This is a genomic window from Bradyrhizobium sp. 14AA (assembly GCF_054185205.1).
Genome location: NZ_JAVAYM010000016.1, coordinates 1 through 57,671, shown reverse-complemented (window position 1 = coordinate 57,671; position 57,671 = coordinate 1). Strand labels below are relative to the sequence as shown.

The window sequence follows — 57,671 nt, the reverse complement described above, 5'->3', positions numbered from 1 at the left end:
ACCGTATTCGGCCTGTCCTCCAATGCGCGGATGGTGCTGAACGAGATGGTCTACGACCCCAACGGGTCGAACAACTCCTCGCTGCTCAGCCTCGTCGCGGGCACCATCACCTTCGTCGCCGGCGAGACCGCCAAGCATGGCGACATGAAGGTCGATACGCCGGTTGCCACCATGGGCATCCGCGGCACGGCGGTGCTGAACTCTATCCGTTTCGTCGTTCCGCCCAGTGGCGGCGATCCGCAGCCGGAGGTGAGTTTCCAGGTGCTGGTCGAGCCGAACGGCACCACCGGCTCCTACATCCTGTTCGACAAGGTCACGCTGCTGCCGATCGCGACGGTCAACCAGGCCGGCCAGATGATCCAGATCAGCGGCGGCAACGTCTCGATCGGCAATGCGCTGTTGTCGCCGGACGTTCAGAAGCTGATCACGGACGTGTTCACGCTGAAATTCACCGACAACAGCAACACCAAGCTGACCACGAACTTCACCGACACGATCACGCAGACCAGTGAAGGACTCGTGATCAAGACCCCTGCGGGCTACATCGCGACCGCGATCTTCACGAACCTCGGTCAGCAGGGATCAGAGGGGCCCAGCAATCCCACGCAGCCCGCCACGCGTATTCCCGGTCAGCCGCTGGCGCAAAGCCTCGATCTCAACGGCAATGTGACGACGGCGTTCGCGCTGACCGAGCGCACGGACACGACCGGCGATACAGTGGATTCCGATACGGTCTCCGGCCGGATCACCTTCGTTGATCAAAACCTGGGCGACCGGCCGACGGTGAGCATCAGCCTCGCCGATGCGCCGAACTACGTCTACAAGACCGCCGGCCAGCAGGACGTCACCGGCTCGCTCACCGATCTCCAGAAACAGGACATCGCGGCGACGCAGATCCAGATCAACGTCGTCGCCAACGGCGGTAACAACAATAACGGCTCGGCGGTCTGGACCTACACGATCCCCGATCACGTCTTCGACTTCCTGGCGGCCGGCGAAACGCTGACGCTGACCTACATGGTCCGCGTCGACAGCAATTTCGTAGTCAGCCCCGAGACCAAGTTCATCCCGATCACGATCACGATCACGGGGACCAACGACAAGCCGGTGATCACCACCGACGTTCCCTCCATCACCTTCGAGGGCGGCACCAGCGTGCCGGGCGGACCGCTCGTCAGCGACGTGCCGACCTCCGGCACGCTGAATTTTACCGACGTCGATCTGACCGACACGCACACGGTGTCCGTGGCGTTGACGAGCGCGAGCCTGCCGGACGGCAGCACCGTTCCGCCGGGCCCGCTCGCGGCGTTCCAGAGCGCGATGTCGGTTGCGATCGCGTCGGGCGCCGACAGCACCGGTGATGGCACCGGCACCATCAACTGGTCGCTGGCCGACCTTCCCGTCTACCTCGCCGACTTCATTCCGAGGGGCGAAGTGCTGACGCTGGTCTACACCGTGACTGTCACGGACTCGCAGGGCGCGATCGGGCAGCAGACCATCACCGTCACGATCACCGGCACCGACGCTCCCGCCGTGGTCTGGATCGCGACCGAGCAGGCCGACTCTCCTTCCGGCGGCTTGTGGAGGGACGCGGCGAACTGGGCAACCGGGACCGTTCCGACCATCGACGATGACGTCATCGTCATCACCGATCAATTGCACGGCCTAACGCCGTCTTTTCCGGCCATGATCGACGCGGCAGCCTTTGCCAGGTCGGTCACGATGAACGATTTCGGCGGCCCGCCGCCGCAGCTGATCAACCAGAGCTCGCTGACCATCGCGGGCGGGCTCAACATGAGCGCGGACTCGATCTTGACCAACGCCGCGACCGGCACGATGTCGGTCGGCGGCCTGGCCGAGATCCTGGACACCAGCGTATTCACCAATGCCGGATACCTGACGCTCAAAGCCGGGGGCGATTTCGCCAGCGGTACCACCATCACCAATTCCGGCACGATCGAGCTGTTCGGCGGCACGCTGAAGACTCTCGCCACGATTCACAATGCGGGCGGGACGCTGAAGGCCGATGCCGGCACCACGCTGATTGTCGACACCGCGACGGTGGACGGCGGCACCGTCACCATTCTAGGCACGCTGGAGCTCGACGGCACCAGCCTGATCGAGAATGGCACGCTGAACAATTCCGGCACGGTCAACGTCAAGGGGACGGTGGAGTTCGCCCACCAAGCCGTTTCCAATACGTCCGGCGGCACGATCAAGGTGCTGGCAAATGGCTGGCTGACGATCGACCAGGGCTCGACGGTGGATAATTCGAGCGGCAATCTCATTGTCGACACCGATGCCGCACTGAATTTGAACGACGCCACGATCAGCGGCGGCGCCATCAAGGGCGGCGGCTCGATCGACGTCACCGGCAATAGCAAGATCGACGGCAATGCGACGCTGAGCAATGGCGACGTCACGGTCGAGAGCGGCGTCACGCTGACGTTCGGCGATGCGACCGTGTCGGGAGGTGCGATCGCCAATCATGGCACCGTCAAGGGCGATGCAAGCAAGAAGTTGACGCTGTCGGATGTGGCCCTGACCGGCGGTGCACTCACCGTCTCGGGCACGCTGGATTCGTCTGGCGTGACCACGGTCACCGATGCATCCATTACGAACAACGGCCTGCTCGAAGCGGTTGGCGGCCTGCTGACGCTCGTCACCATGACCTCGGCCACCATCGCCAACGCCGGTACGCTTCAGGCCAATGGCGCCGAACTCGACATCGACCACGAGGCCGTCACCAACACCGGCACGCTGGCCGCGATCAATGGCGGCACGCTGAAGCTGATCTCGACGACGGTGACGAACGACACCGGCGTGGTTTCGGTCGCGACCGGCTCGACGCTCGATCTGATCGGTGCGGTCATCGACGGCGGCACGCTGACGATCGCGGGCACGCTGGAATCGACCGGCACGAGTGCGATCAACAACGCCGACATCACCAACACCGGCACGATCACCGTCACCAGCGGCACGCTGACGATCGATCCGGTGCTGCTGCACACCATCACCAATCATGGGCTGATCCAGGTCAGCACCGGCGAGCTCGACGTCTCCGGCGACCTGATCGTGAACACGGCCGATATCGAGGCGATCACCCTCGGCATCCTGAAGCTGGCCGACGTCACGATCACCAATGGCGGCGGCACGGTCACGGTCGACGCCACGTCGAAGCTGTACCTGTCCGGCGTCACCTCGATCAACGGCGGATCTCTGACCAACGCCGGCAATCTCTACGGCGTCTCCGGCCTCAACACGATCTCGGCCGCAGTCACCAACACCGGCACCATCGAGGTCCAGGCCGGAACGCTGAACCTCTCCGGCGGCCTCGGCGGCGTGGGCTCGTTGATCATCGATGACGGTGCGACGCTCGAGCTTGCGGGAGCGACGGCTCAAACCGTGACCTTTGCCGGCGGCACCGATACGCTCCGGCTCGACAAGGTCGTCGGTCAGAGCTTTACCGGCACCATCGCCGGCCAGTCGACGAAGGCTGGCGCATTCACCGTGACAGGCTCGGCCGACATCACGACGTCGAGCGGCGATGCGCTTGACTTCACCGCGTCGGGCGGCACGCCCGCCGCGTCCGCCAACATTATTGTCACGACGGCCGGCGCACTGACCGGTGCAGCCAATGGCCTCGTCGTCACGCAGAATGGGACGGGCGATATCTCGCTGGCGGCGACCGGCAACATCACCGGCCTTGCCGGAAACGGCATCTGGCTGCGCGACAGCCTGACTGGCGCCGGTAATATCACGATCAACAACATCAGCGGCAAGGCGACGGGCACCGGCGCCAATTCGGTCGGTGTCCTCGTCGAGAACGGAAACGTCGCCAACGGCGGTGACATCTCGATCACACAGCTCGGCGGTGCTGCCGGCGGTGCGTACGGCATCGATGCGGTCACGGCGGGCAACGGCGACATCACCGTCGACGCGGGCGGCACTGTCACGGGCAGCTCGATCTACGGCATCCGCTCGCGCAGCTACGGCTCGGGCAGCACGAGCATCAGGACGGAGACCGGCAGCGTCGTCACGTCGGGAAGCTCCGGCATCGTTGCCATCAACCGCGCGGAATTGCTCTCGATCTCGGGTCACAGCTCGATCACAGTCACCAACTACGGCACGGTCAACTCCGGCGCGAGCCTCAATCTGAGCGCCAATGCTCCGGCCGGTCTCGAGGCCGGCTACCTCGGTGCGAGGAACGGCTCTGCGGCCAACGCCAGTGTTTACGGCGACGTCGTCGTCAGCAACTACGGCGATGTCACGGCCGCGGGCGGTTACGGTATCCACGCCTTCAATTACGGCAATGGCGACGTTACGGTAAATGACGGCGCGGGCACCACCGTCATCGGTGCCGAGACGGGTATCCTCGTCCAGGAGCTGAGCGGCGGCACCGGCGACATCACCGTCGCGCTCGGCGCCAATGCCTCGGTGAAGGGCACGGCCAGCTACGGCATACTCGCCTACAGCATCGATCAGGGCGACATCGGCGTCACCCTGGCGACGGGCGATAACGTCACGTCGGGCAGCTCCGCCATCGTGGCGATCAACTATGCGGCGGCGATCGCGAGCGGTGTGCACAGCACGATCTCGGTCGTGGCGCACGGCACCATCCATTCCGGCTCCGCGCTGAACAGCGATGGCACCACGCCGGGAGCGATCATCGCCGGCTATAAGCCGGGTGGCATCTCGACCTTCTCGAATGCCGTCAACGGCAACGTCACCGTCGCGAGCGATGCGACCATCACGGCGGATGCCGGCTACGGCATCGAGGCCTACACCTATGGCGTCGGCGATATCACGGTCTCGACCGGTGCGATCTCGCAGATCACCGCCGCAGGGACCGCGATCGGCGCCTTCAATCACGGCGGCGGTGGCGTCAGCGTCACCAACAACGGCTCCGCCACCGGCGCGGTCGGCCTGTCTGCTGTGGCCGCGGGTGCAGGCGCCGTCGCTATTGTCAATAACGGCCATATCACCGGCACCAGCAGCGTCGGCATCAATGTCATTCAGAACGGCGTCGGTGCGACGGGCGATCCGGTCGCGACCGGATCGACGCACATCACCAACGCCGGCTCGGTCGTGGGCGCGACCGGTTATGCGGCGATCTACGTCCAGGAAAACACGACCGGCTCCGCGCTGGTAGACAATTCCGGTACCATCGGGCCCGCGGTCGCCTCGACCGTGACCGCGACGACCTACGCGATCTTCGAAACCGGCGGCGCCATCACGATCAACAACACCGGCTACATCAACGGCAGCATTGCCGTTGCCAGCGGGACTTTCAACAACAAGGCGGGCGGCATCTGGACCGTCGCCGGCAGCAGCGTCTTCGGCAACGTATCCTCGATCGTCAACGCCGGCGAGATCGACCTGCTCAACGGGGCGGCGATTTCCGTGACCGGGCTCGGCATCACCAATTCGAACGAGATCGAAAGCTGGGGCACGGCGTCGATCACGGGCACCATCACCAACGATCACTTCATCGAGGTCCATACCGGAACGCTGACGCTGTTCGGCACGCTGTCCGGCTCCGGCTCGGTCACGATCGACGCCAATGCGACGCTCGAGATCAAGAACGCGGTGTCGCAGACCGTCACCTTCGCCGGCGCTGGCGCCGAGCTCGAGATCGACACCGCGACCTTCGGCGGCTCGATCGCCGGCTTCGCCGCCAACGAGAAGATCGATCTGTCGACCATCGTCTGGGACAGCGGGACCACCGCGACCTATGACGCCGCGACCGGCAATCTCGTCGTGAGCGATACGCACGACCACAGCATCTCGCTCAAGCTGATCGGCAACTACAGCGACACGCATTTCATCACCAGCAGCGACGGTAACGGCGGCACCATCGTCGAGATCGCTCCGGTCGATGAATGGACCAATCCTGCCGGCGGCGACTGGAACACGGCGTCGAACTGGAGCCTGGGCGTGCCAGCGGCCAGCTACGACGTGAAGCTGCTCGCCGCAGGCGAACCCTACACCGTCGACAGTACGACCAACGTCACGATCCACGACCTCACCGTCGCCTCCGGCGTGACGCTGCTGACCGAGCCCGGCACCGTGTTCACCGTGAACGGCGAGGTCGTCCTCGACGGCCTGATCGAGGCCGGCCCGTTCTCCGGAAACGATGTCTCGACCATCGACATCAAGGGCAACGTCACCGGCACCGGCGCGATCGAGATTTCCAACAAGGCGATCGTCGAGATCGACGGCAGCGTTTCCGGGACGCTGGTCAACGGATCGTTCTCGGGGGTCGTCGTCTACTACGACAACGGGCTGGGCACCCTGATCCTGGACCATGCCAAGGATTTCCACGGACTCATCTCGGGCTCGCCTGCCGGGTCGCCGCTCTCGTCCGGCAACGAGATCGACATGAAGGACCTCGCCTGGACGTCCTCGATGTCGGCGCAGGCCGAGTACAATTCGGACACGAACATCACGACCGTCGATTTCTACAACGGCGTGACCACGATCACCCTGTCGTTCCTCGGCAGGGACATCAATTGGCACCTTCAGAGTGACGGTCATGGCGGCACCACCGTTTATGATCCGCTCGCCGACACGCCCATGACGATCGAGAGCGGCACGGTGCTGAACCTCAGCGAGGCGTCCGCACAGGACGTGACCTTCGCCAACGAGAACGGAACCACTGGCACCTTTGCGATCGAGCACGCTGCCGATTTCACCGGCGTCATCAACGGCTTTGCAGGCGACGGCACAGCCGCCAATTCGGATCTCCTCGACCTCAAGGACATCGCCTTCTCGACCCTGACCGGGGTGACCTACACCGAAAACGCCGACCATCTGGGCGGCGTGCTGACGCTGAGCGACGGGACCGACACCGCGACCATCAAGTTTGCCGGGAGCTACAGCATCGACAGCTTCCATTTCGTCAGCGACGGCAACGGCGGTACCCTGGTCATCGATCCGCCCACGGGACCCACCCTCGTCGGGACCGGCGGGCAGGACCAGTTCGCCTTTACGAACTCGACGCTTCCGGTCCAGAGCACGATCGTCGATTTCGAGCTCGGCCAGGACAAGATCGACCTGCGCGAGTTCGCCAACATCCACTCCTTCAGCGACATCGTCATCAGGCAACAGGCCAATGACGCGCTGGTTACACTCGACGATCACCAGTCGATCCTGCTGAAGAATCTCGTCGCGAGCAGCCTTCACGCCAGCGACTTCATCGTTGCGAACCACGCCTGATGGGCGTACCCCCGGCCCGGGCCGCGGCGCCTCGCCGGCGGCGGATTGCGGTATCAAAGGCATCGCTGATTGCGTAGTATCGGCCAGATATCGGACGAAGGCGAGTTGCGGGAAATTCGGGCGACATGAAACGTCTCAAGATCCTGCGGCGGTGGTTTACGCGGAAGTTCGGCTTTGCGCGGCTGATGTGCCTTGCGCTGCTGGTGATCTTCGCCGGCGCCCGCCTGTGGGATCCGCCGCCGATCCAGGAATTGCGGCTGCGCACCTTCGACATGTTCCAGCTGATCGACCCGCGCCACAAGACGGCGCGGCCGGTCACCATCGTCGACATCGACGACAAGAGCCTCGCCAAACTCGGCCAGTGGCCGTGGCCGCGCACGCGCATCGCCGACCTGATCCAGAATCTCACCAGCAACGGCGCGGTGGCGATCGGCTTCGACGTGGTGTTCTCGGAGGCCGACCGGCTCAACCCGGATCTCGTCGCGAGCCAGATGCGCTATCTCGACGATTCCACGCGGGCCAAGCTGCGCGAGCTGCCGACCAACGACCAGATTCTCGCCGAGGCGATCAAGCGCTCGCGCGTGGTGCTGGGCGAGACCGGGCAGCGGGCGATCTCGTCGGAGATCGACAAGGAGCTTCCCTTCACCGGCGTCGCGACGGTCGGCGAGGACGGGGCAGAGCGCTTCCTGTTCGAATTCCCGGGCCTCCTGCGCAACGTCCCCGTCATCGAGAAGGTTGCGGCGGGCCGCGGCCTGTTTTCGATCAGGACCGAGCGCGACGGATTGATCCGCCGCGTGCCGATGATCATGCGCGCGCAGGGCATGGTCATGCCCTCGCTCAGCCTCGAGATCCTGCGCGTCGTCACGGGCACGCCGACGCTGCTGGTCCGGACCGACCAGAGCGGCGTGCGGGCCGTGCGTCTCAAGGGCGTGGAGATTCCGACCGACAAGAACGGCCAGCTCTGGGTGCATTACGCCCGCCAGGACCCCTCGATCTACGTCTCGGCGGCCGACGTGCTCGACAACACAGTGTCGCCGGGCAAGATCGCCGGCAAGCTGGTGCTGGTCGGCACCTCCGCGGTCGGCCTCAACGATATCAAGACCACGCCGGTGTCCTCGACCATGCCGGGTGTCGAAATCCACGCCCAGGTGCTGGAGAGCGTGCTGAGCGGTGCGGTGATCTCCCAGCCGAACTACGCGCTCGGCGTCGAATTGATCGCCGCGCTCGTCATCGGCCTGCTCGTCATCATCTTCACGCCGAATCTCGGGCCGGTGCGCCTGGTGCTTGCAGGCGGGATGTTCGCCGCCATCCTGGTCGGCGTGTCCTGGTTCTTCTACGCGCAGCACCGCTACCTCATCGACTTCACCTACCCGCTGCTCTCGACCACCGCGATCTACCTGACGCTGATCTTCGCCAGCTTCGTGCGCGAGCAGCGCCAGCGCGTGCAGATCCGCGGCATGTTCGCGCAATACATGTCGCCGGTTCTGGTCGAGCAGCTTGCGCAGTCGCCCGAAAAGCTCGTGCTCGGCGGCGAGGAACGCGAGATGACGATCATGTTCTCCGACGTGCGCGGTTTCACCACGATCTCGGAGAGCTACAAGCACGATCCGCAAGGCCTGATTGCGCTGATGAACCGCTTCCTGACGCCGCTGACCGACGTCATCATCGAGCGGAAAGGCTACATCGACAAGTACATGGGCGACGCCATCATGGCGTTCTGGAACGCGCCGCTCGACGATACCGAGCACGAGGTCAACGCCTGCGAGGCTGCGATCCGGATGCTGGAGCAGATCGACACGGTGAACAAGGCGCGCGAGCAGGAGGCCGCCGAGGGCGGCCACGTCTACATCCCGCTCAATGTCGGCATCGGCCTCAACACCGGCATCGGCGTGGTCGGCAACATGGGCTCCGACCTGAAGAAGAACTACTCGGTGCTCGGCGACAGCGTGAACCTCGCCTCGCGCCTGGAAGGGCAGACCAAGGAATACGGCTTCCCGATCATCGTCGGCTCGAGGACCGCGCTCGCCGCCAAGGACAGGTTCGCGATCCTCGAGCTCGACTTCATCATGGTCAAGGGCAAGACCGAGCCGGAGGTGATCTACGCCATCGCCGGCCGCGAGGACGTGATGCATTCGGGTCCGTTCCAGCGCCTGCGCAACATCACCATCGAGATGCTCGGCTGCTACCGCGGCCGCGACTGGCAGGGCGCGCTGGATGCGATCGAACGCGGCCGTCGCAGCGAGGACGCCGACACGCTGGAAAAGCTGTTCAACCTCTACGAAGCCCGGATCAAGGATTTCCAGATCAACCCGCCGCCGGAAGGGTGGACCGGGGCGTACGCGCTGCTGACGAAGTAGCAGCCGGTGTCACCGCTCCCGTAGGGTGGGCAAAGGCGCGAAGCGCCGTGCCCACCATCCGCTCTCAACGCGGTCGAATGGTGGGCACGCTTGCGCTTTGCCCACCCTACGGCAGCGGCGCTTGCCGCTCCCTTCACTCCATCCCGATCGTCGTCAGATCCTGGAACCAGTGCTGCGCCTGCACGAACTGCTTGATCTTCGGCGACAGCGCGTGCGGGTTGGTGTCGTGGACGACCCAGACCAGCGTGGCATCGTCCACGATCAGCGCATGCGCCTGGGCCAGCAACTCGTCCTGCTTGGCGCTGTCGAAGGTCTGCTTGGCCTCGTCGATCAATGCGTCCACCTTCGGATTCTTGTAGCCGCCCCAGTTGACGCCGACCGGCGCGATCTGGCCCGAGTGGAAGAAGCGGACGATGGCGTAGAGCGGGTCCGAGGTGACATAGGCGATGTTGTTGGCGGTGATGCCGGCGTTGATCTCGTCGGCCGCGCCCTTGCGCCAGTGGGTATATAAGGTCTCGAGCTCGACGACCTTGAAGTCGATCTCGATTCCGATCTCCTTGAAGCTCTGCTGCAGGAATTCGTTCATCGGCAGCGACAGCATCTGGCCGGTGCCGCCCTGCGCGATGATGAAGGTGGCCTTGAGCGGCTTGGCCTTGGAGTAGCCGGCCTCCTCGACCAGCTTCTTCGCGGCAGCCGGATCGTATTTCAGCTCGAAGCTCGGCTTGCCGAACCACGGGCTCGACGGGTCGACCTGGCCCTTCGCCGGCTTGGCCAGACCATTCATCAGGCCGACCACGGCGTCGCGGTCGATCGCGAGGTTGAGCGCCTTGCGCAGGCGGATGTCGGTCCAGGGCGAGCCCGGCAGCACGCTGAGATGATAGTTCCAGACATGCGGCGTGACATTGTCGACGAGCTTCATGCCGGCAGCTTTCAGCTGCGGCACGGCATCCGGCGCCGGCGTCTCGATCAGGTCGACTTGCCCGGCGAGCAGCGCGTTGGTGCGCGTCAGCGCTTCCGGCATCGGCACCAGGACGATCTTGTCGGCCTTCGGAATGCGCTTCTTATTCCAGTAGTCCGGATTTTTCGTGAGCTCGGCGAGCTCGCGCGGCACCAGTTTTGTCAGCTTGAACGGGCCGGTGCCGGAGGGCTGGCTGGCGAACTTGTCCCAATCCTTGCCGAGCTTCTCGTATTGCGCGGGGCTCGACACCAGAAACCACAGCATCTGATAGGGGAAGAAGGAATCGACCGTCTTGGTGGTGATCTCCACCGTGAAATCGTCGATCTTGGCGTAGCTTGCGACGGAGGGAAGGCGGGTCTTCACCTGCGCGCTCTGCCGCTTGTCGAACTGCGGCGCCTTGTCGTTGAGCACCTTGTCCAGATTCCAGATCACCGCGTCGGCGTTGAACTCGCTGCCGTCGTGAAACGTCACGCCCTTGCGAAGCGCAAAGCGCCATTTGGTCTTGTCGGCATCGTCCACCTTCCATTCGGTCGCGAGCCCCGGCACCAGCTTGCCGGGCCGGTCGGCGACGTCCATCTCCCAGGCGACGAGCGGATCATAGATCGTGTAGGCCGTGAACTGATAGGCGCCGGCGCCGCGATCGGGCTGGCCTGTCGTCAGCGGAATGTCCGCCATCGAGATGCCGTAGCGCACCACCGTTTCGGCGAACGCAGGGATCGCGGAGACCGCCAGCGCAAGCACGGCGAGACAGGTCGATAGACGAATACGCATGGCCCAAAGCTCCAGGGAGAATTTGGGACCAAACTTGCAATCTTGATGCCAGAATAGGCAGCGCGGCCGCTTTGCTCCCGCGCGATCACAAGGACTTGTCGCCGCAGGGGCAATTTGCAGAATAAGTTTCTCCTTGGCATAGCCATTGCATACGATTGCATCAAAATTAATCATCGAAAGCCGGAAAAGGATCGAGGCGATGCTTATCAAGAACAACAAAACACGGGCGGCGCTGATCGCGCTCTTGGCGCTCGGCAGTGCGGCCGCCTGGCCGCGCGTGGCCAGCGCGGAAACCGTGCTGCGCATTGGCATGACCGCTGCCGATATTCCGCGCACGCTGGGCCAGCCCGATCAGGGTTTTGAGGGCAATCGCTTTACCGGTCTCACCATGTATGACGCGCTGACCGGCTGGGATCTCTCCTCCGCCGACAAGCCGAGCGTGGTGATCCCCGGCCTTGCGACCGAATGGAAGGTCGACGACACCGACAAGACCAAATGGACCTTCAAGCTGCGCCCCGGCGTCGCCTTCCACGACGGCTCGCCGTTCAATGCCGACGCCGTGGTGTGGAACGTCGAGAAAGTGCTGAAGCAGGACGCGCCGCAGTTCGACGCCAGCCAGGTCGGCGTCACGGCCTCGCGCATGCCGACGCTCGCTTCCGCGAAGAAGATCGATGACATGACCGTCGAGCTCACCACCAAGGAGCCCGACAGCTTCCTGCCGATCAACCTCACCAATCTCTTCATGGCGAGCCCGGCGAAGTGGCAGCACTTCTATGACAAGGCGGAAGGCGCGGACGCCAAGGCCAAGTCGCAGGCTGCGTGGACTGCCTTTGCCAAGGACGCCGCGGGCACCGGCCCGTGGAAGATGGCGAGCTTCACGCCGCGCGAGCGGCTCGAGTTGGTGAAGAACGCGAGCTACTGGAACAAGGATCGCGTGCCCAAGGTCGACAAGATGGTGCTTTTGCCGATGCCGGAGGCGAACGCGCGCACCGCGGCGCTGCTCTCCGGACAGGTCGATTGGGTCGAGGCGCCCGCGCCGGACGCGCTGCCCGAGCTCAAGCAGCGCGGTTTCAAGCTCTATGCCAACGAGCAGCCGCATGTCTGGCCGTGGCAGTTCTCGCGCGTCGAGGGTTCGCCCTGGAACGACATCCGCGTGCGCAAGGCCGCAAATCTTTGCGTCGATCGCGAAGGCCTCAAGGACGGGCTGCTCGCCGGCCTCATGGTGCCCGCGACCGGCACTTTCGAGCCCGGCCATCCCTGGCGCGGCAAGCCGGCCTTCGAGATCAAGTATGACAAGGCGGCCGCGCAGAAGCTGATGCAGGAGGCCGGTTTCGGCCCAGCTAAGAAGCTTGCGGTCAAGATCCAGACCTCGGCCTCCGGTTCGGGACAGATGCAGCCGCTGCCGATGAACGAATATCTCCAGCAGGCGCTCGCGGAGTGTTATTTCGACGTGAAGCTCGATGTCATCGAGTGGAACACGCTGTTCACCAATTGGCGCCGCGGTGCCAAGGACCCCAGCGCCAACGGCTCGAACGCGACCAACGTCACCTATGCGGCGATGGACCCGTTCTTCGCGCTGGTGCGCTTCCTGCAATCGGGCATGGCGCCGCCGGTCTCGAACAATTGGGGTTTCATCAACGACCCCAAGTTCGACGAGCTGGTGAAGAAGGCGCGCCAGACCTTCGATCCGGCCGCGCGTGACGCTGCGCTCGCCGAGCTGCACGCAGCCTCGGTCGACGATGCCGCTTTTCTCTACGTCGCCCACGACGTCGGCCCCCGCGCCATCAGCCCGAAGGTGACCGGCGTGGTGCAGCCGAAGAGCTGGTTCATCGACTTCTCGCTGGTGTCGATGAAGTAGTCCGCGCCACAAGCTCAGTGCACCCTCTCCCCTTGTGGGAGAGGGTGGCTTCGCGGCAGCGAAGCCGGGTGAGGGGTCTCTCTCTGCGGGAGCTGACCCCTCGACCGTTACAATAGAATCCGCGGAAACAACCCCTCATCCGGCGCTTGCGCGCCACCTTCTCCCACAAGGGGAGAAGGAAGAGAGAAAAAAGTGCTCGCCTATATCGCCAGACGCATCGTCTATGTCGTCCCGATCGTCATCAGCGTCGCGCTGGTGTGCTTCCTGCTCGTGCACATCACGCCGGGCGATCCGCTCGTTGCGGTGCTCCCCGCAGACGCCTCGCAGGAGCTCGCGGCGCAGCTCCGCGCCGCCTACGGTTTTGACCGCCCGCTGCCGGTGCAGTTCGGGCTTTGGCTGCTTCGTGCCCTTCATGGCGATCTCGGCAATTCCATCGCCACCGGGCGTCCCGTGCTCGCCGAGGTCATGCGCGCCGTCAGCAACACCGTCACGCTGGCGATTGCCGCCGCCATCATCGGCTTCACGATGGGCATCCTGCTCGGGCTGATCGCCGGCTATTTCCGCGAGACCTGGATCGACAAGGTCGCGACCTCCTTTGCCATCGCCGGCGTCTCGGTGCCGCATTACTGGCTCGGCATGGTGCTCGTCATCATCTTCTCGGTGCAGCTGAACTGGCTGCCGGCAGTCGGCGCCGGACCCAACGGCTCCAACTCCTGGGCCTGGGACTGGGCGCACCTGAAATATCTGGTGCTGCCGGCGATCACGACCTCGGTGATCCCGATGGGCATCGTCACCCGCACCGTGCGCGCGCTCACCGGCGACATTCTCTCGCAGGATTTCGTCGAGGCGTTGCGCGCAAAAGGCCTGCACGAAACCGGCGTGTTCCGTCACGTCATCAAGAACGCCGCGCCCACCGCGCTCGCGGTGATGGGCCTTCAGCTCGGCTACATGCTGGGCGGCTCGATCCTGATCGAGACCGTGTTCTCCTGGCCGGGCTCGGGCTTCCTGCTCAACTCCGCGATCTTCCAGCGCGACCTGCCGCTGTTGCAAGGCACGATCCTGATCCTGGCGCTGTTCTTCGTCTTTCTCAATCTGCTGGTCGACATCACGCAAGCCGCGATCGATCCGCGCATCAAGCGGGGTTAGCGATGAGCGAGCTTCCGTTGTCCGCCACCGCCGATGCCGCGCTCCAGGCCGCGCCCGCCACCAAGGCGCGCGGCTATTGGGCCACCGTCGGCCGCCGCATCAGGCGCGACAAGGTCAGCATGGCCTGCGCGCTGGTGCTGCTGCTGATTTTCCTCTCCGCGATCCTCGCGCCGTGGCTCGGTCTCGAAGACCCCTACAAGGGCTCGATGATCCGCCGCCTTCGCCATATCGGCACAGTCGGTTACCCGCTCGGCACCGACGAGCTCGGCCGCGATATGCTGGCGCGGTTGGTCTATGGCGGGCGGCTGTCGCTGGTCATCGGCATCCTGCCGGTGATCCTCGCCTTCTGCATCGGCACCTCGCTCGGCCTCATCGCCGGCTATGTCGGCGGCAAGCTCAACACCGCCATCATGCGCACGGTCGACGTGTTCTACGCCTTTCCCTCCGTGCTGCTGGCGATCGCGATCTCCGGCGCGCTGGGCGCCGGCATCCTCAATTCCATCGTGTCGTTGACGGTCGTGTTCGTGCCGCAGATCACGCGCGTCGCCGAGAGCGTCACCACGGGCGTGCGCAACATGGACTTCGTCGAAGCCGCGCGCGCCTCCGGCGCGGGGCCGTTCACCATCATGCGCGTGCACATCCTCGGCAACGTGCTCGGCGCGATCTTCGTCTATGCCACCAGTCTCATTTCGGTCTCGATGATCCTGGCCGCCGGTCTCTCCTTCCTCGGCCTCGGCACCAAGCCGCCGGAGCCGGAATGGGGCCTGATGCTGAACACCTTGCGCACCGCGATCTACGTCAATCCCTGGGTCGCAGCACTTCCCGGCGCGATGATCTTCGCGGTCTCGATCTGCTTCAACCTGCTCTCGGACGGCCTGCGCAGCGCCATGGATATCAGGAACTAGGCCATGAGCGAAGGCAACACATCCGTTGAAATGCTGGAGCCGGTCGAAGACCGCGGCGGCGTCGCGCAGCCGCTGCTCCAGGTCAACGGCCTGACAAAGCACTTTCCCGTGCGCGGCGGGCTTTTCGCCGCAAAGCGCACCGTGCGCGCCGTGGACAACGTCTCCTTCGCCGTCGCCAAGGGCGAGACCGTCGGCATCGTCGGCGAGTCCGGCTGCGGCAAGTCGACCACCGCGCGGCTGCTGATGCATCTGATGCCGCGCGATACCGGCGATATCATCTATGACGGCATGACCGTCGGCCAGTCGTTGAGCTTGCGTGAGCTGCGCCGCGGCATGCAGATGGTATTCCAGGACTCCTATGCCTCGCTCAATCCGCGACTCACAATCGAGGAGTCGATCGCCTTCGGCCCGAAAGTCCACGGCATGGCCGATGGTGCGGCGCGGACGCTGGCACGCGAGCTGCTCGGCAAAGTGGGCCTGCGCCCCGAAAACTTCGCCAACCGCTATCCGCACGAGATTTCTGGCGGCCAGCGCCAGCGCGTCAACATCGCCCGCGCATTGGCGCTGTCGCCGCGTCTGGTAATCCTGGACGAAGCCGTTTCCGCGCTCGACAAATCCGTCGAGGCGCAGGTACTCAATCTTCTCGCCGACCTCAAGCGCGAGTTCGGCCTGACCTATCTCTTCATCAGTCACGATCTCAACGTCGTCCGCTACATCAGCGATCGCGTGCTGGTGATGTATCTCGGCGAGGTCGTCGAGCTCGGCCCGGTCGACCAGGTCTGGGACAGCCCTGCGCATCCCTACACGCGCGCGCTTCTTGCTGCGATGCCGTCCTCCGACCCTGATCGCCGCACCGAGAAGCCGCCGATCACGGGCGATCCGCCCAACCCGATCGACCCGCCCCCGGGCTGCCGCTTCCACACCCGTTGTCCGTTTGCGGAGCCGCTCTGCGCAAATGCGACACCAAAGCTCACGGCGCTGGATAATATGGGCCACGAGGCCGCGTGCTACATGGCGATTCCGGCTTCAGGCCATAGCCGCGCGCCGGAAAAGGAAACCGCATGACGAGACCGACACCGAAAGAGATCAAGCCGATCGCGCAGATCGCCGGCGTCCCCGTGGATGACGAGATTGCGACGCGCATCTCCAACTCCATCGGGCCGGCCTTCGAAGGCTTCGCCGCCATCGCCGGCACGCTGCCGTTCGACCTCGAGCCCGCGCTCTATCCGGTCGTGCAGGCGCGGAAGGTGTCGAAATGAGCACAGAACCTGCATTGATGACGCTCACCGAGGTCGCGCGTGCGATCGCGATGAAGCAGGTGTCCTCGCATGAGGTGACGCGCGCGCTGCTCCATCGCATCGCGCAGTGGCAGCCGCATCTCAATGCCTTCATGTCGGTTGAATCGGAGGCCGCGCTGAAGGCGGCCGATGCCGCCGATTCCGAGCTCGCCAAGGGTAACGTCCGCGGTTCGCTGCATGGCGTGCCGCTCGCGCACAAGGACATGTATTACGATGCCGGACATGTCGCGACCTGCGGCTCGCTGATCCGCCGCGATTTCGTGCCGACCGTGACGTCCACGGCGCTGCAGCGGTTGAAGGATGCCGGCCAGGTCCGCCTCGGCACGCTGCATCTGGCCGAATTCGCCTATGGCCCGACCGGCCACAACGCCCATTACGGCCCGGTGCGCAATCCCTGGAACGTCGCGCACATCACCGGCGGCTCGTCATCCGGCTCCGGCTCGGCGGTGGCGGCGCGGTTGACCTATGCGGCGCTCGGCTCCGATACCGGCGGCTCGATTCGCATGCCGGCGCATTTCTGCGGCGTCACGGGTTTGAAGACAACCTGGAGCCGCGTCAGCCGCGCCGGCGCGATGCCGCTGTCGCAATCGCTCGACACGGTCGGCCCGCTGGCCCGCACCGTCGAGGACTGCGCGCTGCTGCTGGCACTAATGGCCGGTCCCGATCCCGAAGATTCGACCGCGAGCCATGAGCCGCTGTCGGACTATGTCGCGGCGACCAAGGGCTCGCTGAAGGGCCTCAAGATCGGTGTGCCCGCGTCCTTCTATGTCGATGATCTCGACAGCGAGGTCGCGCGCGTGCTGGACGAGACCATCGCGGTGCTCAAGCGCGAGGGCGCCGACATCGTCAAGGTCGAGCTGCCCGATCAGCGGCAATTGTCCGCGGCAAGCCAGCTCGTGCTCGCCGCGGAAGCCGCCGCCTTCCACAAGCGCTGGATGATCGAGCGTCCGCAGGATTATGGCGCGCAGGTCCTGATGCGGCTTCAGAACGGTCTAGCCGTTCCCGCCATCACCTATCTCGAGGCGATGCGTTGGCGCGGCCCTGCACTCGCCGCGCACAACGCGGCGACATCGGGCGTCGATGCCGTGATCGCGCCGGCCTCGCCGGTGCCGGCGCCGACGATCGAGGAGAGCGACGTCGGTGGCGGACCGAACGCGCCGGCCATGGTGCAGCGGCTGACGCTGTTCACCCGCCCGGTGAATTTCCTCGGACTGCCGTCGCTCACCGTACCCTCGGGCTTCACCAGGAGCGGCCTGCCTGTAGGCATGCAGTTGATCGGCCGCTCCTTCGATGAGGCGACCCTGCTCACCATCGGCGCCGCCTTCCAGCGCGTCACCGATTATCACGACCGGGTACCCAGACTGCCGTCATGACAAAGCTCGTCGACATCTCAGGCCTCAACATCCGCTTCACCGGGGAGCGCACGGTCTATGCCGTGAACGATCTCAGCCTGTCGCTCGGTGACGGCGAGGTGCTGGGCCTGCTCGGCGAATCCGGTTCGGGCAAGAGCGTGACCCTGCGAGCGCTGATGCGGCTGTTGCCGAAGAAGCGCACACAGATCACGGGGCAGGTCAACGTGATGGGCCGCGACTTGCTTGCCATGAACGACGAGCAGCTGTCGTCGTTCCGCGGCCAGACCGTCTCGATGATCTTCCAGGAGCCGGCACTGGCGCTCGATCCGGTCTACACCATCGGTGCGCAGATCGCCGAAAGCGTGGTGCGTCACGAAGGCAAGTCCTATGCGGAGGGCAGGGCACGCGCGCTCGAAATGCTCGAGGTCGTGCGCATTCCCTCGGCAAGACGCCGGCTCGACGCCTATCCGCACGAGATGTCCGGCGGCATGCGCCAGCGTGCGATGATCGCGCTGGCGCTCGCCTGCCGTCCAAAAATCCTGCTGGCGGACGAGCCGACCACCGCGCTCGATGCCACCGTGCAGATTCAGATCCTTCTGCTGTTACGCGAGTTGCAGCGCGAGTTCGGCATGTCCGTCATCTTCGTCACTCACGATATCGGCGTTGCCATCGAGATCTGCGACCGCGTCGCGGTGATGTATGCCGGCCAGATCGTGGAGCAGGGCACGCTTCGCGACATCGTCCGCTCACCAGTGCATCCCTATGCCAAGGGCCTGCTCGCCTCCACCATCCACGGCGCCAAGCGCGGTGCCCGCCTCGAAACCATCCCCGGCACGCCGCCCTCGCTGGCCGAGAAGCCCCACAACTGCTCCTTCGCCCCCCGCTGCAAGCTCGCCGAGCCGCGCTGCCTGGAGCACCTGCCGGCGAATGTGGAGGTCGGCCCGGGCCGGGCGGCGCGGTGCGTGCTGGCGGAGCCGGCGCTGTCGCGAACCTGACGCGATTTACCCACCGCCATCGCCACGCGCACTACTGCGCTTCCCTCTCCCTTGCCGGGTCCTCCAGGAGAGGGCAAGACGTCACTTCAAGACGTCACTTCAAGATCGCCCTGATCGCATCGAAGGTGCGCTTCACGAAGGCTTCCGGCTTGTCGTGCAGGCCTTCGCCGATCCAGCTCTCGCCGCCGACGCGCATCGCGCCGGTGGCGATCATGGCGACGAGCCGCGCCTTCAGCCGGTCCGATTTGTTGCTGGCGCGCTGGGCAAGCCCGTCGGCGAGCGCGCGCTCGATCTTCTCGTATTTGAGCTGGTCGCGTGCCTGAAGCGCGGGATTGTCGCGCTTGAGCCGTGACATCGCGGCGGCTTCCGCCGGGTCGAGCCGCTTGACGGTGGCCGCGATGGCATTCTCCGCTGCCGTCAGCATGGACTCGCCCGCGGGTCGTGCGACGACTTCCGCGACCAGCGCACTGGCGGCATTTTCCTGCCAGGCCGCGACCACGTCCTCCTTCGACGCGAAATAATGGAAGAAGCTGCGGCGCGACACGTCCGCCGCGGCTGCGATGTCGTCGATCGTGGTGGCCTCGAAGCCGCGCTCGAGAAACAGCGCCATCGCCGCGCGGGTCAGCCGCTCGCGGGTGGCCTGCCGTTTGCGCTCGCGCAGGCCTGCAGCCGGCGGCAGTTTCCCGCCGGCCGACAATGACCTGGTGCGTTTCCGGACGGCCTTCGAAGCTTTCAAACTATTTCACCTCTTGCAAAGTTGCACTCAGTGCACATTTAGACCGATCGTGGGCCTTTTCCACCCCCCTGAAAGCCCTGGAGACATGGCATGACCGACTGGACCACGGCAGACATCCCCTCCCTCAGCGGCAAGACCGCCGTCGTGACCGGAGCGACGGGCGGCCTTGGCTATGAGACGGCGATGGCGCTGGCGGGCGCCGGTGCCATTGTCATACTCACCGGACGCAATGACGCAAAGGGCCTGCGGGCGATCGAGGGCATTTGCGCGCGCTTTCCCAATGCGCTGATCGCCTACGAGCATCTCGATCTCGCCAGCCTGTCCTCCGTCGCCGATTTCGCCAGGCGCTTTGCCGCTGGTAACGAGCAGATCGATCTCCTCATCAACAATGCCGGTGTGATGGCGCTGCCGAAGCGGCAGCAGACCGCGGATGGTTTCGAGATGCAGCTCGGCACCAACTATCTCGGCCATTACGCGCTGACGGCGCACCTGTTGCCGCAGCTCCGCCGGGCGAAGGCGCCTCGCGTGGTCAACCTCTCGAGCCTCGCGCACCGCTCCGGCGCGATCAATTTCGATGATCTGCAAGGTAAGCATTCCTATCGTCCGTGGCGGGCCTATTGTCAGTCCAAGCTGGCAATGCTGATGTTCTCGCTGGAGCTGCAGCGTCGCAGCCTCGCCGCCGGCTGGGGCGTGACGAGCCTTGCCGCCCATCCCGGCTACGCGCGGACCGATCTCATTCCGAACGGGCCGGGCAGCAACACCTTGATGTGGCAGGTCGGTGGGCTGCTGCAGCCTTTGATCAGCCAGTCCGCGACGGAGGGTGCGCTGCCGACCCTGTTCGCGGCGACCTCTCCGGCCGCCGAGCCCGGCGGCTACTATGGTCCGAACTGGTTTTACGAACTGAAGGGATCGCCGGTGCAGGCGAAGATCATGCCGCAGGCCAAGGACTTCGCCGCCGCGGCGATGCTGTGGGATGTCTCGGCGATGCTCACCGGTGTGTCCTTCGACGACATCGCGGCCGCCGCATGAGCCGTGACATCGATGCGGACGTCCCGATGCGAGTCATCATCTTCGGCGCGACCGGCATGGTCGGGCAGGGTGTGCTGCGCGAATGCCTGATCGATCCCGGGATCGACCGCGTGCTCGTGGTCGGCCGCAGCCCGACCGGCGTGCGCAACGCCAAGCTCGCCGAGATCATCCACGATGATTTCCTGAATTATTCCACGATCGAGCCGCAGCTCACCGGCTTCGATGCCGGCTTCTTCTGCCTTGGCGTCTCCTCGATCGGCATGAGCGAGGAACGCTACCGTCATCTGACCTACGACCTCACGCTGGCGGCCGCGACTACGCTGGCGCGGCTCAATCCGCAGATGACTTTCACCTACGTCACCGGCGCCGGCACCGATTCCACCGGGCAGGGCTCGCGGATGTGGGCGCGGATCAAGGGCAAGACCGAGAACGATCTGCTCAAGCTGCCGTTCAAGGCCGCCTACATGTTCCGCCCCGGCGCGATCCAGCCTCTGCACGGTGCCCGTTCCAAGACCGCCTGGGTGCAGGCCGTGTACACCGCAACCTGGCCACTCTGGTCGGTGCTGCGCCGGCTCTCGCCTACGCTCGTCACCTCGACCGAGCAGATCGGCCGCGCCATGATCCGGGTCGCCCGGGAGGGGTATCCGCGGAAGGTGCTGGAGATGGCGGATATCAATAGCCTCTAGTCCGCCGGCCCGTTAGTTTGCAGGAAATTTCCCCGCCCGCGCGCGTTGAGCCCGGTTCCGCCCCGAAGGAGAAGCGTTGGCGATGTCTCCCCAGCTCAAACTGATCGCACTCGATGCCGACGATCTCGCGGTCATCTCGACCCATGTCCAGGACGCCCGTGTCCAGGCCTCGGACATCATCTGGCGGCAGAGCGAAAAGCGGCTTGTGGTCGGCATGAGCCGGCTGGACTGGGAGCAGACGCTGGAGGGCGAGGCCGAGCCGCGCCGGCTGGTCGCCGCGCTCCGCTTCGACCGTGTGCTCGCCTGCAAGTCGCGCAACATCGACCTCGCCGCGCCGGACGAGGTCCTGGATCTCGTCGGCATCGAGTTTCACCCCCAGGACGGCCACGACGCGGAGCCCGGCGGCAGCGCCCTGCTTTTGTTCGCCCAAGGCGGCGCTATCCGCCTCGACGTCGAATGCCTTGAATGCGAGCTGACCGATTTGGGAGCGGATGAGCTGGGAACGGGGCTGGAGGTCGAGGGGGAGGGCTGAGGTGGCATGCCAACACCGCATTCAGCCGTCGTCCTGGCCTTCGCCGGGACGACCCACGGCCAAGGGTTGACGCAGCTTCCCCGCCGCGCCATTGAGCAGGGGACCTGGTGCGCCAATCCACCCACGAAACCAGCCAGAGCCAAGCCAGATATGCCCGTTCGCCTCGACCGCAGCAGCGCCGATTTTGACCAGCGATTCGCGGCCTTCCTCGCCGCCAAGCGCGAGGTCTCGGCCGATGTCGAGGCCGCCGCGCGCGCCATCGTCGATGACGTGGCGAAGCGGGGCGATCCGGCCCTGCTCGAGGCCACGGCAAAGTTCGATCGGCTGACACTGGATGCCGCCTCCTTGCGCATCACGGTCGCCGAGATCGAGGCCGCTGTGAAGGCCTGCGAGCCGGCGACGCTGGATGCGCTCAAGCTCGCGCGCGACCGCATCGAGACCTATCACCGCCGTCAGCTGCCGAAGGACGAGCGCTTCACCGACCCGCTCGGCGTCGAGCTCGGCTGGCGCTACACCGCAATCGAATCCGCCGGCCTCTACGTCCCCGGCGGCACTGCGGCCTATCCGTCCTCGGTGCTGATGAACGCGGTGCCCGCGAAGGTCGCTGGCGTTGCTCGCCTCGTGATGGTGGTGCCCTCGCCGGATGGCAAGCTCAATCCGCTGGTGCTGGCCGCAGCCGCGCTCGGCGGCGTCACGGAGATCTACCGTGTCGGCGGCGCGCAGGCCGTGGCCGCGCTCGCGCACGGCACCGCGACGATCGCGCCGGTCGCCAAGATCGTCGGGCCCGGCAATGCCTATGTCGCCGCTGCAAAACGGCTGGTGTTCGGCAAGGTCGGCATCGACATGATCGCCGGTCCTTCCGAAGTGCTCGTCATCGCCGACGACACCGGCAATGCCGACTGGATCGCCGCCGACCTGCTGGCGCAGGCCGAGCACGATGCCAGCGCGCAATCGATCCTGATCACGGATTCCGCGCGCCTCGCCGCCGATGTCGAGAGGTCGGTCGAGGCGCAGTTGAAGACGCTGCCGCGCACCGCGATCGCCAGTGCCTCCTGGGCCGATTTCGGCGCCATCATCATGGTGAAGACTCTCGACGACGCCATCCCGCTCGCGGACGCGATCGCCGCCGAGCATCTCGAGATCATGACTGATGATCCCGATGCGCTCGCCGCGAAGATCCGCAATGCCGGCGCGGTTTTCCTCGGACCGCACACGCCGGAGGCGATCGGCGACTATGTCGGCGGCTCCAACCACGTGCTGCCGACGGCGCGCTCGGCGCGGTTCTCCTCGGGGCTCGGGGTCGCCGACTTCATGAAGCGCACCTCGATCCTGAAATGCGGGCCGGACCAGCTGCGTGCGCTGGGACCTGCCGCGATGACGCTCGGACAAGCGGAGGGGCTGGACGCCCATTCGCGCTCGATTGGATTGCGCCTCAATCTGTCATGACAAAGCCGCCCGAACAGGACGACTCCAACAATCGCATCGTCGGCGTCACGCTCGACGAGGACTCGATCGGCCGTTCCGGGCCGGACATCGAGCATGAGCGCGCGATCGCGATCTACGACCTGATCGAGCAGAATCTGTTCGCGCCCGACGGCGCCGACGGGCAGGGCCCGTTCACGCTGCATATCGGCATCACCGGCAACCGCCTGATGTTCGACATCCGCCGCGAGGACGGCGCGCCCGTGGTCGCGCATCTGTTGTCGCTGACGCCGTTCCGGCGGATCGTGAAGGACTATTTCATGATCTGCGACAGCTACTACCAGGCGATCCGCACCGCGACCCCGGACAAGATCGAGGCGATCGACATGGGCCGTCGCGGCATCCATGACGAGGGATCGCGCACGCTCCAGGAGCGGCTGAAGGGCAAGGTGCGGGTCGACTTCGAGACCTCGCGCCGGCTGTTCACGCTCATTACCGTCCTGCACTGGAAGGGGTAAACGCGGATGGCTGCGCCCCCACGCGCACGCGATCCGCAATCGGTGCTGTTCGCCTGCGCGATGAACAGCGTGCGCTCGCCGATGGCCGAGAGCCTGTTGCAGCACATGTTTCCGCAAGGGCTCTACGTGAAGTCGGCCGGCGCCAGGAAGGGCGAGCTCGATCCTTTCGCGATCGCCGTGATGGCCGAGCTCGGCCAGGACATCTCTACGCACAAGCCGCAGACCTTCGAGGAGCTGGAGGACTGGGAGGGACTGAATTTCGACCTCATCATCACGCTCTCGCCAGAGGCGCACCACAAGGCGCTGGACCTGACCCGCACGCTCGCCGCCGACGTCGAGTATTGGCCGACGCACGATCCCACCACTATCGAAGGCAGCCGTGACCAGAAGCTCGCCGCCTATCGCGACGTCTGCGACCAGCTCCTGATGCGCATCCGCAAGCGGTTTGCCAAGGTGGGGGCGGCGAGCGGGTAGCAATCGGCGGGCGTAACACCCGCGTCACAGACCGCAGGCACAGCCATGTCGGAAAGCTCGAATCACCAAACCTCCGGTTCCCGGGTTGTGAAACCGGCCCCCTTCCGATAGGTTCCGCGCGCAATTCACCCCTGCCTCATCCCCCAAATCACCTGATGCTTGGCCGCCCCAAATTCGTACTTGCTTCCGGTTCGCCGCGCCGCCTGTCGTTGCTCAACCAGGCCGGCATCGAGCCGGACGCGCTCCGGCCGGCCGACGTCGATGAGACGCCGAAGCGGGGCGAGCTGCCGCGCGCCTGCGCCAATCGCCTCGCGCGGGCCAAGGCCGATGCGGCGCTCAAATCGGTGCAGCTGGACGATGAGCTGAGGGGCGCCTTCATCCTCTCCGCTGACACGGTGGTGGCGGTCGGCCGCCGCATCCTGCCCAAGGCCAACCTCGTGGACGAGGCCGCGCAGTGCCTGCGGCTGCTGTCGGGCCGCAACCACCGCGTCTACACCGCGATCACCCTGGTGACGCCGCGCGAGGCCTTCCGCCAGCGCCTGGTCGAGACCCGCGTCCGCTTCAAGCGGCTCTCGGAGGACGACATCCAGGCCTATATCGGCTCCGGCGAATGGCGCGGCAAAGCCGGCGGCTACGCCGTGCAGGGCATCGCCGGGTCCTTCGTGGTCAAGATGGTGGGGTCCTACACCAACGTGGTCGGCCTGCCGCTCTACGAGACCACCACGCTGCTCGGTGGCGAGGGCTTTCCGATCCGCTTCGGCTGGCTCAACTCCACCGCGGTGTGAGCCGACAAGCCCGCTTCTGCAAAAATCTCGAAAACAACCCCATGCACAGTAGAATGGCCGCGCCGGACTCCGGCGGGCCCGCCTGCGCCGCCGCCCCGGGAACCCGTTTGCCGACAGGCGCTTGAACTCCCTCACCTCGTGTAAGCTACGCACCTCATGGACGACCACGTCGAAAAGCCCACCGGACCGCTCAAAACCTGCCCGATCTGCGGCAAGCCGCAGGCGGAAGCCACCCGTCCGTTCTGCTCCCCGCGCTGCCGCGACGTCGACCTGAACCGCTGGCTGAAGGGCTCCTACGTCATCCCCGGTCGCGACGACGACGTGGACGACGTCGAATAATATAGTAATTTCAATATCTTATATAGGTGGTCGACGCGCCGCGCGAAAACCGCGGCAAGCCCGCCCCAGCTTGTGCACAGCCGGGCTGCGCCCGGCGAAGCCAAAGGCGAAGCGTGGGTGGACAGGCCGCTCCGAGCCCACTATAAACCGCCCGCTCGATGGGCTTTGGCCCCTCTCTTGGAGCACGCCCAGGTAGCTCAGTTGGTAGAGCATGCGACTGAAAATCGCAGTGTCGGTGGTTCGATTCCGCCCCTGGGCACCATCTCCCACCATTCGGTAAAACCGCGAGCCATTGCAGAGCTCCCGTAGGCCTGTTCGGTCCCCGATCGGCATCTGCGGCGGTGTCGTCGCCGACGCCTCAGCGGATAGCAGCCTGCCGCTCCACTCCCTGTCGCCAGGGCGCCACTTCGACCGCCGAAGCCAAAAGGCCCGGCTGGAGCAGGACGGTGAACTCTTCGAGCGATACCGGCGGAGAGAAAATGTAACCTTGCGCCATGGTCGCGCCGTTTTCGGCCGCGAACCGAAGGTCTTCGGCCGTTTCGATGCCTTCCACGACCGTTTCGAACCCCAATTCGTCCGCAAGTCCGAGCGCCAGGCGAAGGATCGTCTGCTTCTCTCGGTCTTCCGCGACACCCGCGACGAGCGTGCGATCGAGCTTCACGGCGTCGAAGGGGAGCCTCGCCATCGTCGAAAGATTCGAATAGCCGGCTCCGAAATCATCCATTGCGAAGCGTATGCCCAATTGCCTGAGCAGGCTTATTCTCTCGCGCACGACATCAGGATTGCGCATCGCGACCGACTCCGTGACCTCGATCTCGAGGTGGGGCGGCGGGAAGTTGGCTTCGCGAACGGTCGTGACGATATCCTTGATGAACAGCGGGTCCTCGATTTCCGACGCCGCGACATTTACGGCGAGCACGAGGTTTGAGCCGGCCCGGATCAAGTCCCCGATTTCGGCGAGCGCGCGCCTGAGCACAAAGCGGTCGATCTCCATGATGAGGCCGATCTCTTCCGCGATCTTGATGAAACGCTGAGGAGGAATGTTGCCCTCCTTCGGATGATGCCAGCGGGCCAGCGCCTCCACCCCCAGGATGCGGCCATCCAAGCAGGACACCTTGGGCTGGTAATGGACGACGAGCTCTTCATTGCGGATCGCCAAGGCGAGATCGGTTTCGAGCGCATGCCGGGCACGCGCGACCTCTGCGAGATCCGGAGTGAAGAACGCGTGGGTGTTGCGCCCCGAGCTCTTCGCGACGTACATCGCCAGGTCGGCGCGGATCAGGAGATCGTCATATGTTGTGCCGTGGGTGGGCCAGATCGCAACGCCGATGCTGACGCCGATAGTCGCATGGTTGCTCTGGAGCTTGAAGGAAACCTGCAGCGTCTCGATCATCTCGCGGGCGCAGAGGCTCGCGGCCTCGACCGTCTTCACCCCAGCGATGATGGCGACGAACTCGTCGCCCCCGACCCGGGCGAGCAGACTTTTGCCGGCCGCGATCTTGGACGTCAGAAAATTGCTTAAGCGCTCAGCCACCATCTTGAGCAGCTCGTCGCCAGCCTTGTGCCCGAAAGTGTCGTTGATGGATTTGAAGCCATCGAGGTCGAGGAAGAACAGCGCTCCACCTTCTTCAGCGTCGATGAGCGCCGGCGCATCGAGGCGCATCTTCTCCCGATTGGGAATGCGGCTCACCGTATCGTAGAAAGCGAGCTGACGAATTCTTCGCGTGCTGGCCCGCAAATGCGTCAGCATTCGCTCGAATGCGAGGCCGAGGCCGCGAACCTCGCCGATGCCCGTTGCGCGGAACGGAACGTCGAGATTGCCTCCCGCGATTTCCTGGGCGGTCTTGGCGAGCGCCGAAAGTCCTTTCGTCAGGTGCCTTACGGCGGCCAATAGCGCGACGACCAAGGCACCGAGCGCCAGCGCCGCGGATGCCAGGAACTGCCACATCAGCGAACGGGTATGGGCGGCGCCGATCTGGAACATCTGATCGCGTGTCGTCGTCACGAGCGACGCGCTCGCGAACGTACACACCTTGAGCGTCGCCTCATATTCGACACAGCGCGCGACGTAGTTGCCGTCATCCGAGCGCTGCAGCCCGCCCAAACGCGTCCTGGCGCCGCTGAATTTCACCCCTTCAGGCCCCGCGGAAGACACGATCTCGTTGTCACCCGTGATGATGACCACGCCGGCATTAGCTAGCGAAGTGAAGTTCTCGAGAGTCCGTTCCGTCCGCCCGAGCGGTCGGATGGCAACAAGCGCGCCGATGAGGTCGCCGAAGTCGTCGAACACGGGCTCGATTGCGGTGTGCGCTATAGTGTGGCGCTGCGTCAGGCCAAGCGCTGACAATTCACCCAATTTGAGCTCATAGGTGCCTTCCTCACCCCGCGGGTGCGAGCGGCTATTGTGCTTGAGGATCGACCTGAGATTGACAGAGAGGTCGGTCCCCTCGATCGCCCCGTTCAGAGCGAGGAGGTCGAGGGGCGTGTTGGCACCGATCACGCGGCCGGTTTCGTCGAAGGCGATCAGCCTTTCGAAGCCGGAGGTCGAAGCAACGATGCTGAGCAGCTCGCGGATAGTCACATCGTTGTTCGAGGCGACCGCCTTTGCGATATCGGCGCGCTGAGCGATCTGACGCAGGCGTGATGCGGTTTCCGCGCCGAGGACCTCGATTCGCGCTCGCGCCAACTGCGCCTCGCCGTCGAGGCGATGAGCGAGCTGGTCTTCCGAGAGTTCACCCAGTGCCGCAGCCTGCTGCCCCAGTTGCTGCTGCAGGCGTAGCGCCGTCAAGCCACCGATGAGGCCGAGCCCGAGCACGCCGGTCGCGAGCACGACGGCAACAAGGCGCATGGCGATAGACGAGGGGAAACCTGGAGGCCCGGGCGGAACGGCCCAACGACGCCAGCGGGGCGGCGCCCTCGATGCCTTCGCCATATCGGTGTCAGTCGCCACCACTGCCAGCCCCTGAACTTGCGGGGACCGATCAGTGTCGCTCACTGAGGCCCCACTGACTAGTCTTCCAGGCGCCGAATTTAGGCGAGTGAAACCCTCTAAATCGTCTATTTGTCGTCTATTTGTGGCTAGTTAATTACCAATTGGTTTTTCGAAACCATCAGATTGTGTGCTTTCACATTCTGTTCGCCACACTGATGATTCCAAAAGGCACGGCGTTGCGACAACAGAAGGTTTAGGTTTCTTTGCCAGATTGTGCACCTCGTGGTTCGAAGGGGTCTGCAATGGCATTTTCGAGGACAATGGCAGCCCTTTTGGGCCTTTGCCTTGCGGCGGTGAATGCCGCTGGCGCCGAAACACGCAGGCTCGACATCGTCGGGACCGGAGACGGCATCGATGTCCTGCGCGCCATCGCCGCGAGCTTCATGCAGCAGGAAGGATCGGCACTGGTCGAGGTCCCGCCGAGCATCGGTTCTGGCGGAGGCATCGCGGCCGTGGGGTCCGGTAAGGCGATCTTAGGGCGCGTCGCACGCCGCCTGACCGACGCCGAAGCGGCTTCCGGCATCGTCTACAAGGCGATCGCCCGCCTGCCCTCGGCTTTCATCGTCCATCCCGGCTGCGGGGTGAGTGCCGTCACAAGCGCTCAGCTCGTTGCGATCTATTCGGGCCGCGTTGCGAATTGGAAGGAGCTCGGCGGCGCCGATATGCGCATCCGCGTCGTGCGGCGCGAGGACCAGGACAGCACTCTCACCGTGCTACGGGCCAGCATGCCCGGCTGGAATGATCTCGAGATCACCGAGAAATCGAAGATAGCAACGACCACACAGGAAGCGATCGAGACGGTTCGCGATGTTCAAGGCGCGATCGGCTTCGGTCCTTTCTCGCGGCCGTTGGAACAGGGGCTCACGGTGCTTCGCGTGGACGGCCATTACCCGACGGACGCGGATTATCCCTCGAGCGTGGTGCTGGCGCTGATCTATTTAAATACGCTGCAGGATCCGGATGCCCTGGCCTTTCTACGCTTTGCCGATGCGAAGAAGGCAGCCGACGTCATCACCAACCTCGGTAGTCTGCCCGTCAAGCCATGAGGCGCCGGGGCTCGGCGGCCGCCGGCGTTGCTGAACTCGGCATCGGCTCACAGACCGGGGCGATGAGGCTGCTCCCGGCTTCGCCATAGACGGGCGACTTTGTCCATCAGCGATGGGGTTTGAGAGCTCGGCAGGAAAGGATCGGCGTAGCATTGCGCATTGGCCGAGCGCGCCTTGTTCTTCACGATCTCGACGAGACCAACGGGGCCGGCGACGTAGACCGTATCCTCCAGCCCAAGCAGGGGCAGGTAGTGCGATGGGCGCCCGGGCCTGATCTGCAGGGTAGACCCGACCTCCGTCGTCGCAATAACGTCGCGGACACCGTCGTCGATCAGCCACTGCAACGAGGGAAGCATATAGAGATTATCGACATCCCGGCTGCCGGCGACGATCGCCATCTCGCGGTTGCGCTGGGTCGAGCGCGCCGAGCGGGCGAGCGCCCAGATCGGGGCCCAGCCGGCTCCGCCGGCGACCAGCACCAGCGGCCCCTGGCCCTGTCGTAGATAGGCTTGTCCGAAGGGGCCTTGCACATGCGCCGCATGGCCGCGCCTGATGGACTTGCCGAGCTGCCCCGACACGGTGCCGTCGCGCAGGCGCCGGATGTGGAAGACCATTTCGACTTGCTTGAAGGAACCATCGAGCCTGAAGGTCGGGCTGTACTCGCGCGACGGATAGCCGGAAAACTTGACGCGCACATATTGGCCCGGCCGAAACTCGAGCGGCGCTGAGGTCGTCAGCACGACTTCGGCGATCTCCGGCGAGAGCTCGTTGATCTCGGTGACGGCGCCCGCCCGCTTCACCGGTAGCGGCAATTCTTCGAATTCGATCTCAGCATCGCCTGCGACCGCGGCCTGGCAGGCGAGCACAGTGCGGCCATGGCCCGAGCCGCCGTCATCGACCGAGCCCGAAACGACCGTCACCCGGCAGCTCTGACATTGTCCCGATCTGCAGTCGTGAGGAACGAGAATCGAGCCGCCGAGCGCCGCGTCGATCAGGCTTTCGCCGGCGCGGGCTTCGACGAGCTTGCCGTTGATGACGAGCCGACAATGCCTCTTCATCGCGAGGCCTCTAGGAGTGGCCTCCGGTCGAGCACGTCGCCCCCCATGAGACGCCTATTTCTGCGGTACGACACGCACCGGGCGGTTATGGCTCGCATGCCGCGTCTGTGTATGGTCGAAGACAGCGACCCACATGTAGAGATCGTGGCCTGGCACGAAGGCTTTGTCATATCTGCCATCGCTTTTCATGTTGCGCGTCAGCTCGAGCGTCCAATGTCCGTTGCTCCATCTTGAAACCCCGGTGACATTGGCCCGCTCTCCGTCGTTGTCGCCGGCAATAATCACGCCGGGCAGGATCGTGCCAACGGGAATCCTGGCGTCGGCCTCTGGTGTGTAGGGTTCGCTCTCCCGGTCGAACATGTACCAGCGGCCGTTCTCGTCGTCGCTGCTGTTGGGATTGAGATCGAATTTGCCGAGGGCTGCGACCTGCGCCTTCCAGTCCTTGGGAAGCCGCAGAACCGTGACGGGCCCTTTGTCGTCCCGGTGGATGAACTTGAAGTTATACGAATAAAGACTGCGGCCAGGCTTATTCCAATAGCCGCCCTGATAGCGGGCATTGTAATTCTGCTCGTCCAGGGTCGGGGCGTAGGGTGGGCCGATATATTGGCTGTCGACGCGCCCGAGCATGCCCCCGCGCGACGCCTTCCACTGCCACATGTCTATGTAGCTGCCATCCGTCGTGTAGTGGAAGCCCCGGCCGTTGATCGGCATCGGTTTGCCGGGCAGCGGGTTGGCGCCGAGATCCGTCGCGCCTGCGCCGCCGAGCGCTGGATTATCGGAGAAAATGACCGACAATTTGTCCTCGTAGAAGTCGACGGCGTCTTGCAGGCCCGCACGCTCGTCGAGGACGTGCCAGCCATCCTCTTTCTTGATGATCGGAATGCGGCGCAGGGAGCGCGTGGGATCCTCCCAGCGGAAGGCGAAATAGATCTTCTGCCCGTCGTGCAGGGCGCGCACTTCCACCAGCGATTCGCCCGATCCGTCGAGATTGGCACCCTGCTGCGTGCGAATGAAGACGGGGCGCGCGCGCGACCAGGCGGGATCGCCCATGGCCCCGTCCAGCTTGGGCGCGGCGCTCACCCGCGCGACGACGAGCGTATCGCGCGTCGCCCAGTCGAGCCCGGCGACACCGCACGCGATTACCACCCCGATTGCAGCGGCGACGAGAAGAGGCCTCGGCCGCACGGCCTTCGTGATCGCGAGCGGCGTCGGCCGAAACACGCGGAAAATCTGCTGCCAGCCGCCATAGAGATAATGCGCGGCGACATGCGCGAAGATATAGGCGAGCGCGACGAAGGCGGCGATCGAGTGGAGATAAGCCCACCAGCCGCCATAGCCGAGATACATCATGACGCCCGTCCCCGTGAGGAAGATCACGAGCGCATAGACGAACCAGTGCAGGATGACGTTGACGGCTCCCCATTTGAGGCGAGCCGGGGCGCGCATCGCGAGGATCCGCGTCTTCTTGGGGCTGTTGCGCTCGACGAGGCCGCTGCGCGCGAGGTAGGCGACGTAGGCCGACCCGCAGAAGAAGACGGCGAGCCCCGCGAGGAAATGCCAGGAAAAGATCTCGCCCTGCGGCAGGACCGGAGCGAGCCATTTCGAGAAGGGGGCGTGCAGCGCGTCCGCTGCGATGCGTATGCCGGTAACGAGGCTTACGACGAACGCGAGCGCGGTCGCCCAATGGAGGATGATCGTCCCGACATCGGTGCGTGGCGGGCTTTCTCGAGTCTTTGTTTGAGCGAGGCGTTTCTCGGTCAAGGCATCGGCGTTCGTTCGAGCGGCGACATCGTTCATTGCATAAAGCTTACCCGCGGTAAACCAGCAGTTGCGCCGGAAAGGCTGCGAAGCAGTGGGGATTTGGCGAGTGGGCGTGGTCGCCGAAGAAGCCAAGGCGACCGGCAACGATCATTATCCCAATCAATGCGGTCGGCCAACGAGCCGCCCTCGGGGCATGCGCCAGTCTCGAAGTCTGGTCTCTAATTCCGCCTAGCTCTGGTGCTGGGGCACCTCAGAGCGCGGCCGTTGCGCGGGTCGCCAAGCCGCGTCCATCGCACACTCGGCGCAAACGGTTGGGGGCGTAGGTAGCCGACGCTCCCGCGCAGCTTGAATTTATATAGCAATTTCAATTATATACGAGTTCGTGGTTCTGTTCTGACTGGTGCACCATCCATCGAGGGACGCCGTCGCCTCGGCCTGACGCCAACCTCGGGGCAGCGACGTGCATTCAATGCACGCGCGAGCGGGCTCCGCGGCCGCGGGTGTTTGCAGCCGCGGAATCGAGCCGGCGTTGCCATCAATGATGGGCCGACACGCCCTTGACGCATTGGGTCAACAGATCAACGGTGGCGAATTGGCCGACATCACCAAGGCTGATCATGCCGACCATCCGCTTGCTCTTGTTGATCACGGGCAGCCTGCGGATCTTCAGCGTCTCCATGTGATGAACGGCCTTCGCCAGATCGTCGTCTTCCCGGCAGCAATGGATGCCTTCGGTCATCACGTCCCGCGCTGTCATGCCCGCGGCGTTGAAGTCCTTGCGCGCAAGGCCTTTGCAGACGATGTCGCGATCAGTCACCATCCCGATCAACTGGTCGTCTTCGCCAATCGGAATGCAGCCGATGTCGCGCCCTTGCATCAACTTCGCGATCTCGGCGATCGGGGTGTTGGGGCTGACCCAATCGACGCCCTTGTGCATCACGTCCTTGACCTTCATGGAGGACCTCCGTTGCGAACGCAGCCCCCGTGACGTGACTATACAACGAACCGGACGCCACCGCACGCGCGCCGCGACGGCGTGCCGGGGAACATCGCGCCGCGTTAGTCGTGCATGCTGAAGCGTCCATGCGGTGCACCGGCCGTCAGGCGCGCGAACTGCGCAGCGGTGAGCTGAAGCAGCGTCTCGTGATCGCCGGCTTCGATATAGACCTTGGGTTGGGCGCAGATGCTGTCGTCGACGATGAGATCGAGCCCGTAGCACCGGCCGACCGCCGGAACGGCTCCGTGCGCGCAGTCCACGAACAGCCGGTTGATCTCGGTCTCGTTGGCCATCACGAGATCCTCGCCCAGCCTCTCCTTCAAGTCCGGCAGGTTGAGATGGTGCGACGCCGGCACGATTGCGAGCATATAGCCGCCGTCATGCCGCAGCACGACGGCCTTGGCGAGATGATCGCCCGAGACGCGGCAGGCCTGCGCCGTGCGCGCGGATGACATGGTAAGAGCGTGTGGGATCTCGGCATACTCGATGTTCTCGGCAGCCAGATATCGGTGCAGTGTGGGGGCAATGGTCATGGCGTGGCCTTTCGACGGGTATGTGAGCCACCCACCGTGAGGCTGCCCGCCGCACGATGGGCGGCCGCTTGATTGCCGGGCTTCAGCATAAGCCTTGCCCTCGAATGCCGCAATCAGTGCGTTTTCCAGCGCAGTGGACACTGGTTTGCGTGAAGAAAACGCGTCAAAACAAGAATCTAGCGCCCCGTTCCGACGCAATCGGAACGGAAGCGGCTCCAGGTCGGAGGTTCGAATCGTGCCGCCCGGCGGAACGACAGGGCCGCGAAAATACCGGTGCCGATCAGGGTGATACCGTCAGGTTGCTCGGAAACGGCCGACGTCCGTGTTCGTACGGGTGTCGTAAACTAAAAAATTGAGATTTCTCCGAACCAAAACTTAAGGCTGTTGCTCCTAGGCTCACATCCTCGGTTGACAATACTGAAAGCTTGCGGCCGTGCGGCCCCGAGCAATCGGGGCGGACATCGCGATGCCATCTTGGCGGCAAGCAATGATCTGCCCCGGCAGCTGATGCGGGTGTGTGCATCGTGATTCTCGGCAGATCAGTTCGCAAGGTTGTGATGACAATTCTGCGGAATGCCCCGCTGCAGATCGCATTGTTCTTCCTGCCCCTCGTCTGGATCGGGTACTTCGCGATCACGTCATCGGAACGGGCGGATGCCGTCGAGCAGGCGCGGTTGCAGGGCAATAGCGCCGCCGAATTGTTCGAGGAAAATACCGAGCGCATCTTTGAGCGCGTGGACCAGTCGTTGCTGGTGGTGCGCGCACTTTACGCTCCGGATCCGCTGACCTTCAGCCTGAAATTCTGGGCCGACAAGGCGCGCATCGCGACCGGCGACGTGGTTCAGTTCTCGCTGATCGGACTGGACGGCTACCTGATCGATACGACGACGGGCTATGCCGGTCCGCCGCTCTATCTCGGCGATCGCGAGCATTTCAGCAACGTCATGTCGCAGGCCGATGATCGCCTCTACGTTGCGAAGCCGGTGTTGGGGCGGGCCTCGAACAAATGGACCATCCAGCTCGCAAGAAAGCTGTACGATCTCGCCAGGAATCCGGCAGGCGTGGTCGTCGGCTCGATCAGCGTCGATGTCGTCGGCAGGTTCTATGACACCGCAAAGCTCGGCGTCGGTGGAACGCTGGTCCTCAGAAATACAGACTATGTCGTGCTCGCCGCGCGGGGCATCGACCAGGGCACCGTGTTGGGGCAGCGCGCGCCGAACCGCGTCGAAAGCGAGCTGGGGGACAACGTCCACGCACAATACTGGAACGAAAACCGTCCGAACCGCAGCGACAGACTGGTCACCGCGCGCAGATCGCGCGTCTTTCCGCTCATCTTCACCGTGGGTATTTCGGAGCAGGAAATCTATTCACGCTCCGCTTCCAGGCAGAAGATCTATCTCGGCGGCGCGATGCTGCTCACATTCATCATCCTGATCGCCACGATGTTCCACTGGCGGCGACAAAGGGCGCTCGATCGCGCCCAGGGCGAGCTGCGCGATTTTGCGAGCAAGTTCGAAGACGCGCTCAGAAACCTTCCTCAGGGGTTGAGCATGTTCGACGGCCGCGACCGCCTGATCGCGTTCAATCGACAATGGCTCGAGCTCTATGGGCTTGCGCCGGAGGAGATTCGGATCGGCATGGATTTCCGGGAGGTGTTTGCAAAACAGACCTCCGTGCTCGACGTCGAGGCTTACCTTGCCGGTTTGAAGAGACGGCTCGCCAAGTCGGAGCACATCTCGAGCACCGTGCAGTTTCCGGACGGGCGCTTTGTCTATGTCTCCTACGGCCGGCGCGAAGGCGGGGGCTGGGTCGCCACCCATGAAGACGTCACCGCGCGCAAGGCATCCGAGGACCGGATCGAGAGATTAGCGCATTACGACAGCCTGACGGGCCTCGCCAATCGTAACCTGTTCAAGGAGCGCATCGACGAAGCGCTCGCGAGGCATCCATCCGATGCACCGTTCGCCGTGCTCCTGCTGGATCTCGACAAGTTCAAATCCGTCAATGACGCGCTCGGTCACCAATGCGGCGACGCGTTGCTGAAGCAGGTTGCCGGCCGGATCAAGGCGCAGATCCGTGACGTCGATACTGCGGCGCGGATCGGCGGTGACGAGTTTGCCGTGATCGTGGCAGCAGGCGAGGTCTCGATGCAGGATGGCGCCGCGACGCTCGCGGCGCGGCTGGTTCAGGCCATCGCCGAGCCCTATCACATCGACGGCCATCTCGTCGTGATCGGCTGCAGCATCGGCGTCGCCATGGCGCCCGAGCATGGCACGCGGGTCGATGAGATCCTTCGCAACGCCGATCTTGCGCTCTACAAGTCGAAGAACGCCGGCCGAAACTGCTTCCATGTCTACTCGGCGGAGCTCAAGGCCGAAGCGGATCAGCGCAACGTCCTCGAGATCGAGCTTCGCGAGGCGATCTGGCGCGAGGAGATCGACGTGTTCTATCAGCCCGTGATTGAGCTCGGCACTGGCCGTGCGAAATCGGTCGAGGCCCTGGCGCGCTGGCATCACGGCACCAGAGGCTTCATTCCGCCCGTCGAGTTCATTGCGGTGGCGGAGGCGAGCGGACTGATCGTCGAGCTCGGCAATCAGGTGCTGGCCAAGGCGTGTCGCGATGCGATGACCATGCCGGGCGATGTCAAGGTCGCCGTCAACCTCTCCGCCCTGCAATTCGCCGGCACGAACCTTGTCGACTCCGTGACGTCGGCGCTGGCGCAGAGCGGACTTCCGGAAAACCGGCTCGAACTCGAGATCACCGAGAGCGTGTTTCTCGCCGATACCCAGGAAAACCTCAAGACCCTCGAGCGCCTCAAGGCGCTCGGCGTATCCATTGCACTTGACGATTTCGGTGTCGGTTATTCGTCATTGTCCTATCTGACGGCCTTTCCGTTCGACAAGGTCAAGATCGACAAGTCCTTTATCGACAGGATCGACCGCTGCGAGACCGTCGCCGTACTGAAGTCCATCGTGCAGCTTGCGAAGACGTTGAAGCTTTCGATCGTCGCCGAGGGTATCGAGACCTCCGAACAGGTCGCAAGGGTGCATTCGCTCGGAATCGCGCTTGGTCAGGGTTACTTCTTCAGCAGGCCCGTGCCCCTGGCCGACCTGCCATTGCAAAGCCCGGTCCCGCGGCGGCGACGCCAGGCCGTGGCGTGAGGCGAGCATCAGAACCGCCGCGCCTGTTCACGATGTCGCGCCCCGGCCGCGGGGTCGTGACGAGCGATGATGGAGCGGGTTCAGAGCATTGTGAGGCAGTCGCGGCGGCCCGGAAGCCGACGCAACGAACGGCGCGGCGGCGGCCCGTGAATCAAGCCGGACCGCATCTGGCTGCGCCGTAGCGGCATAACGTGCGACGAGAGGGTCACCGCTGGGGAGGGATCGGGATGCCGATGCCTCTCCGGCCAAGCACCGCCCTTGGCATCCCGCTTGCTCAGTCAACGCCAAATCCCGGCCCCAGCGGGGAGGCCGTTTCAGGTTGAGGCAAAGCAATGCAACAAGTGTCCCATTCTGGTTCTACAGGCGAACATGCAGGTGAACTCCGGCTCGATGCGTTGATCGCCGATTTGTGGTGGCGCGTTCGGCTCCTGAATACCGATATTCTCGAGGAAGAAGCGCGCGCCGGGGTGTTCGACGCGCTGCAGCCGACCTATCCGCTGCTTGCGCAAAACCTTCGTGCGCGTCGCGACAATTTGGTCGCCACGATCGGCGTGCTCGAGGAGCGCGCGAGATCCACGTCACAGGCGGCTTGAGAGCGAGTTCCGATCAGACCGGAAACGTCAGCGACTTCGCGGATCTCGGCCGGCGTCAGATCGTAGAGCTGGTTGAGCGCAACGTGAGGCATGTGCGGCGGCCCGGAGGCCGACGCCACGAACAGGTCGGCGGCGCTCTGGATCGGGCCGGTGTCCGGCGCTCGATCTGTGGGGTGCGTGACCAAAATTGCGGCAGACGCTACGTCGATCGCGAGATTGTAGATTCGCATCAAGTTGCAGGATTCGACGATGCAACTTCGGTTGACGCGTGATATCGTTTCGCCCGGGCGATGGAATTGACTGTCTTCGCATTTGGAAGGATCCGGCCATGACGTTGTCGTCACGCTTCGCTGCGCGTCCCGTTGTCGCTATCCCCTCGATTGCACTGCTGCTACTCGGCCTGAACGGCACGGCCATGTCGCAACCGACACCTGCCGACACCCAGCTTCCCGGCATCACGGTCGACGCGCCGAAGCAGGTGGCGAGGCCTCACAAGCCGGTGCATCACGCAGCGACCCGCAGCACCCGGTCTGTCGCAACCTCGCCAATCCCGGCAACGGCCTCGCCTGCGCCGATGTCGGATGCCGCGAAGCTCGCCAAGCTCGCCGCCGCCACCGGCAGCTGCGTCGGCGGCTGCCAATCGAGCTTCAAGACGGGCAATCAGCCCTGGGTCGGCTGCAACGTTTCCGGCGGCGTGTACTCGTTCACGTGCCGCAACGTCGGCAACTACAAGACCTACGACGAGTGCAAGGAGGCCGGACGCATCACCGGCTGGCGCTCCGGTGAAACCTCGGCGTATTGCAGCAGCCTGGCGCTGAAGTAGAGCATTACGCCTGCGGTGCGTAGCCCGGATGGAGCGAAGCGGAATCCGGGTTTCGTGCTGCGTGGGCAGTCGTGCGATGCGGTTCATCGGTCCCGGATTGCGCTTCGCTCCATCCGGGCTACAAAAACGCTGCGGCTGGCCTGTTTTCCGATTGGACCATGCGTGGTCGCCGGCGTATCGATAATCGCCGCGTGATCGACGACACATATCATTTCAGCCGGTCAGTCTAGCCTGTTGTCAGGTGGCTCGCAGTGATCCACCCAGGCAAAGGACAAGACTCATGCGCAACTACATCCTTGTGGCTTTCGCAGCGATCACGTTGGCAGGCGCGGTGACGCCCGCCAACGCGCTGACCATCGTGCGCGATCATCGCGACCCGCCCATTGTGCGCGACCATCGCAACCAGACCATCGTCAGGGACCACCGCAATCAACCCGAAGTCCGCGATCATCGCCACTAAACGTTCCGGCGGCGGAGCCGAACCAGATCGGGTTCGGCTCCGTGTCGCGTGATGTAGACGGTCATGCTCCTTCCCAGCAGAAATTGCGGTGACACTCGATCCACGCTCGAACCGATCGCGAGTTTGATGGTCCGAAAATCACCGAACCAAATGCACTGTCGTAATAATCGCTGTTTCGCGGGCCGCCCCAGGCCATCGAGGCTGCGCGCGTCGTTTTCCCTTGGCGAAGTCCTTTGAGGCCCGACAATCGTCTGCGCGTAGCGCCTATGTCCATTCGCGATTGTGAGGCTTGGGCACGAGCCAGATTCCCGTTCCCGTGCTATTGCTGCCTCCGCAATTTTCCGCGAGGCCAGCCATGCTCCCCATTCCCGCCGACATCTTCACCGAGCCCGAGGACGTCTCGCCCGACGGCCTTGCCAATCTCGGCCCGCTCCGCCGTCTCGCCGGCATCTGGCAGGCCGACAAGGGCATCGACATCAATCCGAAGGCGGAGGGGCCGGAGCGGCGGTCCTTCATCGAGCGTATCAGGATGGACCCGATCGATCCGCAGGCCAACGGGCCGCAGCTGCTCTACGGGCTGCGCTATCACATCCACATCAACACGCCCGAGGAAGACATCACCTTCCACGATCAGGTCGGCTACTGGCTCTGGGAGCCCGCGACCGGGCTGATCATGCAGACGCTGGCGATCCCGCGTGGACAGGTGCTGCTGGCCTCGGGCAAGGCCGGGCCGGATGACGGGACGATCTCGGTGGCGGCGAAGCGCGGCGACACCGCTTACGGCATCTGTTCGACCGATTTTCTGGAACAGGCGTTCCGCACCGACTCCTATCGCTGCGACATCACCTTCAACGACGACGGCAGCTGGACCTATCTGATCCGGACCGAGTTGTTCGTGCGCGGCGCGCCGTTCGACCATCGCGACACCAACACGCTCCAGCTCGTCGCGCCGCCAAAGCTCAATCCGCTCGCGGAGATCGTGAACGATCGCGCCAAGGGGAATGAGAAGGGCGATGGGCCGGCGGTGTAAGGCGCAGTCCGGAGAGTCACATGAAGCCCTATGTCATCTGTCTGATGCATTCGAGTCTCGACGGCCGCACGCATCCCAGCCGCTGGCGTCCCAGGCAGGCAGGCGGGGACTGGTTCGAGAAGATCCATGACGAGCTCGGCGGCGATGCCTGGGTGATCGGCCGCGTCACCGGCTCGGAGTTCGCCAAGGGCAAGCCATATCCCGCGACGACGGGCGCGAAAGTGCCGCGCGAAAGCTGGTTCGCGCGGAAGGACGCGAAAACCTATGGCGTCGTGCTCGATGCGCAGGGCAAGATCGGCTGGGGCCGCTCCGACATCGGCGGCGATCCGATTGTGGTGGTGTTGACCGAGAGCGTGCCGGATTCGCATCTCGCAGGGCTGCGGGGCGAGGGCGTGTCCTACATCTTTGCCGGCAAGTCCGAGATCGACCTGGCGCTGACGGTCGAAATCCTCAACCGCGAGCTCGGCGTGAAGCGCCTGCTGGTCGAGGGCGGCGGCGTCGCCAATGGTGCGTTCCTGCGTGCCGGTCTCATCGACGAATTCAACCTGATCCTCAGCCCCGCGATCGATGGCGCAAGCGGCGCACCCTTCGTGTTCGATTCGACGGAGGCGGATCGCGACCGGCGCGCGCCGATCACGGCGATGACGCTCGAGAACACGCGCGATCTCGGCGGCGGCGTCCTGCTGCTGCGCTATCTGATCAGGAACGACCCGCAAGCCGCGAGCCAGTGAAGCGCGGCCATGTCCGAGACATCAGAGCATATCGTCATCGTCGGTGCCGGCGCGGCTGGTCTGGTGGCGGCGCGCGAGCTGGCGCGCGCGGGCAGGACAGTGACCGTCCTGGAAGCGCGCGAGCGCTGCGGCGGCCGCATCCATCCGCTGCCGTCACAGGAATTCGGCTATCCCGCCGACGGCGGCGCGGAATTCGTTCATGGCGAGGCACCGGTGACGCGCGCACTGCTGCGCGAGGCGGGGCTGTCCCTTCGGGAGATCGCGGGCGAGCAGTGGCGTTTTAACGGGACAGGATTTTCGCGCGAGGAGCGCGACGACCCGCACGAGGCCGAGCTGCAAGGCGTGCTTCGGGACTTGAAGGACGACCTCACCGTCGCCGACTTCCTGCGCCGGCATTTTGCCGGGCCTGAGTACTCGGCGATGCGCCATTCGATCGAGCGGATGGTCGAGGGCTATGACGCGGCGGACCCCGAGCGCGCCTCGACGCTGGCGCTGCGCGAGGAATGGATGGATGGCGGCCATGCTCCGCAGGCGCGCATCATCGGCGGCTACGGTGCGCTGATCGATTTCCTGGCGGCTGAGTGCCGCAGGCACGGCGTTGCGATCCGCCTCGGCTGCGCGGTGTCGGCCGTCGCGGAGGAGGGCGGCGCGGTCGTCGTTCGCTGCGCGGGCGGTGACGTGCATGCCTGCGATCGCGTGATCCTTACCGTGCCGTTGCCGCTGCTGCGCGAGATGGCGCTGCCGACGAGCACGCGCGCGAAGCTTGCTGCCGCCGATGACATCGGCTTCGGCAACGTCATCAAGATCCTGCTGCGCTTTTCGCGGCCATGGTGGCGCGAGCAAAAGGAAGATCTCGTGGACATGACCTTGCTTTTGTCCGATGAGACGATCCCGGTGTGGTGGACGCGCTATCCGGACCAGCATCCGGTGCTCACCGGCTGGTTCGGCGGCCCGCGCACTCAGGGGTTCGCGAAGCTCGATCCGCAAGGACTGATCGATGCCGGGCTCGAGTCCCTCGCTACGATCTTCAAGCGGTCGCGTGAGGACATCGCGCGCGATCTCGTGGCGTCCGCGGCGACCAACTGGGGACACGATCCCTTCGCCCGCGGCGCCTATTCCTGGGCGACGCCGTGGACGCGCGCGGCGCAGACGATGCTCGCGCGCGCTGATGGCTCTGTGTTGTTCTCCGGCGAAGCGCTGTATCGCGGCCCCGACATGGGCACGGTCGAGGCCGCGCTGGCGAGTGGGCTGGAGACGGCCGGGATGATCCTGCGGGGATAGGCTGACGAGCAGAAAAAAGGCCCGCTGACTTGCGGGCCTTGTCTCTTACCAGCGGCTGCCGCCGAAGCCGAAGGTGACGCCGGGACCGCCACCGCCGTAATACCCGTACGGTCCGCCGCCGTAATAGCCGTGATGCCGCGGGTAATAGCCGTAGCTGCGGTAGTGCGGGCGATAATAGCCGTGATGGCGGTGGTGAGAGCGCCAGTGATGATGGTGGCCGTGGTGCCGGTGCTGCGCGCTGATGTCGGTCGATTGGCTTGCTTGCGCGTTCTGCCTCGCGCCTGAATTATTGGCCGCGTTCGCCGCCGATCCGCCGGCAAGCGTCGCGGCACCGACGGCCATCGCGACAAAGAGATATTTCATGTCATCACTCCAGTTGAATGTCGTGTGACAACAGATGGGCGCTCGCTGCGTTCCGGCCAGTGCGGGCGTCGAAACGACGCAGCGCGCGGCTGTGTCAATGCGCGCGCGTCGTGAGATTTATTGTCGCGGCATCGGCGTTGATCGTGCCTCTGCCATCACTCTGCCGCGAATGACGCGACCACATCATCAGTGGTGACGATGCGCGCGAACTCGCCATTGAGGTTCGACAGCGTCATCGCGTGAATCTCCTCGGCGGAATGCCTCTCGCCGTCGGGTCCGATTCGCTCGAACGTCCAGGTCGCGTCGCGCACGAGCTGCGCGTCGAAACCGAGATTGCCGGCCATCCGCGTCGTCGTCTCCACACAATGATTGGTGGTGGCGCCGCAGATGACGAGCGTGGTGAGGCCGGCCCCGCGCAAGCGCGTTTCCAGATCGGTGCCGATGAAGGCGCTGTTGACGCGCTTGACGATTACCGTCTCGCCCGGCTGCTCGCGCGCCTCGTCCTTGACGGCGTAGCCCGAGCTTTGGGGGAGAAACGACGATGTCGGTTTGGTGCCTTCGTGGCGGATATGAAAGATCGGCGTGCCGCTTGTTCGGAACGCCCTCAGCAGATCGGCGATGCGTGCTACCGCATCCGGATTATTGCGCCGTTTGCCCGCCGCCTCCCATTCGTCGAACGCGCGCTGGACGTCGACGACGATCAGGGCGGGGAGAGGATTGGGCATGGTCGGACCTTTCGGACGATTTGTTGAAGCAAATATGCGAGGCGAGGAGGACAACGCGCAATGTCGATCTTCCCTCGTTTCGCGACCTGTGGCTCACCCGGCTACGATCGCGTGCCCCGGACGCAGCGCAGCGTCTCTTCGACGGTGCGCTGCAGAGCCGGGGCCCATGTTGCCTCGGGACTCGTTGCGGCATGGGTCCCGACTCTGCGGAGCATCGCTGCGCGCTGCACCGCGTCCGGGACACGAGGATGAGTGTTGCGACGACCTTATCATCCTCACGGATGCGGGTCGGGAAAGCCGTGGCGTTCGGAGAGCGCGGCGAGGATCGCGTCCTTGTCGGCGATGAAGGCGCGGCCCTGATGGACGCCGGTCTGGTGCGGCGAGGTCGCTCCGTCTGCCAGTACGAGCAAGGGCAGCCACTGATTCTCCTCGCCGACCACCGCGATCACGGCCTGCCGCGGGCGCGGCCATGCGATGCGCTCGACGTCGAGCCGTTCGGCAAGCTTCGGAAACGAGCCGAGCAGGCCCTCGATCAGCGCGCAATGCCAGCAATAGAAGCGGCGGCCCGGATAGGCCGGGTCCTCGAAACCGGGTTGCACCAGAAACAGGCGGTCGCGGGTCATGGATCGCTCCGAAGCATGGCGGCCTTGCTGAGGATCAAGGCGGAGAGGTCTGGCCGGTCTAGTGTCGAAGCCCCAAATGGATGGGGAATCGCCAAGTTGCGAAAGGACGCCATGCCGGAGCCGATCAGTCAACCGGATGGACTTGCCGAGGTGAGGACGCTGCCGGAGCTGCTGCGCTCGCGCGTCAGGGCGACGCCGGCGACGGAGGCCTATCGCCATTTCGACGCGGATGCCAGGCGCTGGATCAGCCAGTCCTGGCACGAGATCGATGCAGAATTCGAGTTCTGGCGGCGGGCGCTGGCCGCAGAGCATTTCGTGCCAGGTGAACGCGTCGCCATCCTGATGCCAAACGGCATTCCGCACATTGCGATGGACCAGGCGGCGCTGTCGCGCGGCCTGGTGCCGGTGCCGATGCATGCGGTCGACAACCCCGACAGCATCGCCTACATCCTCGCCGATTCCGGCGCGCTGCTGCTGTTCGTCGATACGATCGAGCGCTGGCAGGCGATTGCAGCCACCGGCCAGCCGCTCGATCATCTCAAGCGCGTCGTCTGCGCGGATGCGGCAGGGACCACCGTCGCCGATGCGCGCATCGTCGCGCTCGACCGCTGGCTCGCGGACGCACCGGGCGCGAGCGCGCAGCTGCCCGACGTCGCGGTCAAGCCGGACGATCTCGCCGCCATCGTCTACACGTCGGGGACGACCGGACGGCCGAAGGGCGTGATGCTGTCGCATGACAACATCGTCGCCAACGTGAAGGCGATCGCGCATCGTATCAAGGCCGAACCCGACGATGTCTTCCTGTCCTTCCTGCCGCTCTCGCACACCTTCGAGCGCACCGGCGGCTATTACTATCCGATCGCGGCCGGGGCGTGCGTTGCCTATGCACGGTCGGTGCCGCAACTCGCGGAGGATTTGAGGCATGTGCGGCCGACCGTTCTGATCTCGGTGCCGCGAATCTACGAGCGGGTCTACGCACTGATCATGCAGCATCGCGCATCGGCCGGACGCATCGAGCGCGCGCTGCTCGACCTCACCATCGCCGTCGGCGGCCGGCGTTTCGACGCGCGTCAGGGCCGTGACGCAGTGTCGCCACTCGACCGGCTGGCCTGGCCGCTGCTCAAGCGGCTCGTCGCCGACAAGGTGCTGGCACAACTCGGCGGCCGTTTGCGGGTCGCGGTCTCCGGCGGCGCGCCGATCGCCGAGCCCGTCATTCGCCTGTTCCTCGCGCTCGGGCTCGACATTCTCCAGGGCTACGGCATGACGGAAACCTCGCCGGTGGTCTCCGTCAACACCATCGACGACAACGATCCGCACTCGGTCGGCCACGTCCTCGACGGCATCGAGGTCACGCTGGGCGAGAACGACGAGCTGCTGGTGCACGGCCCCAGCGTGATGCTCGGCTATTGGCACCAGCCCGACGAGACGCGCCGCGTCAAGGACGCGGATGGCTGGCTGCATACCGGCGACCAGGCGCGCATCGAGAACGGACGCATCACCATCACCGGTCGCATCAAGGACATCCTGGTCACATCCACCGGCGAGAAGATCGCGCCGGTGGATCTGGAGACCGCGATTCTCGCCGACCCCCTGTTCGAGCAGGCGCTGGTGGTCGGCGAACAGCGGCCGTTCCTCGCTGCGCTGGTCGTGCTCAACGCAAAGGCCTGGGTGCAGGAGAAGGAAAGGTTAGCTGCGAGCGGCAAGCAGGGCGGCGCGGCGGAGCGGGCCGCTCTGCTCGCGCGGATCGCGGCGGCCGTGAAGACCTATCCATCCTACGCGACACCACGCGCGGTGTGGTGGACGCTGGACCCCTGGACCATTGCCGCCGGCTTGCTGACGCCGACGCTGAAGAACAAGCGTCCCGCGCTCGAACGCCGCTTCGCCTCCGAGATCGAGCAGATCTACGCGAAGAAGCCGGCGCGATAACGTCGACGTGATTTCGCCTCCTCTCGCGGTTGATCCAGCGCAACCTCGGCCGCCGCGACGCGATGCAATGTCGCCGCGACATTGGAAGGCAATCGAGGCAAGTCATGAAGGCGTATTTCATCGGTGGTGGCATCGGATCGCTCGCGGGTGCGGCGTTCCTCGTTCGCGACGCGCAGCTGCCGGGGCGTGACATCGTGATCTACGAGGCGCAGCCGCTGGTCGGCGGCAGCCTCGACGGCGCGCTGCTCGCGAACGGCGCCTACTCGCTGCGCGGCGGGCGCATGCTAACCACCGACCATTACGAATGCACCTGGGACCTGCTCTCGAGCATCCCCTCGCTCGAACATCCCGGACTCAGCGTGCGTGAGGAGACCATCGCGTTCAACCTGGAAAATCCGGCGCACTCGCAGGCGCGGCTGGTCGACCGCAATCGCTTCAAGATCGACGTCTCGCATATGGGCTTCTCCGCACGTGACCGGCTCGAGCTGCTGCGGCTCACCGAGGCCTCCGAGGACAAGCTCGGCAATAGCCGCATCACCGACTGGCTGTCGCCGAAATTCTTCGAGTCGAATTTCTGGTACATGTGGCAGACCACCTTCGCCTTCCAGCCCTGGCACAGCGCGGTCGAGCTGAAGCGCTATCTGCACCGCTTCATGAACGAGTTCCCGCGCATCGAGACGCTCGGCGGCGTCAAGCGCACCGTCTACAATCAATATGACGCGATCGTGCGGCCGCTCGCGGACTGGCTGAAGCGGCAGGGCGTGCAGTTCGTGCGCGGCACCCGCGTCACCGACATGGCGATCGAGAGCGAGGACGGACGCTTGCGGGTGCGCCAGCTCGTGCTCGACCGTGACGGCCGCACCGCCAATGTCCGGCTCGAGGACGGCGACCTCGTATTCTTCCAGAACGGCTCGATGACCGATGCATCGAGCCTGGGCTCCATGACCGAGCCGGCGCCGCATCTGACCAAGAAAGACAGCCAGGGCTGGGCGCTCTGGGAGAGCATTGCGAAGGGACGCCCCGAATTCGGCAATCCGTCCGCGTTCAACGCCTCGATCCCCGAATCCTACTGGCTGTCCTTCACCGTGACCTGCCGCGACCCGGGCTTCTTCGAGAAGATGGAGGCGTTCTCCGGCAACAGCGCCGGCACCGGCGGGCTCGTGACCTTCAAGGATTCCAACTGGCTGATGTCGGTGGTGCTGTATCACCAGCCGCATTTCGTCGGCCAGCCGAAGAACGTGCAGGTGTTCTGGGGCTATGCGCTGCATCCGGATCGCGTCGGCAATTTCGTGGGGAGGCCGATGTCGGAGTGCGGCGGCGCGGACATCCTGAAGGAGCTTTGCGGGCACCTGAACTTCGACACAAGCGTGTTCGAGGACGCGATCTGCGTGCCCTGCCGCATGCCTTACATCACTAGCATGTTCATGCCGCGCACGGCCACGGACCGGCCGCTGCCGGTGCCGAAGAATTCCGTCAACCTCGCCTTCGTCAGCCAGTTCGTCGAAATCCCCGACGACGTCGTGTTCACCGTCGAATATTCGGTGCGCGCGGCGCAGACGGCGGTCTATCAGCTGATGAAGATCGATCGTCCCGTGCCGCCGGTGACCCGCCACGACAAGTCGCTCGCGGTGATCTTCGCGACGCTGGAGAAGGCGTTCGCGTGAGGCCCGGCTTTCGCCGGGGCGACGTCGCCGGCTATCGCGACGCCGCCAGCGGCAGGCTGATGTGAAAGACGGCGCCCCCTGACGTCGCGTTTTCGGCCCAGATCTGCCCGCCATGCGCCTCGACGATGGTGCGCGCGATCGACAGGCCGATGCCCATGCCTTGCGTCTTGGTCGTGAAGAACGGCCTGAAGATCTCGGTCACTTTTTCCGCAAGGATGCCGTCGCCCGTATCGGCGATGGAGACGAGGGCCTGATTGTCGTCGGCAAGACTGGTCCGGCCGACGACGCGGCGTCGATCGTCCGGAAGATGGGCCACTGCATCCATGCCGTTCACGACGAGGTTCAGGATGGCCTGCTGGAGCTGGACCTTGTCGCCTCTCACGCGAATGTCCGCGGACGACGGCTCCGTCGCGAGCCCGACGTCGTGGGTCAGGGCCTGCACCGAGAGGAATCGAAACACCTCGTCGACCGTCGCGTTGAGATCGATCTCGCGCCGTTCGGTCGGGTCTCTCTTCAGAAACGAGCGCAGCCGGCCGATGACCTCGCTGGCGCGCTGATCATCGCGGCGAATGTGGTCCAGGATGTCCCTGAGCTCGCCGAGGTCGGGAGCCGGATGCCGCAACACCTGCTCGGCCGTCTCGGTGTTGATCAGGATCGCGGCGAGCGGTTGGCTCAGCTCGTGCGCGATCGAGGCGGACATCTCGCCCGCGGTCGCGCGCCGGTTCATGTGGGCGAGCTCCGACATGCGCTGACGTGCCTCGACCTCCGCCACGAAGCGCAGCCGGCGCTCGCGCAGCAGAATGGCGATCATCAGCGCCTGCACCAGCACGACGCTCGCGACGATGGTGGAGTGCCAGTAATACTGCTCCCAGAAGCTCGGCTCGCGGAATCGCACCTCGCTGCCCGCAGGCAGATTGGCTTCGTCCACGTTCCAGCGTTTCAGCTGTCGCCAGTCGAAGATCGGCTTCACGTTGTCGCCGTTGAAGGGCTGGATGCTGGACGGCGCTTCGCCGTCGAGAATCCGCATCGCCACTTCGCCGGCCTCCCGTCCGATGCTGTCCGGCAGCAGCAGGAAGCCGCCCACGCCCGAGCGCCCGAGGAACGTATCGGACGTGATGACGATCGGGCGGTTCGCGCTCTCGGCGACGCGTGCGAGCGCCGCGGCCGGGGAATAATAGGTGCCTTCGCCGTCGGAATACATCGCCGAGGTCAGGATCGCGGAGCGGTCGGGCAGGGAGGCGACCTGCTTGCGGACCTCACGCAGCACTGCGTCGGACAGATCGGTAACCTCCAGGCCGGGCATTGCGGCCGCGAATTCCTGCTTCCAGTGTCCGTACACCAGCGGATTCTTCCAGGCGTCGCCCACGAGGACGACACGGGTCAGGTCGGGAACGATGGCGCGCGCTGCAGTCAGGAGATGCGCCGGCCTCACTCTGGCGAAGACGGCCGTCGTATCGGGCAGGAACAGCGCGCGCGTCTCGGGTAGATCGGGCACGAAGCCGTACACGACAGGGGCGGCGGGCCAGATCTCCTGCTTCCGCGCCTGAAGGAATTTCGCCGAGGTGACGCCGATGGACACGATGACGTCGATCGGCCGCTGCGCATATTTGGTCTTGAGGTGATCGACCAGGCTCTCTTCGTAGCCCGGTCCCGGGAAGCGGGCGAGATCGAGGCTCTCGCCGTAGATCACCGTATGGATATTGCCGTTCTGCTTCGCTGCGGCGCGGATGCCGGCAAAGATCTCCGAATAAAACGGCGAGCGAAAGTCGGCTTCTTCGAGAACCAGGATCGAGCGCTGCTGCGGGCCGCCGGCTGCGATGCATTCACGCGACAGGCTTGCGAGCAGGCAGATGATCAGGATGCGCGCGAGCCCGGTGATGATACGCATTGCTGGACTCTCGGGCCCCGCCGCCTCCGGTTGCAATCGGGCTCCTCAACGAGGACGCGCCAAAGAGCATACAAGGCTGACCCGGAGTTTCAACGGAAGGATGCGCGTCCGCTCCGCTGACGAGGAGGGCGGGACGAAGTGCCGCTACTTGAACGGGTCCTGGATCGACGGCGACGATTGCCGGATGCGGCGCACACTGACCGGTGTGCCGTCGGATACGAACAGCAGTTCATATCGACGTCCTTCGCTGTCGGTGGCCGAGCAGGTCACGTCGTTCACCTTCCTGGCAGCGAAGTTGCCGGTCTGGCGGCAGACCCCGGTCGAGGCCTGTTCGGCCGGCACCGGCAGGCCGTCGACCTTCGGTCGGTCCTTGGAGTTGAGCAGCATGCGGTCGATCGGCAGCTCGTAGGAATTATCGTCGGCGCGCTTGCCGTTCTCGCCCGAGAACGACACGACGTGATTTTCGTCGGCGGGATCGTCGACGGCGACCGCGAAATTGACCCGGCCCTTGTCACCGTGGGCGTAGGCCACGGTCTTGCATGCGAAGGTGCGCCCGGCGACCCTCAGCGTCTTGCAGTGGCCGGACATCAGCGCCAGCAGGTCGATCAAGGCGTTCTGCTGCGCCGGCGGGTTGTTGACCGGAATGGGACTGGAAGTTTCGGCGAAACAAGGGCTTGCCGAAGCCATGATCGAGGCGGCGAAGACCGATCGACAGAGGCGCATCGTCAGGCTCGTATGCCAGGGGGCCGTGGCGGCGGAAAAGTTCCGTCCAACAACCATCGAACCGCAAATTGGTTGCGATCCCGTTTTCACAGCAAGTCCCGACTGGAATACCACCGCGCCACCCCGACGGCGATTCGTCCAAATCGCCCAACCCGTCCCGGCCGGCACTTGCCGTCAGGCCGGTGTTTTTTTCGTGGCAGGGCTAACCCATGGCCGCCTGCCACCGCGTATCGCGCAAGGACGGGCGGCGGTGCAGGCGGGCGTCCAGCAGGGCGCGGGCGCGGGGCAGCTCGCCGCTGCGCATCAGCGCGACGATGAAGGTGTCCTCGATCAGTTCGCGTTGGGCGTGGCTGCCGCCGATGCGCACGACCTCGGCGAGAACCGGCGCGAGCGTTTGCGCGCAGGCCGTGTAGTCTTCATCGGCAAAGGCTGCCAGCGCGCGGCAGATCGCCGGCACCACGGGGCCGGCCGGCAGCTTGCCCTCGGCGAGGCGCTGCTCGATCACGACAAGGCGTGCGGCGAGCGCCTCGCGATTTTGCGTCGCCGCGGCGAACAGCGCCATGTGGACGTCGGCAAAGGGCAGGCTCGATTTCGGAAACAGTTTTTGCGCGGTGGCGTCGGCATCCAGCCAGAGTGCCTTGGGTACGGCGTGGCCGTAGGCCGACAGGCGCCACAAGAGCGACGAGCCGTCGGTGATGACGTTGAGCGGCGGAGCCTGCGTGGCGGAGGGCTGGAGCACGTCGGCATAGATCGCAAGCGCGCGCGCCGCATCGCCGTGTTCGAGCGCGCCGAGCGCCTGATGCCAGCGGATGTGGCCGTGCAGAATCCCGGCGCGGTCGTAAGAGGGGATCCAGTCGTCGACGAGCCGATCGGCTTCGTCGATCGAGCCGTCCTCGAACATGGCATGCAGCACCGCGTGCGCGGCATGGGCGTTGGCCCGTCGGAGGCCGAAGCCGCGCTCGGTGACGCCGCGGCCGCGCGCGACGTCGCCATTCTCGGTCATCGCCCAGCCGTACAGCGTGAGGAACCACCAGTCCTCGCCATAGTGATGCGCGACGCTCCGGCATAGCTCGTGCCGCGCGCGGTCGTGATCGGCCATGCCGGAGAACGCGAACAGGCCGAACGCGCCGAGCGGCAGCGACAGCACCACGGCATCGCGCGGCCATGCCTCGATGTGTTTCCGCATCGCCGCGATTGCTTCGGGCAGCCGGCCCTCGATCGCGAGCGCCAGCGTCTCGACATGCGAACGCTCGCGTTCGGTGCCGTGCCTGGCCACGAGCTCTCGTGCGGTCGCTGCCCTTTGCCGTGCCAGATCACCCTGCTGGTAGAATGCGTGCACGCGGGCGCGGGCAATCTGGGCCAGCGCGAAGTCCGGATCTGCTGCGACGGCGCGCTCCAGCGTCTCCGCCGTGCCGGTCCAGCCGGCAAGCATGAGGTCGACGCCCTCGCGATAGGCGGATGCCGCGTCGTGTGACGAGGTGGACAGTGGCAGTCCGTAGCGGTCTTCGTGGGCCATTCGATGTGCCTGGAGTTCAAGCCGTTCGCGCGCGGCGGCCCTCGATCGGATAAGCGGGGTCGTTGTAGCCCGGCGTCGAGGGATGGCCCGGCACCACCAGCCGGTCGATCAGCGCCTCGTCATCAGCGGTGAAACGATAGTCGAGCCCGCCGATGTAGCCGTCCCACTGCTCCTCGGTGCGCGGACCCGCGACGATCGAGGAGACGAAAGCGGAGTTCAGCACCCAGGCGACCGCGAACTGGCCGGCGGTGATGCCTTTCTTCTCGGCGTGGTTCTTGATCTCCTGCGCGAGCTGCAGCGATTCCGGCCGCCACTCGGTCTGCATCATGCGGGTGTCGTTGCGGCCCGCGCGCGTCTCCTTGTCGGGCGCTGCATCCGGCTTGTACTTGCCTGTCAGCACGCCGCGCGCGAGCGGGCTGTAGGGCACGATGCCGAGGCCGTAGTAGGAACAGGCCGGAAAATGCTCGACCTCCGGCATGCGGTTCATCGCGTTGTAATAGGGCTGGCTCACCGCGGGCCGGTCGATGCCGAGCCGGTCGCAGATGTTGCAGATCTCGGCGACGCGCCAGGCGCGGTAGTTGGAGACGCCGAAATAGCGCACCTTGCCTGCGCGGATCAGGTCGCCCATCGCGCGCACCGTCTCTTCCAGCGGCGTCGCGTGGTCTTCCTTGTGCAGATAATAGATGTCGATGTGATCGGTGCCGAGCCGCTTCAGGCTTTCGTCGGCCGCCTGCAACACCCAGCGCCGCGACAGGCCGACGCGATTGGGATCGTCCCCCGATTCAGTGTTCATGGGGTTGGCGAGCTTTGTCGCGAGCACCCAGGCATGACGATTGCCGGCGATGGCGCGACCAACGACCTCCTCGGATGCGCCCTTCGAATAGGCGTCCGCGGTGTCGATGAAGTTGATCCCGGCGCCGTGTGCCTTGTCGATGATCCGCTTCGAGGCAGCCTCATCGGTCGGCCCGCCGAACATCATGGTGCCCAGGCAGATCGGCGACACTTTGAGGCCGCTGCGGCCGAGTTGGCGGTATTGCATGGGGTCTTTCCTCAACGCTTGCGTTGGCGCCAGCATAGCCAGCTACGCTGGTCATTGCGAGGGCAGTGAAGCAATCCAGCAATGCCGCCTCCTCTCGTCGTCCCGGACAAGCGCGCCCCAAGCGCGCGCAGATCCGGGACCCATAGCCACAGGATTGCGCTTGGCGAAGCCTCGGAGTTACCAGCTTCGCGCCACAACTCCTCCCTGTGGTTATGGGTCCTGGCTTTCGCCAGGACGACGACGGAGTTTGTCGTGCGCAGTGTGGCCTTATCCCGGCCCCTTCAAGATCTTGAACACGCCATTCGCCATCACGATGCAGCGGCCGTCGACGGTGACTTCCGTGCTCATGAAGATCAGGCTGCGCGTGGAGCGCACGACGCGGGGGCGGGAGATCAGGATGTCGCCGATCTGGCCGGCCTCGACGAAATGGGTGTCGAGTTGCACCGTCGCCATGAATTCCTTGCCGGAGGTGTAGCGGGCGGTCATGCCGCAGGTGCGGTCGGCGAATGTCATCATCACGCCGCCCTGGACCATGCCGCGGCGGTTGTGGTGCTTGTCCTCGGTCGCGAGCGCGAATTCGTAATGGCCGTCGACCTTGCGCTCCCACAACGGGCCGATCAGATGCATGAAGCCCGTGGTCTCCAGGATGGTCCAGCCGTCCGATTTGAGCCTTGCGGCGACCTTGCTGGTCATGTCGTCGTCCATCCTTGCACGCGTATCTCTCCTCGTTTCATCAGATGCGGTCCTGGTGTAGTCAAGCATCATGAGAGCTTTCGACGATGCCACCAGACGGAATATCGCGGAGGCCTGCGCTTCATTCGCGCGGCTGCCTGACGAGGCCGGGCCGTCGGCACTGAAACGTGCCGCGGTGGTGCTCGCGCTGACCGCATCCAATGACGGCGGAGACACCGCTTTTCTGCTCACCAAGCGTGCTTCACACCTGCGCGCCCATCGCGGCCAATGGGCGCTGCCGGGCGGACGCTGCGATGCCGGCGAGACGCCGGTCGAGGCGGCACTGCGCGAGCTCGACGAGGAGCTCGCGCTCAAGCTTCCGGCCGATGCGGTGCTCGGCCTGCTCGACGACTATCCGACGCGCTCCGGCTATCTGATCACGCCGGTCGTGGTGTGGGCCTCGGGCAGCGCAGCGATCAGACCAAACCCCGACGAGGTCGCCTCGGTTCATCGCATCGCGCTCGATACGATCGAGCGCGACGAGGCCTTCGATTTCACCGATATCCCCGAGAGCACCCGCCGCGTGATCCGCTTCCATCACCAGATGAGCCTGATCCACGCGCCGACCGCGGCGCTGATCTACCAGTTCCGCGAGGTGCTGGCGGGCCGGCACACCCGCGTCACCGAGCTGGAACAGCCGGTGTTCGCCTGGAAGTGACGCAAAAGGACGAAAAAAATAGGTAAACGGCGCGTTAACGTGACGGTTACCGGATGCCTGCTAAGAGGGCAGCATGCATCATTCCCCGATTCGACATGCCCTGACGCTGGTTCCACTCGCGCTCGCGCTGTTCGCGCCGCCGGCGCTTGCCCAGGACTCCGCAGCGTTGCCGCCCGCCGTCCGCGATGCCAAGGCCCAGCTGCTCTCGCAGTTCTTCGCGCAAGGCGGGGCCTCGCCGGCGGTGCTCGAATATCGTCGCAAGCTTGGGGAATATCAGGCCGCGCGCGCGGCCTTCGACGAGGAGGCCGGCGCCTATTGGAGCCAGATCTCCGAGAAGCGGAAAGGCCGCAATGCCAAGCGGCGCAACGGACAGCAGGTCACGCTCGACGACTACGTGCTGGAGCATCCGCCGCTCTATAGCGGACCGAAGCGGCCGGTGAACCCGGAGCCGGAAGAAACGCCCTCGCGGCCCGAGCGCAAGCCCATCCCCGTCGTCTCCGATCTCCTGCGCGCGGCGCAGGAGCTCTACCAGTTCACGCCGCAGCGACCGGCCAGCGAGGTCGAGTTCAAGCGCGCCTATGCGCGCTACGCGCTCGCCTCGGGGCTGACGCGCGAGCAGGCGGTGCGGGTCTATTCGTTCGAGACCGGCGGCACCGGCAGCTACGACGTGCAGGCGGGCATCGAGCATGGCGGCAAGCGCGCGATCTCGACGGCGATGGGCTACAACCAGTTGCTGACGACCAACAGCGTCGAGCTGCTCGCCGAGCAAGGCCACGAATTCATCCGCGCGCTCTCCGACAAGGTGGCGCGGACATCGGGGCCGGCGCGCCAGTCGCTCGAGCACAAGCTCGCAGTGCTGAAGAGGATGGTGGCGCATGCGAAGGCGGTGCCCGATACCTGGTCGGAGCACGAGAAGATCGGCAACACCGCGCAGGGCTGGGCCATGCATGCGATGGTGCTCGACATCGATATCGGCCCGATGCTGCAGACCCACAAGCTCTTGACCTCGGTGCTGTTCGCGCGCGCCAAGGGTTACAGCCGTCCGCTCAGTGCGGCCGAGCTCGAAATGATGAACCTCACCGGCGACGGCACCGGCCTCGACATGGTGACGATGCCGCAGGCGATGCGCGAGCAGGTGCCGACCTCGAACTTCTTCCAGCGTGGCGGCTATGAGCGCAACCCGGTCGCCATCCGTCACAACACGGTGGCGAAGCTGCTCGCGGTGACGGACACGCGGATGGACTCGAACAGCAGCAATGCCGGCGCAAGGGAATTGGCGGGGGCCTTTTAGGAGCTGCCGTAGGGTGGGTTAGCCCTGCGGATGCACGAAGTGCATCTGCTCGGCGTAACCCACCTCTTCTGTTTCCGCGGATAGAGCGAGTGGTGGGTTACGCCTTCGGCTAACCCACCCTACAAGCTCCCCCCCTACTGATCCGACCCGAACTTGAACTTGCCGTCGCCTTCGAGATACGGGCCGCTGCGCATGTAGAGCTGGCCGTTGTGGCCGAGGAAGAACAGCGTGCCCTTCGGCACTTTCTTGGCGCCCTTCAGCAGCTCGCCGGCATTGCTGGTGCCCATCTTGTAGGAAAAGGTCTTGCCGTCCCTGTCATAGGCATAGCCCGTGTCGGGCTTGAGCTCCCACGGCGTTGCCGGGGCTTGCGCGCATGCAGGTGTGGCGAACGCCGTTACAATCGCTACCGAAACAAGTCCAAATGTCTTCGTTGAAAATGCCATGATCCCATCCTTCCCCATCCATTGGGGTTGCCCATCTTGAACAAATCACGAACGATATTTCCGGGTCAACTTGCGAAAGCGCCGCAGCGCATCACGACTTGCCCAGCAGTTTGTGATTTTCCCTTCGTCCCCTCGCGACTATGTTCCGCTTTCCGTCTAGAACGCAATTCGACAAAGATATTGGTGGGGGATGATTCGGATGCGCCATGTGATGAAACTTTGCTGGGCTGCTGCATTGTCGCTGACGGCACTGGCGCCGGCCGCCCGGGCCGACGATTACCAACTCAGTCACAACCAGCGGATTTCCTGCAGCCGCGGCCTTGCTCCGGGCAAGCTGAACACGGCGACCTGCAAGTCCTACACTTACCTCTTCAACACAAAAACCTCGGAATATTTCCGTTGTCAGGTCTCCCTGGCGCTGACGCGCGACAACAAGGAAGTCATCAACGTCCAGACCGACGGCGGCTGCACCAAGAAGCCGCGCATCTTCGAGACTGACGGACATTACGATTTCGACGCAACCGAGACCGAGCCGCCGAACACCAACTCGTTCTTCGGCCCCGGCGGCTATTCGGTCTGGGCCGCCGACGTGACCGCGCAGAAGGTGCGCGGCTGCATCATCATCTCCTCCGGCCTCGGCTCCGACATCTCCAAGTGCCTGGACATGACGTTCCAGTAGGATTTGCCAGTAAGGGGTGACTCTCTCCCCGCTTGCGGGGGAGAGCTATCGCATATGAGCTTGGCGGGGCCTGAGCGAACGCCTCGTCCTTCGAGACGACCGCTCCGCGGTCTCCTCAGGATGAGGCTGAGCGGCAGCTTTGCCTGTTGAAATTGTTGCCACGCCGTAGGCGGGCGTCTCGAAGGATGTGTCGCGGGCGGCTGCGCCACCTCGCCGCACCTGCCCGGTTCCCCAAAAGTCGAGCTGGATCTGCCATTTGCCGCAGTCCTGTTTTGCCTTTTGGATGGGTTGACCCGCTCCCCTCATCCGGCCAATTTCGCGCCGGTTTGGGGAGTACAAAAATCATGAAACGGACGATTTTCGGCGTGGCCGCGGCTCTTGCCCTGGCGGCGTCGGCACCTTGCGCGCATGCGCAATCCTTTATCAACGTGCTGACCGGTGGCACCTCGGGCGTCTACTATCCGCTCGGGGTCGCGATCGGGAAGATCTACGGCGACAAGATTCCGAATGTGAAGACGCAGGTGCAGGCCACCAAGGCGTCGGTCGAGAACCTGATCCTGCTGCAGCAGGGCCGCGGCGAGCTGGCGTTCACGCTGGGTGACTCGCTCAAGGCCGCCTGGGAGGGCGAGGAAGAGGCGGGCTTCAAGACCAAGCTCGACAAGCTGAGGACGATCGGCGCGATCTATCCGAACTACATCCAGATCGTCGCGACCGCCGAGAGCGGCATCAAGACGCTGGCCGACCTCAAGGCCAAGAGCCTGTCGGTCGGTGCGCCGAAATCCGGCACGGAGCTGAATTCGCGCGCGATCCTCAGCGCCGCCGGCATGAACTACAAGGATCTCGGCAAGGTCGAATATCTGCCGTTCGCCGAATCCGTCGACCTCATGAAGAACCGCCAGCTCGCGGCCACGCTGCAATCGGCCGGCCTCGGCGTCGCCTCGCTGAAGGATCTGTCGACCTCGAGCCCGATCACGGTGGTGTCGGTGCCGAAGGAGACCGTCGACAAGATCGGCCCGCCCTTCATCTCGGCGATCATACCGGCCAACACCTATACCGGCCAGGACAAGGATGTTCCGACGGCCGCCGTCGTCAACTACCTCGTGACCAGCTCTGCGGTGTCGGACGACCTCGCCTATCAGATGACCAAGCTGGTGTTCGAGTCGCTGCCGGAATTGCAGAATGCCCATGCCGCGGGCAAAGAGATCAAGCTCGAGACTGCCGCCAATGGCAGCCCGGTCCCGCTGCATCCCGGCGCGATCCGCTACTACAAGGAAAAAGGGCTGATCAAGTAAGTCGCTCGGTCGTCATTCCGCGGCGATGCGAAGCATCGAACTATGGTGCGCAATTGCGCACCTGAGAATCTCGAGATTCCGGCTTCGGCTCTGGCGAGCCGCCCCGGAATGACGGAGAGAACGCAATGCCCGGGTTCAGCCCACGGCTGTCCGGTTCAAAATTATTGGACAGAGCGCATGGCGTTGATTCTACTCGATCCTGGACGTCTGCAAGCGTTCCGGGACACGAATGGAGATCAGCGCCATGCCGCACCACAATACAGT

At 64.7% G+C, this 57,671-nt stretch carries 47 protein-coding genes and 1 tRNA gene (1 of these 48 running past the window's edge); 32 read left to right on the top strand and 16 right to left on the bottom strand.

Going from position 1 to position 57,671, the window contains the following annotated elements; genetic code table 11:
• A protein-coding gene (locus tag RAD15_RS26230; RefSeq protein WP_458181092.1) for a FecR domain-containing protein crosses the window boundary here: on the top strand, positions 1–7,218 show its 3' portion. 447 nt of this gene lie to the left of the window's left edge; 7,218 of the gene's 7,665 nt are visible here — the last part of the coding sequence; the start codon falls outside the window, past its left edge; its stop codon occupies positions 7,216–7,218.
• A gap of 125 nt (positions 7,219–7,343) precedes the next feature.
• Positions 7,344–9,575, top strand: a complete 2,232-nt coding sequence (locus RAD15_RS26225; protein WP_458181091.1) for a CHASE2 domain-containing protein — start codon at positions 7,344–7,346, stop codon at positions 9,573–9,575.
• Between the two features lie 133 nt (positions 9,576–9,708).
• On the opposite strand, the gene RAD15_RS26220 is transcribed toward RAD15_RS26225, so the two are convergent.
• The gene (locus tag RAD15_RS26220) at positions 9,709–11,304 is read right to left on the bottom strand and encodes an ABC transporter substrate-binding protein (RefSeq protein WP_458181090.1); all 1,596 of its coding nucleotides are present in this window, start codon (positions 11,302–11,304) and stop codon (positions 9,709–9,711) included.
• Positions 11,305–11,503: 199 nt separating this feature from the next.
• Between RAD15_RS26220 and RAD15_RS26215 the strand changes: the two genes are divergently transcribed.
• From RAD15_RS26215 to RAD15_RS26185, 7 genes are all read left to right on the top strand, one after another.
• Entirely contained in the window at positions 11,504–13,162 is a 1,659-nt protein-coding gene (locus RAD15_RS26215) for an ABC transporter substrate-binding protein (RefSeq protein ID WP_458181089.1), read from the top strand.
• Positions 13,163–13,354: 192 nt separating this feature from the next.
• Positions 13,355–14,308: an ABC transporter permease gene (locus RAD15_RS26210; protein WP_458181088.1), complete on the top strand. Its 954-nt coding sequence runs from the start codon at positions 13,355–13,357 to the stop codon at positions 14,306–14,308.
• Between the two features lie 2 nt (positions 14,309–14,310).
• Entirely contained in the window at positions 14,311–15,213 is a 903-nt protein-coding gene (locus RAD15_RS26205) for an ABC transporter permease (protein WP_458181086.1), read from the top strand.
• A 3-nt stretch (positions 15,214–15,216) separates the two neighbouring features.
• Positions 15,217–16,278 (top strand): ABC transporter ATP-binding protein, encoded by a 1,062-nt coding sequence (locus RAD15_RS26200; RefSeq protein WP_458181085.1) that lies wholly within the window; start codon positions 15,217–15,219, stop codon positions 16,276–16,278.
• Positions 16,275–16,472, top strand: a complete 198-nt coding sequence (locus tag RAD15_RS26195) for a hypothetical protein (RefSeq protein ID WP_458181084.1) — start codon at positions 16,275–16,277, stop codon at positions 16,470–16,472. Before RAD15_RS26200 ends, RAD15_RS26195 begins: the two co-directional genes overlap by 4 nt.
• A complete protein-coding gene (locus RAD15_RS26190; protein ID WP_458181083.1) occupies positions 16,469–17,884 on the top strand; it encodes an amidase in 1,416 nt (471 codons plus the stop codon). Before RAD15_RS26195 ends, RAD15_RS26190 begins: the two co-directional genes overlap by 4 nt.
• Entirely contained in the window at positions 17,881–18,858 is a 978-nt protein-coding gene (locus RAD15_RS26185) for an ABC transporter ATP-binding protein (protein WP_458181082.1), read from the top strand. The genes RAD15_RS26190 and RAD15_RS26185 overlap by 4 nt, the downstream gene beginning before the upstream one ends.
• A 94-nt stretch (positions 18,859–18,952) precedes the next feature.
• Here the strand turns inward: RAD15_RS26185 and RAD15_RS26180 are convergent, their stop codons facing one another.
• Positions 18,953–19,594, bottom strand: coding sequence for a TetR/AcrR family transcriptional regulator (locus RAD15_RS26180; RefSeq protein WP_458181081.1), 642 nt, complete (start codon positions 19,592–19,594; stop codon positions 18,953–18,955).
• A 90-nt stretch (positions 19,595–19,684) separates the two neighbouring features.
• Between RAD15_RS26180 and RAD15_RS26175 the strand changes: the two genes are divergently transcribed.
• From RAD15_RS26175 to RAD15_RS26135, 9 genes are all read left to right on the top strand, one after another.
• Positions 19,685–20,623, top strand: a complete 939-nt coding sequence (locus tag RAD15_RS26175) for an SDR family oxidoreductase (RefSeq protein WP_458181080.1) — start codon at positions 19,685–19,687, stop codon at positions 20,621–20,623.
• A gap of 26 nt (positions 20,624–20,649) precedes the next feature.
• Positions 20,650–21,309, top strand: a complete 660-nt coding sequence (locus RAD15_RS26170; RefSeq protein ID WP_458181231.1) for an epimerase — start codon at positions 20,650–20,652, stop codon at positions 21,307–21,309.
• Positions 21,310–21,391: 82 nt separating this feature from the next.
• Entirely contained in the window at positions 21,392–21,841 is a 450-nt protein-coding gene (locus tag RAD15_RS26165; protein ID WP_458181079.1) for a DUF2948 family protein, read from the top strand.
• A gap of 150 nt (positions 21,842–21,991) precedes the next feature.
• Positions 21,992–23,287 (top strand): histidinol dehydrogenase, encoded by a 1,296-nt coding sequence (hisD, locus tag RAD15_RS26160; RefSeq protein ID WP_458181078.1) that lies wholly within the window; start codon positions 21,992–21,994, stop codon positions 23,285–23,287.
• Positions 23,284–23,781 (top strand): UPF0262 family protein, encoded by a 498-nt coding sequence (locus RAD15_RS26155; RefSeq protein WP_458181077.1) that lies wholly within the window; start codon positions 23,284–23,286, stop codon positions 23,779–23,781. Before hisD ends, RAD15_RS26155 begins: the two co-directional genes overlap by 4 nt.
• A 6-nt stretch (positions 23,782–23,787) precedes the next feature.
• The gene (locus RAD15_RS26150) at positions 23,788–24,255 is read left to right on the top strand and encodes an arsenate-mycothiol transferase ArsC (RefSeq protein ID WP_458181076.1); all 468 of its coding nucleotides are present in this window, start codon (positions 23,788–23,790) and stop codon (positions 24,253–24,255) included.
• Positions 24,256–24,410: 155 nt separating this feature from the next.
• On the top strand, positions 24,411–25,040 hold the full coding sequence (locus RAD15_RS26145) for a Maf-like protein (RefSeq protein WP_458181075.1): 630 nt from the start codon (positions 24,411–24,413) through the stop codon (positions 25,038–25,040).
• A gap of 156 nt (positions 25,041–25,196) precedes the next feature.
• Positions 25,197–25,379, top strand: a complete 183-nt coding sequence (yacG, locus tag RAD15_RS26140; RefSeq protein WP_458181074.1) for a DNA gyrase inhibitor YacG — start codon at positions 25,197–25,199, stop codon at positions 25,377–25,379.
• A gap of 186 nt (positions 25,380–25,565) precedes the next feature.
• A tRNA-Phe gene (locus RAD15_RS26135) sits at positions 25,566–25,641 on the top strand.
• A 96-nt stretch (positions 25,642–25,737) separates the two neighbouring features.
• Here the strand turns inward: RAD15_RS26135 and RAD15_RS26130 are convergent.
• Positions 25,738–28,227: a bifunctional diguanylate cyclase/phosphodiesterase gene (locus RAD15_RS26130; RefSeq protein WP_458181073.1), complete on the bottom strand. Its 2,490-nt coding sequence runs from the start codon at positions 28,225–28,227 to the stop codon at positions 25,738–25,740.
• Between the two features lie 386 nt (positions 28,228–28,613).
• Here RAD15_RS26130 and RAD15_RS26125 point away from each other — a divergent pair, with 386 nt between their 5' ends.
• Entirely contained in the window at positions 28,614–29,417 is an 804-nt protein-coding gene (locus RAD15_RS26125) for a substrate-binding domain-containing protein (RefSeq protein WP_458181072.1), read from the top strand.
• 47 nt (positions 29,418–29,464) lie between these two features.
• Here the strand turns inward: RAD15_RS26125 and RAD15_RS26120 are convergent, their stop codons facing one another.
• The 4 genes from RAD15_RS26120 to RAD15_RS26105 form a co-directional block, all read right to left on the bottom strand.
• On the bottom strand, positions 29,465–30,475 hold the full coding sequence (locus RAD15_RS26120) for a 2Fe-2S iron-sulfur cluster-binding protein (RefSeq protein ID WP_458181071.1): 1,011 nt from the start codon (positions 30,473–30,475) through the stop codon (positions 29,465–29,467).
• A 54-nt stretch (positions 30,476–30,529) separates the two neighbouring features.
• The gene (locus RAD15_RS26115) at positions 30,530–32,272 is read right to left on the bottom strand and encodes an ethylbenzene dehydrogenase-related protein (protein WP_458181070.1); all 1,743 of its coding nucleotides are present in this window, start codon (positions 32,270–32,272) and stop codon (positions 30,530–30,532) included.
• A gap of 499 nt (positions 32,273–32,771) precedes the next feature.
• Positions 32,772–33,191: a CBS domain-containing protein gene (locus tag RAD15_RS26110; RefSeq protein ID WP_458181068.1), complete on the bottom strand. Its 420-nt coding sequence runs from the start codon at positions 33,189–33,191 to the stop codon at positions 32,772–32,774.
• A 104-nt stretch (positions 33,192–33,295) separates the two neighbouring features.
• Positions 33,296–33,766: an aminoacyl-tRNA deacylase gene (locus tag RAD15_RS26105; RefSeq protein ID WP_458181067.1), complete on the bottom strand. Its 471-nt coding sequence runs from the start codon at positions 33,764–33,766 to the stop codon at positions 33,296–33,298.
• Between the two features lie 557 nt (positions 33,767–34,323).
• On the opposite strand from RAD15_RS26105, the gene RAD15_RS26100 reads away from it, so the two are divergent.
• The 7 genes from RAD15_RS26100 (at position 34,324) to RAD15_RS26070 (ending at position 41,845) form a co-directional block, all read left to right on the top strand.
• The gene (locus RAD15_RS26100) at positions 34,324–36,927 is read left to right on the top strand and encodes a bifunctional diguanylate cyclase/phosphodiesterase (protein ID WP_458181066.1); all 2,604 of its coding nucleotides are present in this window, start codon (positions 34,324–34,326) and stop codon (positions 36,925–36,927) included.
• Between the two features lie 332 nt (positions 36,928–37,259).
• Positions 37,260–37,520 carry a hypothetical protein gene (locus RAD15_RS26095; RefSeq protein ID WP_458181065.1) on the top strand — a complete coding sequence of 87 codons (261 nt, stop codon included), beginning with the start codon at positions 37,260–37,262 and terminating at the stop codon, positions 37,518–37,520.
• A gap of 328 nt (positions 37,521–37,848) precedes the next feature.
• Complete coding sequence (locus RAD15_RS26090) at positions 37,849–38,343, top strand: hypothetical protein (RefSeq protein ID WP_458181063.1); 495 nt, start codon at positions 37,849–37,851, stop codon at positions 38,341–38,343.
• A gap of 280 nt (positions 38,344–38,623) precedes the next feature.
• Positions 38,624–38,803, top strand: coding sequence for a hypothetical protein (locus RAD15_RS26085; RefSeq protein ID WP_458181062.1), 180 nt, complete (start codon positions 38,624–38,626; stop codon positions 38,801–38,803).
• 355 nt (positions 38,804–39,158) lie between these two features.
• Positions 39,159–39,833 carry an FABP family protein gene (locus tag RAD15_RS26080; RefSeq protein WP_458181061.1) on the top strand — a complete coding sequence of 225 codons (675 nt, stop codon included), beginning with the start codon at positions 39,159–39,161 and terminating at the stop codon, positions 39,831–39,833.
• A gap of 20 nt (positions 39,834–39,853) precedes the next feature.
• Positions 39,854–40,564, top strand: a complete 711-nt coding sequence (locus RAD15_RS26075) for a RibD family protein (protein ID WP_458181060.1) — start codon at positions 39,854–39,856, stop codon at positions 40,562–40,564.
• A gap of 9 nt (positions 40,565–40,573) precedes the next feature.
• Positions 40,574–41,845: a flavin monoamine oxidase family protein gene (locus RAD15_RS26070; protein WP_458181059.1), complete on the top strand. Its 1,272-nt coding sequence runs from the start codon at positions 40,574–40,576 to the stop codon at positions 41,843–41,845.
• A 45-nt stretch (positions 41,846–41,890) separates the two neighbouring features.
• Here the strand turns inward: RAD15_RS26070 and RAD15_RS26065 are convergent, their stop codons facing one another.
• The 3 genes from RAD15_RS26065 to RAD15_RS26055 all read right to left on the bottom strand — a co-directional run bounded on the left by RAD15_RS26065 (position 41,891) and on the right by RAD15_RS26055 (position 43,556).
• A complete protein-coding gene (locus RAD15_RS26065; protein WP_458181058.1) occupies positions 41,891–42,208 on the bottom strand; it encodes a hypothetical protein in 318 nt (105 codons plus the stop codon).
• Between the two features lie 155 nt (positions 42,209–42,363).
• Positions 42,364–42,933: a cysteine hydrolase family protein gene (locus RAD15_RS26060; RefSeq protein WP_458181057.1), complete on the bottom strand. Its 570-nt coding sequence runs from the start codon at positions 42,931–42,933 to the stop codon at positions 42,364–42,366.
• A 275-nt stretch (positions 42,934–43,208) separates the two neighbouring features.
• Positions 43,209–43,556, bottom strand: a complete 348-nt coding sequence (locus RAD15_RS26055) for a DUF3088 domain-containing protein (protein ID WP_458181056.1) — start codon at positions 43,554–43,556, stop codon at positions 43,209–43,211.
• Positions 43,557–43,667: 111 nt separating this feature from the next.
• On the opposite strand from RAD15_RS26055, the gene RAD15_RS26050 reads away from it, so the two are divergent.
• Entirely contained in the window at positions 43,668–45,482 is a 1,815-nt protein-coding gene (locus tag RAD15_RS26050) for an AMP-dependent synthetase/ligase (RefSeq protein WP_458181055.1), read from the top strand.
• A 104-nt stretch (positions 45,483–45,586) separates the two neighbouring features.
• Positions 45,587–47,146 carry an oleate hydratase gene (locus RAD15_RS26045; protein WP_458181054.1) on the top strand — a complete coding sequence of 520 codons (1,560 nt, stop codon included), beginning with the start codon at positions 45,587–45,589 and terminating at the stop codon, positions 47,144–47,146.
• A gap of 31 nt (positions 47,147–47,177) precedes the next feature.
• On the opposite strand, the gene RAD15_RS26040 is transcribed toward RAD15_RS26045, so the two are convergent.
• From RAD15_RS26040 to RAD15_RS26020, 5 genes are all read right to left on the bottom strand, one after another.
• Complete coding sequence (locus tag RAD15_RS26040; RefSeq protein ID WP_458181053.1) at positions 47,178–49,034, bottom strand: sensor histidine kinase; 1,857 nt, start codon at positions 49,032–49,034, stop codon at positions 47,178–47,180.
• A 144-nt stretch (positions 49,035–49,178) separates the two neighbouring features.
• A complete protein-coding gene (locus tag RAD15_RS26035) occupies positions 49,179–49,757 on the bottom strand; it encodes a hypothetical protein (RefSeq protein WP_458181052.1) in 579 nt (192 codons plus the stop codon).
• Between the two features lie 202 nt (positions 49,758–49,959).
• Entirely contained in the window at positions 49,960–51,273 is a 1,314-nt protein-coding gene (locus tag RAD15_RS26030; protein ID WP_458181051.1) for a tetratricopeptide repeat protein, read from the bottom strand.
• Between the two features lie 16 nt (positions 51,274–51,289).
• On the bottom strand, positions 51,290–52,312 hold the full coding sequence (locus tag RAD15_RS26025) for an aldo/keto reductase (RefSeq protein ID WP_458181050.1): 1,023 nt from the start codon (positions 52,310–52,312) through the stop codon (positions 51,290–51,292).
• Positions 52,313–52,579: 267 nt separating this feature from the next.
• Positions 52,580–53,005: a PaaI family thioesterase gene (locus RAD15_RS26020; protein WP_458181049.1), complete on the bottom strand. Its 426-nt coding sequence runs from the start codon at positions 53,003–53,005 to the stop codon at positions 52,580–52,582.
• 67 nt (positions 53,006–53,072) lie between these two features.
• On the opposite strand from RAD15_RS26020, the gene RAD15_RS26015 reads away from it, so the two are divergent.
• A complete protein-coding gene (locus RAD15_RS26015; protein ID WP_458181230.1) occupies positions 53,073–53,702 on the top strand; it encodes an NUDIX hydrolase in 630 nt (209 codons plus the stop codon).
• Positions 53,703–53,775: 73 nt separating this feature from the next.
• Positions 53,776–54,993, top strand: coding sequence for a hypothetical protein (locus tag RAD15_RS26010; RefSeq protein ID WP_458181048.1), 1,218 nt, complete (start codon positions 53,776–53,778; stop codon positions 54,991–54,993).
• A 134-nt stretch (positions 54,994–55,127) separates the two neighbouring features.
• Here the strand turns inward: RAD15_RS26010 and RAD15_RS26005 are convergent, their stop codons facing one another.
• Complete coding sequence (locus RAD15_RS26005) at positions 55,128–55,436, bottom strand: hypothetical protein (RefSeq protein ID WP_458181047.1); 309 nt, start codon at positions 55,434–55,436, stop codon at positions 55,128–55,130.
• Between the two features lie 199 nt (positions 55,437–55,635).
• On the opposite strand from RAD15_RS26005, the gene RAD15_RS26000 reads away from it, so the two are divergent.
• Together RAD15_RS26000 and RAD15_RS25995 are read left to right on the top strand one after the other, a co-directional pair.
• Entirely contained in the window at positions 55,636–56,115 is a 480-nt protein-coding gene (locus tag RAD15_RS26000) for a hypothetical protein (RefSeq protein ID WP_458181046.1), read from the top strand.
• A 344-nt stretch (positions 56,116–56,459) separates the two neighbouring features.
• Positions 56,460–57,407, top strand: coding sequence for a TAXI family TRAP transporter solute-binding subunit (locus tag RAD15_RS25995; RefSeq protein WP_458181045.1), 948 nt, complete (start codon positions 56,460–56,462; stop codon positions 57,405–57,407).
• The last annotated feature ends 264 nt before the right edge of the window (positions 57,408–57,671 follow it).

What these genes read in the sequence shown, in the direction of transcription:
- RAD15_RS26045 (WP_458181054.1), top strand. Translation starts at nt 45,587, where the DNA reads ATGAAGGCGTATTTCATCGGTGGTGGCATCGGATCGCTCGCGGGTGCG.
- RAD15_RS26110 (WP_458181068.1), bottom strand. Translation starts at nt 33,191, where the DNA reads ATGAAGGTCAAGGACGTGATGCACAAGGGCGTCGATTGGGTCAGCCCC.
- RAD15_RS26225 (WP_458181091.1), top strand. Translation starts at nt 7,344, where the DNA reads ATGAAACGTCTCAAGATCCTGCGGCGGTGGTTTACGCGGAAGTTCGGC.
- RAD15_RS26025 (WP_458181050.1), bottom strand. Translation starts at nt 52,312, where the DNA reads ATGCAATACCGCCAACTCGGCCGCAGCGGCCTCAAAGTGTCGCCGATC.
- RAD15_RS26115 (WP_458181070.1), bottom strand. Translation starts at nt 32,272, where the DNA reads ATGAACGATGTCGCCGCTCGAACGAACGCCGATGCCTTGACCGAGAAA.
- RAD15_RS26000 (WP_458181046.1), top strand. Translation starts at nt 55,636, where the DNA reads ATGCGCCATGTGATGAAACTTTGCTGGGCTGCTGCATTGTCGCTGACG.
- RAD15_RS26215 (WP_458181089.1), top strand. Translation starts at nt 11,504, where the DNA reads ATGCTTATCAAGAACAACAAAACACGGGCGGCGCTGATCGCGCTCTTG.
- RAD15_RS26100 (WP_458181066.1), top strand. Translation starts at nt 34,324, where the DNA reads ATGACAATTCTGCGGAATGCCCCGCTGCAGATCGCATTGTTCTTCCTG.
- RAD15_RS26190 (WP_458181083.1), top strand. Translation starts at nt 16,469, where the DNA reads ATGAGCACAGAACCTGCATTGATGACGCTCACCGAGGTCGCGCGTGCG.
- RAD15_RS26185 (WP_458181082.1), top strand. Translation starts at nt 17,881, where the DNA reads ATGACAAAGCTCGTCGACATCTCAGGCCTCAACATCCGCTTCACCGGG.
- yacG (WP_458181074.1), top strand. Translation starts at nt 25,197, where the DNA reads ATGGACGACCACGTCGAAAAGCCCACCGGACCGCTCAAAACCTGCCCG.
- RAD15_RS26020 (WP_458181049.1), bottom strand. Translation starts at nt 53,005, where the DNA reads ATGACCAGCAAGGTCGCCGCAAGGCTCAAATCGGACGGCTGGACCATC.
- RAD15_RS26155 (WP_458181077.1), top strand. Translation starts at nt 23,284, where the DNA reads ATGACAAAGCCGCCCGAACAGGACGACTCCAACAATCGCATCGTCGGC.
- RAD15_RS26095 (WP_458181065.1), top strand. Translation starts at nt 37,260, where the DNA reads ATGCAACAAGTGTCCCATTCTGGTTCTACAGGCGAACATGCAGGTGAA.
- RAD15_RS26200 (WP_458181085.1), top strand. Translation starts at nt 15,217, where the DNA reads ATGAGCGAAGGCAACACATCCGTTGAAATGCTGGAGCCGGTCGAAGAC.
- RAD15_RS26035 (WP_458181052.1), bottom strand. Translation starts at nt 49,757, where the DNA reads ATGCGCCTCTGTCGATCGGTCTTCGCCGCCTCGATCATGGCTTCGGCA.
- RAD15_RS26060 (WP_458181057.1), bottom strand. Translation starts at nt 42,933, where the DNA reads ATGCCCAATCCTCTCCCCGCCCTGATCGTCGTCGACGTCCAGCGCGCG.
- RAD15_RS26165 (WP_458181079.1), top strand. Translation starts at nt 21,392, where the DNA reads ATGTCTCCCCAGCTCAAACTGATCGCACTCGATGCCGACGATCTCGCG.
- RAD15_RS26105 (WP_458181067.1), bottom strand. Translation starts at nt 33,766, where the DNA reads ATGACCATTGCCCCCACACTGCACCGATATCTGGCTGCCGAGAACATC.
- RAD15_RS26030 (WP_458181051.1), bottom strand. Translation starts at nt 51,273, where the DNA reads ATGGCCCACGAAGACCGCTACGGACTGCCACTGTCCACCTCGTCACAC.
- RAD15_RS26150 (WP_458181076.1), top strand. Translation starts at nt 23,788, where the DNA reads ATGGCTGCGCCCCCACGCGCACGCGATCCGCAATCGGTGCTGTTCGCC.
- RAD15_RS26065 (WP_458181058.1), bottom strand. Translation starts at nt 42,208, where the DNA reads ATGAAATATCTCTTTGTCGCGATGGCCGTCGGTGCCGCGACGCTTGCC.
- RAD15_RS26050 (WP_458181055.1), top strand. Translation starts at nt 43,668, where the DNA reads ATGCCGGAGCCGATCAGTCAACCGGATGGACTTGCCGAGGTGAGGACG.
- RAD15_RS26085 (WP_458181062.1), top strand. Translation starts at nt 38,624, where the DNA reads ATGCGCAACTACATCCTTGTGGCTTTCGCAGCGATCACGTTGGCAGGC.
- RAD15_RS26055 (WP_458181056.1), bottom strand. Translation starts at nt 43,556, where the DNA reads ATGACCCGCGACCGCCTGTTTCTGGTGCAACCCGGTTTCGAGGACCCG.
- RAD15_RS26070 (WP_458181059.1), top strand. Translation starts at nt 40,574, where the DNA reads ATGTCCGAGACATCAGAGCATATCGTCATCGTCGGTGCCGGCGCGGCT.
- RAD15_RS26090 (WP_458181063.1), top strand. Translation starts at nt 37,849, where the DNA reads ATGACGTTGTCGTCACGCTTCGCTGCGCGTCCCGTTGTCGCTATCCCC.
- RAD15_RS26005 (WP_458181047.1), bottom strand. Translation starts at nt 55,436, where the DNA reads ATGGCATTTTCAACGAAGACATTTGGACTTGTTTCGGTAGCGATTGTA.
- RAD15_RS26205 (WP_458181086.1), top strand. Translation starts at nt 14,311, where the DNA reads ATGAGCGAGCTTCCGTTGTCCGCCACCGCCGATGCCGCGCTCCAGGCC.
- RAD15_RS26195 (WP_458181084.1), top strand. Translation starts at nt 16,275, where the DNA reads ATGACGAGACCGACACCGAAAGAGATCAAGCCGATCGCGCAGATCGCC.
- RAD15_RS26145 (WP_458181075.1), top strand. Translation starts at nt 24,411, where the DNA reads ATGCTTGGCCGCCCCAAATTCGTACTTGCTTCCGGTTCGCCGCGCCGC.
- RAD15_RS25995 (WP_458181045.1), top strand. Translation starts at nt 56,460, where the DNA reads ATGAAACGGACGATTTTCGGCGTGGCCGCGGCTCTTGCCCTGGCGGCG.
- RAD15_RS26220 (WP_458181090.1), bottom strand. Translation starts at nt 11,304, where the DNA reads ATGCGTATTCGTCTATCGACCTGTCTCGCCGTGCTTGCGCTGGCGGTC.
- RAD15_RS26010 (WP_458181048.1), top strand. Translation starts at nt 53,776, where the DNA reads ATGCATCATTCCCCGATTCGACATGCCCTGACGCTGGTTCCACTCGCG.
- RAD15_RS26130 (WP_458181073.1), bottom strand. Translation starts at nt 28,227, where the DNA reads ATGCGCCTTGTTGCCGTCGTGCTCGCGACCGGCGTGCTCGGGCTCGGC.
- RAD15_RS26125 (WP_458181072.1), top strand. Translation starts at nt 28,614, where the DNA reads ATGGCATTTTCGAGGACAATGGCAGCCCTTTTGGGCCTTTGCCTTGCG.
- RAD15_RS26080 (WP_458181061.1), top strand. Translation starts at nt 39,159, where the DNA reads ATGCTCCCCATTCCCGCCGACATCTTCACCGAGCCCGAGGACGTCTCG.
- RAD15_RS26170 (WP_458181231.1), top strand. Translation starts at nt 20,650, where the DNA reads ATGCGAGTCATCATCTTCGGCGCGACCGGCATGGTCGGGCAGGGTGTG.
- RAD15_RS26120 (WP_458181071.1), bottom strand. Translation starts at nt 30,475, where the DNA reads ATGAAGAGGCATTGTCGGCTCGTCATCAACGGCAAGCTCGTCGAAGCC.
- RAD15_RS26175 (WP_458181080.1), top strand. Translation starts at nt 19,685, where the DNA reads ATGACCGACTGGACCACGGCAGACATCCCCTCCCTCAGCGGCAAGACC.
- RAD15_RS26040 (WP_458181053.1), bottom strand. Translation starts at nt 49,034, where the DNA reads ATGCGTATCATCACCGGGCTCGCGCGCATCCTGATCATCTGCCTGCTC.
- RAD15_RS26075 (WP_458181060.1), top strand. Translation starts at nt 39,854, where the DNA reads ATGAAGCCCTATGTCATCTGTCTGATGCATTCGAGTCTCGACGGCCGC.
- hisD (WP_458181078.1), top strand. Translation starts at nt 21,992, where the DNA reads ATGCCCGTTCGCCTCGACCGCAGCAGCGCCGATTTTGACCAGCGATTC.